The sequence below is a fragment of the Streptomyces sp. NPDC044719 genome (genome assembly GCF_056433405.1).
In genome coordinates, this window is the sequence record NZ_JBWKHE010000002.1 from 846348 (window position 1) to 902011 (window position 55664).

Below are 55664 nucleotides of genomic sequence, written 5' to 3' on the forward strand. Positions count from 1 at the left end.
TCCACGAGGCCATGACGGCCAAGAACACGGGCCGGCGGGCCACCGGGCACCGGACGGACAGCCCGCTGGCCGGACGCGGCCACGCCGCCCGCGACCTCGCCCACACCGCGGCCGCCGGCGCCCTGCGCGCGATACGGAAGGGACAGCGATGACCAAGCACCACGACACGCCCCCGCGCACCGACTGCGCCATCGACACGGACGGCCGGATCACCTTCAGCCTCCCCCCGGCCTCGGCCGCCGGCCCTCGGCTGCTCCTGGTGCTGCGCCCCAAGAAGGGGCGGCCCGAGACCACCCGCCACCACCTCGAGCTGGCACCCGACCCCGCCGACGGCAGGCGGCACGCCGTACTGGAGCCGCACCAGGCCCTCGACGAAGGCCGCTGGGACCTCTTTCTGCTGCCGGAACCGGGCGCCGAACGGCGGCGGCTGCGCCCCGGCCTGCGGGACCTGCGCGTCCTCGTCGACGGACACCTGCGCGACCGGCCCTCGCCGGTCGCCGTCCGGATCCCGTACGTCACGAAGGACGGATTCCTCGCGCTGCGGGCCTGGCTGCGCACCGCCCACGCCGAGGCCCGGACCATTGACGTCACCGAGAAGGCCATCACGGTCGAGGCCCGCCTGCACGGCGCCCGGCTCCACGAGGACGCCACCGTCCGGCTGCGCCTGCGCGGCAGCGACTCCGTACGGAGCATCCGCCCCCGGCTCGACGAGGACGGCAGGGGCTTCTCCTTCACCGCCGGCCGGCAGGACCTGGCGGTCGACGGCGGGGGAACCGGCCGGTTCTGGGACGCCTTCGTCCGGCCCACCGCCGACGCCCGGCCGATCAGGATCGGCCGGCTCCTCGACGACGTGGCGGACCGCAAGCACGTGTACGTCTACCCGGCCGTCACCGTGGACGGAACCGCCGCGCGTCCTTACTACACCGTCGACAACGACCTCGCGATCGAGATGACGTAAGCAGAATGCCGATATGCCCGAAATGAAAATCCATGGAGTTTCGGGTGGGTATTTCGTCACAGCGCAGCGACAGGCGTGTGTGGATTTTGTGTAATGCGACGGCAAAAAGGTCATGCGCTGGTTCTCAACAGCCGCAAATCGGAAGGGGACTTGCGGCTATAACCAAACTCAAGTACCTAGATGAATCATGAACCTGTTCAACCGCGTCGTGTCGTCCCGCCGGCAGGCGCCGCCCGTCCCCCCACAGCGTCCGGCCGGCGCACCGGCATCCCCCACCGCCGTGCTGCCGGACCCCCACCTGACGAACCTCACCGGTGAATGGGTCGTCGACCCCGCGCACAGCAGGATCGGCTTCTCCGTCCGGCATGCCATGGTGACCACCGTGCGCGGCTGTTTCCTGGAGTACGAAAGCCGGCTCTACTTCGACGCGCACGACCCCGCACGGTCGCGGGCCGACATCACACTGTTCACCTCCAGCGTCGACACCGGCGTGGAACAACGCGACGCCCACCTCGTCGGCCGCGACTTCCTCGACGCCGCGACCTATCCGCGTATGCGCTTCACCAGCACCGCCGTGGAACAGACGGGCTCGGACCTCTTCCGCATGTCGGGCGAGCTCACCATCAAAGGCGTCTCACGACCCGTCGTACTGGATTTGACCTACATCGGACACGTCACCGACCCCTTCGGATACGAAAGGGCCGGATTCGACGGCACCACCACCATCAACCGCTCCGACTGGGGGCTGACGTACAACAGCAGGCTGGCGGAGGGCGGCGCGATGGTGAGCGAGAAGGTGCGCCTGCAGCTCGATATCGCCGCCATCCGGATGGCCCCGTCGGCCGGCTGACACTGCGGGTGCGGCCGTACGGCTCACGACGCGGTGCCGGCCCCGGTCACGACCCGGAACGTGGCCGGGCCGAGTTCGAGGACCCCGTCGCTCAGCGGCGTGCACCGCACACCGCCCCGCCCGCGCAGGGCCCGCTGGGCGCCGGGGCCGATCGTCACGTCCATCCAGGCGCAGGGCCGGGCGGGCCGGTGCACGGCGAACTCCACCGGCCCGCCGCCGCAGTCCAGCGAGATCGTCGTACCGATGTACGCGTCGATGTCGATGCCGGCGAGCAGGATGTTCCGGCGTGTGTGCCGAAGGTCGGCGTCCTCCGGGAGGCTCTCCGAGGCCATGATGGTCACCGACGCGTTCCGGTGGGCGGGCCGGGCGTAGTAGCGGTCGCCGACCAGCCCCAGACCGCGGCGCACCTCCGCCCGGGGGACGCGCTCGTCCGACGGGCCGGGGGAGGGCCCGTCCGACGGCCGTCCGGCCAGCCGGTGTGCGGGCGACACCAGCAGCTGCAGCACCTCCACCTCGGTCATGACGCCCAGCCTACGTCTCGGTGACGGGGCGGCCCCGGGTCCGTCACTCGTCCTTCCTCCGCCCGAGCCCTCCCTCCTCCAGGGGGGTCCGGCCGTCCGCCGACTCGCCCGCGGTGAGGTGCTCCAGGACCTCGACCAGTTCCTGGCACGCGCGCTCCACGGAATGCCGGGTGTTGATCTGCTCGGTGATCACGGCCGACAGGATGAGCGCCGTCAGGGCCATCGCACCGTTGAAGGCCTGCAGCTTGAGCATCACCTCCACGCGGCTGAGCCCGTCGAAGGCCCCCACCCGGTCGGTCGCCGCGACCGTGACCACGATCGAGGCGAAGAGGGCGCACAGCATGCTGCCCGCCAGCTGGAACCGCAGAGCCGCCCAGATCAGCAGGGGATAGACGAGGAACAGCAGACTGAGCCAGCTGTGCGCGGACAGCGGCACGACACAGCAGGCGATCAGCGCCAGGCCCGAGGCCTCCTTCCAGCGCGCCAGCCGCAGGGGCGGACGGAAGCGAGCCACCAGGAGCAGCACCGGGGTGACGATCAGCACCCCCATCGCGTCACCCACCCACCAGGCCAGCCACACGGCCCAGAAGCTCGGCCAGTCGAGCTTGCCCGTGGCGATCAGGAGGCCGGCGCCCACGGTCGAGCTGATCAGCATGGCGGTGAACGCCCCGAGGAACACCAGGGCGAGACCGTCCCGCAGCCGCGCGAGGTCCGTACGGAAACCGGCCCGGCGCAGCAGCAGGTACCCCACGATGGGCGCCGCCGTGTTGCCCGCCAGGACGCCGAGCGCCGAGGGCGTGACGGAGGTGAGGGACACGATGACGAGAAAGGCCCCCAGGGCGATCCCCGGCCAGCAGCGCAGCCCCAAGATCAGCAGGAAGGCGACCGAGACGCCGGTGGGGGGCCAGATGGGTGTGACGACCGAGCCCTCGACGACCAGCTCCCGCAGCAGGCCCAGCTTCCCCGACGCGTAATAGCAGGCGGCGACGGCCAGCGTCTGCAGAGCGAGGACGACCGGCGTACGCAGATCCTGGCTACCCACCACAGCAGCCATCAGACACCGAGGCCGCCGCGTCGGCGAGGTGGGAGGCGGGCCCTGCGGCCCTATGGCTGAGCGTCCGGCCCGTCGAGGCCGACCACCAGGACGGCGGCGTCGTCGTCGTGCCCCACCCGCTCGGCGCCCTTGATCACGGCCGCCGCGAGCGCGTCCACGTCCATGCCCGCCACCGCGGCGATGCCCGCGAGCCGCGTCACCTGATCCAGTCCCTCCTCCAGCGGCATCGACGGCCCCTCCACGACACCGTCCGTGAGCAGTACGAACACACCGCCCGTGGTGAGTTCGTACCGGGTCACCGGATACGGCGTCCCCGTCTGGACACCCAGCGGCGGACCGCCCTCGTCCGCGGTGAGGCCGGACTTCCCGTCGGCCGTGGCCCAGATGCAGGGCAGGTGCCCCGCCCGCGCGCTCTCCAGCACCCCGGCGCACGGATCGAGTCGCATGAAGGTGCAGGTGGCGAACAGGTCCGAGCCGAGGGACAGCAGCAGATCGTTGGTCCGGGCCAGGACCTCGCCCGGCTCACTGGTGACGGAGGCCAGGGCCCGCAGTCCGGCCCGCACCTGCCCCATGAAGGCGGCCGCCTCGATGTTGTGGCCCTGGACGTCACCGATGGACAGACCGATGCGGCCGTCGCCCAGTGTGAAGGCGTCGTACCAGTCGCCGCCCACGTTGAGGCCCTGGCACGCGGGCGCGTAGCGCACGGCCAGATGCAGCCGCCGGGCGACGGGCAGATCGCGCGGGAGCATGTCGCTCTGCAGCGCGAGGGCCAGTTCGACCCGGGAGCGCTGCATCTCGGCCTGGGCTCGCGCCTGGGCCGTCAGGTCCCCGAGCCTGGTCAGCAGCTCGTCGCCGTCGTCCGTGGTGCCGGTGCGGGACATTGATCACTCCGGCGAGGGTGGTCACGGTCGGTGACAACCCTCGGTGGCAAATCACCTAAAATGCGTCCATAGGATGATACTCAGTTGAGGGCTTGGACGACGACTCGCGCACTCCGAGGGTGCTCACCGCATCGAGCGGACCACCCCGGAGTCCGTACGCCTGCCGACCGCCGCCAGGACGAAGGTCACGCTGATCAGCAACGCCCAGGCGCCGAACTTCGCCACACCCACCGGCTCCCAGCCGTGCTCCTGGTACGGATAGCGCCACGCGCCGACCAGGGTGGCCAGATTCTCCGCCACCCACAGGAAGAACCCGATCAGGACGAACGACACGGCCAGCGGCATCTGCCGGCGCACGCCCCGCACCGTGAAGCGCACCGACGTCCTCAGCGTGACGGCCACCAGCAGCCCGGCCAGCACCCACCGCACGTCGGGCAGCCAGTGATGACTGAAGAAGTTGACGTAGATGGCCGCGGCCACCGCGGCGGTCGCACGCGGCCGGTAGCGCACGATCTCCAGGTCGAACAGATGCCAGGCGCGGCAGATGTAGCTGCCGACGGCCGCGTAGAGGAAACCTCCGTAGAGCGGGACACCGGCGAACTTCAGCACAGCCGGTTCCGGGTAGCTCCAGGAGCCGAGCGACACCTTCACCAGCTCGAAGGCCAGACCGATGACATGGCAGACCGCGATGACGGCGACGTCCCGCCCGTTCTCCCAGCCGCGCATCCAGAACACCAGCGTGAGCAGCACGCCGTAGACGACCAGCAGGTCGTAGCGCGCCACGGGGAGTTCGGGCAGCAGCGTGGACATGGCCACGCCGCACAGCAGGGCGATGGCGAAGGCGCAGGCCCGTGTCTGTGTCCAGGCGAAGTCGAGCAGCTGACGCACCGGTCCGGCCCAGGGGCCGGTGAGGCTTGAAGGGATCATGGTGCCCTGTAGGACGGCATCGCACGCCGACCGGTTGCGGCGACTCTCCCGCCCGCCGCTCGTGGGGCGAGGGGCCGAAGATCCGCTTTACGGTATCCTGGTGCGATCTGTTCCGAAATGGGCCCTTTTATCGTCCGGCTGCGCGCCCATCGTGTTGATCATGGGCTGGGCGGTGTCGGCATCCCTGCAGGGCCCCTCCTACGACCCCGCCGTCCAGACGATCAGCGTCCTCGCGGCACCCGGCGGCTCCAGCTACTGGGTGATGACAGCCGCCTTCATCACCCTGGGCATCTGCCACCTGCTCACCGCCTGGGGACTGCGCCCGGCCGCGCCCGCGGGACGCGCCGCCCTGGCGGCCGGGGGTGTGTCGGCCTTGGCCGTGGCCCTGTTTCCGGCGCCGAGCAGCGGCGGCTCCCTCACCCACGGTTCGGTCGCCGTCGTCGGCTTCGTCGTCCTCGCGGTCTGGCCCGTTCTGGCCGCCAGAAGGGGGGACACCGTGCCCTGGGCCCTGAGGCCCTACCCCTCCCTGGGGGCGACCGTCGTCATGGCGCTGGGGGCGGCATGGTTCCTGGCCGAAATCCACCAGCAAGGTGCCCCTGGCGCCGCCGAACGCGCGGTGACGACGATCCAGTCGGTCTGGCCTTTCACGGTCGTCCTGTCCTGCTTCTCCGTTCCCCGGTCCGCACGCGACGAGTACCGGGGCTGACCTCACTCCCCGTCCCGGTAGTCAGGTTCGAGGGCCTCACAGCGGCTGCCGCGTGAGGGTGCCCCAGAGCAGGAGCGTGCCGGCGTCGCCGCCGACGGCGAGCGTGCGGCCGTAGAGCGAGGGCGCCCACTTCCTTCCGAGCTGTACGCCATCTCAGCGGGAAGCCAGACCCCGCTCCTGGGCCGCCGCTCCGAAGTAGTCGCCGCCCTTGCGCTTGACGTCGTCCGTGCCCCAGGCCTGCTCCCCGTCGGCCGCGGAACCGTCCGCCCTGCCGGCGTTCGGCCGGAGCGGTGCCGGGACCAGCCTCGGTATGTGCTTCGAGCAGTGGATGTACGCCTCCTCGACCTCGACCTCCACCCATACGTGGGGACGGCGGCCGGGCACCGGATCAACCGGTAGGCCCGGACACCTCCGGCGCATCGTGTCGTCGGCGACCAGCCGCGCCCGGCCGTTGACATGCAGACCGATGCGGTCCCGGGAGAAGTCGATCATCAGCAGGCCGACGTGGGGGTTCTCCCGGATGTTGCCGAGCGAGGCCATGACGCCGTTCCCGCGGTACTCCGGGTAGGCCAAAGCCTTTTCATCGAGTACCCGGAGAAAGCCGGGCGGTCCGGCCCGGAAGGTGCTGTCGCACTCGCCGTGACTGTCCGAGGTCGCGAGGAAGAACATCTCCTGGCGGGCCACGAACTCCCGCATACGGGGGTTGAGCCGGTCCAGCACCTGCTCGTCGTAGAACCGGTCGGCGCGGTCGACGGTGCCCAACTCGTGCTGGATCTGGTGCTCGCCATGACTTCCGGGCCGGTCTGTCCGCTCATCGTGGTGCAACGGTCCTCCTGACGGGGATCTCGGATCACCTCGGCCCAAGTGGCTGATTCGGCCACCTGGCAGGCCGAAAAGCACCACCGGCCATGCGGAAGAGGGTAGAGCAGTCGTTCGCAGGGACTGATGGCTGCTTCTTTTGGCGTAGGAGTTCTTGTTCTCAATTCGCTACTTATGTGACGCGATGCAACCGTCTACATATGATTTCGTCACAGAACGCTCAAAAAATGTTCAGCACTCGCGACTGCCGCCGCCGCAGGGCGAGTACGGCCTTCGTGCTCTTCGCGGTCGCCGCGATACTCGGCGTCGCCACCAGAGCGGAGGCCCTTCCGGCTGCCCAGTTCGGACCTGACTGGGACGCCATCGCCGCGTGCGAGTCCGGTGGGAACTGGAAGGCGAACACCGGCAACGGCCATTACGGCGGCCTGCAGTTCACCCAGTCCAGCTGGGTGGCCGCCGGGGGACGGAAGTTCGCCCCGCGCGCCGATCTGGCCACCCGCAAGGAGCAGATCGCCGTGGCCAGGCGTTTGGCCGCGCTGCAGGGCATGTCCGCATGGTCCTGCGCGTGAGTGAAGTGGCCCCGGTCGCCGCCGACTTCTGAGCCACTGGGCACCTGCTCAGCCGATGGCGAGTCAGAACTCACCGTGCGGATGGCTGGTTGCGATGGTTCCCCCGCTCCTGAGCACCGGCACCGCTTCGAGCACGAGTATGGCGAGGTCGTCGGCGATGGGCTGGTTGCTGAAGTCATGGGTGATCTGGCGGATCCGCTCGGCGATGGCTTTGGCGCCGAGGCCGGTACACGTGGCGAGTATGCGTGCGAGGCCGTTGTCGTCGTCGAGTTGATGCGCGCCGTTGCGGCGTTCGGTGACGCCGTCGGTGACACAGAGGAGTGTTTCGCCTGGTGTGAGGGTGATGGTGTCGGCGTGGTAGTTGGTGTGTTCTTCCACGCCCAGGAGTATTTGGGGGTGCGCGGCGGAGGTGACGGTGCCGTTCGTCGTCAGTCGCAGGGGCGGCGGATGTCCGGCGCTGGCGATGGTGCACCGGGTGTTGCCGGTGACGGCGTCGGGTTCGAGTTCTCCGTAGAGCAGGCTGAGCAGGCGGGGGCCTTCGTGTTCGCCACGGGGTGCGGTCGTTTCGGCGGCTTCCTCGGCCATCGCGCGGTTGAGGCGGTTGAGGAGGGTTTCGACGCCGTGGCCCTCGCGTGCGAGCAGCCGTACGAGGTGGCGGGCGAGGCCCGTGACGGACATGGCTTCCATGTCGTGGCCGGAGACGTCACCGAGAAGGAAGCACCACCGGTGCCCGCCCATGGGGAACAGGTCGTAGAAGTCACCGCCGACGGTCTGCCCCTCCGCCCAGGGCTCGTAGACGATCGCCGTGTCGACGCCGGGGATGGCGGCGAGTGAGGCGGGGAGCTGCCGGCGCTGGAGCGTGCGGCTGATCGTGGCCTGGCGGGTGTAGTGGCGGGCGGTGACCACCGCCTGGGCCGTGCGGCGGGCGACGTCCTCGACGAGCCGTACGACGGTGTCGGTGAGTTCGGGTTGGCCTGCCTGGCCGATGAGGAGCGTGCCGTGGTACCGGCCACCGGCGACGAGGGGGAAGGCCAGTGCGGAGCCGCCTGTGTTGCGGTCGGCCTCGTCGGGGGCGGATTCGCATTCGGGCCAGGGCCAGGGGAGACCGGTCGTGCTGAGCGCCGCGCTCGGGGGATCTTTCTCCAGGGACCGGCGGAGGGCGCGGATGTGCTGTTCGTCGGTGTGCCAGACGCGGGAGAGCCGTACCCCGGCGTGGTCGGTGGTGAGCCATATGGCGCACCAGTCGGCGAGTCTGGGCACCAGCAGCTGTCCGGCGAGGGCGGCGACCATGTCCTCGTCCAGCTGTCCTGCGAGGAGCTCTCCGGCCTCGGCGAGGAACCACTGTCCTTCGCGCTCCGCCCACTGTGCTCTGTGAGCGGGGTGTCCGCGCGGCAGCACGGGCTCGGGGGGAGGCGGCGGGCGACGGGCGGCCTCGGCCGGGAGGCCGGCGATGCGGCGCTCGGTGGCGGCGAGCGGAGGCGCCGTCGTCGCGCATTCCAGGCGCACCCACGTCGCCCTTCCGGTACGCCGGCAGGTCACGCCCCAGGATTCGGCCAATGTGTGCATGAGCTGCCTGCGGTAGCCGTGCACGGGGCTGTGCGGGCTTGTCGTGCCGCCTGGGCGCCGGGCGGTGCCGTGCTCCAGCACCTCGACCACGACACCCACCCACCCGGTCCCGGCTTGCACGGCTTCGGCCCACCCGGCCCCGGAACCGGTCGGTGCGGCCCCGGCTCCGGCCTCGAGGTGACAGGCGACTTCCAGCCCGGACCCGGAGTGTGCGGCGGCATTGGTGACGAGTTCGCTGGCGAGGAGCACGGCATCGTCGACCGACCGGTCGCTGATCGCCGGCGCGGTGGGGGAGTGGGGCGCGGTCCGTTCGGTGAGCACGGCACGTACGAACTTGCGTGCCGCCACGGCCGCGAGTTCGTTGGCGGGTACATGCATCCGTGCTGCTGGTGTTGAACGCGGACCCAAGGACCGTCCTGTCTGCGACCCCGCTTGTGGCCTCACGGCAACCCCTGCCCAGCTCACTGCGGACCAGTACAGGTCGAATGTAGCCTAAATGGGGAGTGGTCATATTTTGTGCCAAGAGAAGTGTGTTGCCATGGATTCTGTCGCTCGCTCCGAACTCGCTTCCTCCGAGCCGGAATCCGGGGAGCGGGAGCCCGCTGGAACCGGTTCCACGGCCCCGGACCGACCTTCCGCCGACCCCGGGGACGAGTGGGTGCACGTGGCTCAGCTGCGTCCGCTGCTGGCGGCCATGAGATCTCTTTGTGACGGCGACTTCACGGTACGCATGGGTAACGTGCCCGAAGGCATCCTGGCCGAGCTGGCGGGGGAGTTCGACCAGATCACCACGCGGAACGCGCATCTGGCTTTGGAGCTGGAGCGGGTGCGCAGGGAGGTGCTCCGGCAGGGGCGGCTGGACGAGCGGCTGGCGGCGAGCCCCGGGTCGGGCGGATGGACGACGGGCGTGGACGCGGCCAACGCGCTGCTGGAGGCGCTGGCCGTCCCGATCGTGAACGCCACGCGCGTCCTGGACGCGGTCGCCGACGGCGATCTGACGCAGCGCGCCGACCTGCACGACGGCAGGCGCCAGCACCGCGGTGATCTGCGGCGCCTGGGGCGCGGGGTGAACCGCATGGTGGAGCAGCTGTCGCTGTTCACCGGTGAGCTGACCCGCGTCTCCCGGGAGGTCGGTACCGAGGGCCGTCTCGGAGGGCGTGCCACGGTGCAGGGGCTGTCCGGCGACTGGCGCTACGTGACCGAGGCCGTCAACACGATGGCGTCCCGGCTGACCGCGCAGGTGCGCGACATCGCGGTGGTGACCACGGCGGTCGCACGCGGCGATCTGACCCGGCAGGTCACGGTGGAGGCGACCGGCGAGCTGCTGGAGCTCAAGCTGACGGTCAACACCATGGTCGACCAGCTGCGGGCGTTCGCCGACGAGGTCACCCGGGTCTCCCGCGAGGTCGGCACGGAGGGACAGCTGGGCGGCCGGGCCCAGGTACCCGGCGTGTCCGGGGTGTGGAAGGACCTCACGGACAACGTCAACTTCATGGCGTCGAACCTGACCTCCCAGGTCCGCAACATCGCCCAGGTGACCACGGCCGTCGCCACCGGCGATCTGAGCCAGAAGATCACGGTGGACGCCCGGGGCGAGATCCTCCAGCTGAAGCTGACGGTGAACACGATGGTCGACCAGCTGTCGGCGTTCGCGGGCGAGGTCACCCGGGTCGCCCGCGAGGTGGGCACCGAGGGCCGTCTCGGCGGCCGGGCCCAGGTCCGCGGGGTCTCGGGGGTGTGGAAGGACCTCACCGAGAACGTCAACTTCATGGCGGACAACCTGACCTCGCAGGTGCGCAACATCGCCCAGGTGGCGACGGCGGTCGCCCAGGGCGACCTGGGCAAGACGATCACGGTGGAGGCCAAGGGCGAGATCCTGGAGCTCAAGTCGACGATCAACACGATGGTCGACCAGCTGTCGGCGTTCGCGGGCGAGGTCACCCGGGTCGCCCGCGAGGTCGGTACCGAGGGCAATCTGGGCGGGCAGGCGCAGGTCCGCGGAGTGTCGGGAGTGTGGGAGGAGCTGACGGACAACGTCAACTTCATGGCGTCGAACCTGACTTCGCAGGTGCGCAACATCGCCCAGGTGACGACGTCCGTCGCCAACGGCGACCTGTCGAAGAAGATCACCGTCGACGCCCGCGGCGAGATCCTGCAGCTGAAGGAGACCGTGAACACGATGGTCGACCAGCTGCGGGCGTTCGCCGATGAGGTCACCCGGGTCGCCCGCGAGGTCGGTACCGAGGGCCGCCTGGGGGGCCGGGCCCAGGTCCGCGGGGCGTCGGGGGTGTGGAAGGACCTCACGGACAACGTCAACTTCATGGCCTACAACCTGACCTCGCAGGTCCGCAACATCGCCCAGGTGGCCACGGCCGTCGCCCAGGGCGACCTGTCCAAGAAGATCGACGTGGACGCGCGCGGCGAGATCCTGGAGCTGAAGACCACCATCAACACGATGGTCGACACGCTCTCCTCGTTCTCCTCCGAGGTCACCCGCGTCGCCCGGGAGGTCGGCAGCGAGGGGCAGCTGGGCGGCCAGGCGCGAGTCGAGGGCGTCTACGGAACGTGGAAACGGCTGACCACCAACGTCAACGAGCTGGCGCTGAATCTCACCACCCAGGTCCGCGCGATCGCGGAGGTGGCCAGCGCGGTCACCCAGGGCGACATGTCCCGCGCCATCACGGTCGAGGCTCAGGGCGAGGTCGCCGAGCTGAAGGACAACATCAACCTCATGGTCTCCAATCTCCGCGAGACCACCCGTGCCAAGGACTGGCTGGAGTCGAACCTGACCCGCATGGCCGCGCTCATGCAGGGCCACCGCGACCTGGTGGAGGTCGCCGACCTGATCCTGCGCGAGCTGACGCCACTGGTGAACGCGCAGTTCGGTGCGTTCTTCCTGGCCGAGGCGGGGGCGCCGCCGGGTGAGGGCCTGGAGTTCATCGCCGGGTACGGCACCGACCAGGCCGGCGGGGGCAGCCCGCTGCCGGGCACCGGCACCCCGGGCCGCGGGCTGATCGCACAGGCCGCGCAGGAGAAGAAGCGCATCCTCATCACGGACGTCCCGCCCGACTACATCACCATCAACTCCGGGCTCGGCACGGCCCGTCCGGCCAGCATCGTCATCCTGCCCATCCTCTTCGAGGACCAGGTGCTCGGAGTGATCGAGCTCGCCTCGCTCAGCAAGTTCAACGATGTGCACCTGGCCTTCATCGACCAGTTCGTCAACACGATCGGCGTCTCGACCAACACGATCATCGCCAACTCCCGTACGGAGTCGCTGCTGTCGGAGTCCCAGCGGCTCACCTCCGAACTGCGCGAGCGGTCCGACGAACTGCAGCGCTCCAACGCCGAACTCGAGGAGAAGGCCGCACTGCTCGCGACCGCCTCGCAGTACAAGTCGGAGTTCCTGGCGAACATGTCGCACGAACTGCGCACGCCGCTGAACTCCCTGCTGATCCTGGCCCGGCTGCTCGCCGACAACCCCGACGGTCACCTGGCCGAGCAGGAGGTGCAGTTCGCGACCACCATCTACCGCTCCGGCTCGGACCTGCTCCAGCTGATCAGCGACATCCTCGACCTGTCGAAGATCGAGGCCGGACGGATGGACGTGCGCCCCAAGACCCTCCCGCTGATCAAGCTGCTCGACTACGTCCACGCGACCTTCCGGCCGCTCACCATCGACCGCGGCCTGGGCTTCGAGATCGCGGTCGAGAAGGACGTACCGGGCGAGCTGTACTCCGACGAGCAGCGCCTTCAGCAGGTACTGCGCAATCTGCTGTCCAACGCGGTGAAGTTCACTCACGACGGTCATGTGGAGCTGCGCGTCAGCCGGGTGCTGGGCATGCACTTCACCGAGGAGACGCTCAGGAACGCCGAAGCCGTCATCGCGTTCTCCGTGAAGGACACCGGGATCGGCATCGCCCCCGAGAAGCTTCCGATGATCTTCGAGGCGTTCCAGCAGTCCGAGGGCACCACCAACCGCAAGTACGGCGGTACCGGCCTCGGCCTGTCCATCAGCCGGGAGATCGCCGGAATGCTCGGCGGCAAGATCGTCGCCGAGAGCGAGCCGGGCGTGGGCTCGCGCTTCACCCTCTACATCCCCGCCCTCCACCCCGGCGCCACCGCGGTACAGGGCCCCGCCGACCCGCGCACCGCCGGCACCGCGCCCGCCCCTCCGGAAGCCGGGCCCCCGGCGGACGGCGCCGGGGATTCCTCACCCGAGCACATGCTCGACAGCGCGGAAACCCTCCAGCCCGGCACCCCGGCCCCGGATCACCTGCCGGACGATCTGGCGGGCGGACAGACCACCGAACCCGCCAACGGCCGCGAGGACACCTGGCCGGAGACCACACGGCTCAAGGAATGGCTCAGCGGCCGCCCCGGCCGCGTCCTGGCGGGCCGCCGCATCCTCATCGTCGACGACGACATCCGCAACGTCTTCGCCCTCACCCACGCACTGGGCCGGGTCGGCATCACCGTGCGGTACGCCGAGAACGGCCGGGAGGGCCTCGAGGTCCTGGAACGTGCCGCTGACCTCTCCCTGGTCCTGATGGACATCATGATGCCCGAGATGGACGGGTACGAGACCATCCGCACCATCCGGGACACCCCCCGGCTCGCCCACCTGCCGATCATCGCCCTCACCGCCAAGGCCATGCCCCAGGACCGCGACAAGGCGATCGACAGCGGAGCCAATGACTACGTGCCCAAACCGGTCAACATCGACCGTCTGCTCTCGGCCATCTGCGACCTGCTCGACCCGCCCACCGAGCCCTCGGTGCCCGCACAGGCCCCGGGTGCCGCCGACGAACCGGGACCACCACCCGCTCACGACGCCGCCGACGACCCGCCTGAGGACGCACGATGAACACCAACCTGGCCCACCCGTGCAGCATCCTCATCGTCGACGACATGGAGGAGAACCTCATCGCCTTCGAAGCCGTACTCGGCCCACTGCACCAGCACCTGGTCCGCGCACGCTCCGGAGAACAGGCCCTGAAGGCCATGCTGCGCCAGGAGTTCGCCGTCGTCCTGCTCGACGTCCGCATGCCCGGCATGGACGGCTTCGAGACCGCCGCCAACATCAAGCGCCTCGACCAGACCAAGGACGTCCCCATCATCCTGGTGACCGGCACCGAGGGCGGCGCCGACTACGCCTACCGGGGATACGCCATCGGCGCCGCCGACTTCATCGCCAAACCGGTCGACCCCTGGGTGCTGCGCACCAAGGTCACCGTCTTCCTCGATCTGCACCGCAAGAACCGCCAGCTGGCGATGCGCGCAACCGGCACGGACACGGACCGGCTCACAGAGATCACCCAACAGCTCTCCGAGATCGAACTGCTCCTGCGCGACAGACCGGAAGGCGAACCCGGCACGGCAGCGCTCGCCGACCGCATCGCAGAGGTGGAGCGTGCCGTGGGATCCCTCCTTTCGGGCGACGTCACGCACGCACCCGGAGTCAACCCCTGATCGGGTTAAAGAAGCAGGTTAAATGGCGAGGTAAGGGTTGCTAGGGTGGCCGTGCGAAGGGAGATCCGCATGGCCACGGAGGAAGAGCTGTTCGCGTCCGTCGACGCGCTGTTGGAGGAGGAGCCGCAGCTCCCGCCCCCGGCGGAACGCGCCCGGTTGCGTGAGGCCGCCGGTATCACCCAGGCCCGTCTCGCTCTCGCACTGAAGACGTCGACGCAGACGGTGAAGAACTACGAGAACGGCAGGAGCGAGCCGAAATCGCCCCGCCTGGAGGCGTACCAGCGCCTGCTCAACGGCTGGGCGGCGAAATACCCCGCGCACGGCACCCCAACGGCCCCAGCCGCCCCGCCGCGACACGAGACACCGGCCACCCTCACCGACCCGGCCGCCCCCGAACCTAAGAGCTCAGCGCCGGTGGAGACGCCCGCCGTCCAGACCGCCCCTCAGCCCTCCGCCCGTCCGGCCGCCCGCCCAGTGACGTCGTCGCGGCGCCCGGCCGCGAAGAACGCCACCAAGCCCCCAGTCGACTCCGGCTTCCCGCACGGCCCGCTCGCCGTCCTGGACGACGACGGCTCCGCGTACGGCGTTGACGGGATCGTGCTGGACTGCCCCGCCTCCACCATCCCGGAGTTGGTGGAGTGGACGCTGCACGAGTCCGGGCTCGGCGCGTCCAGACTGCACCGCAACGGCCGTGACGCCGATCCGCTGATCGTGCTCACCACGGCCGCCGCCGTGAAGCTCGGCTTGCCCGAGCGGTTGGAGGACCGCCGGGGCCTGCGGCTGGCGGAGGATCACCCGGTCGTCAAGCAGCTCGCCAGGGCGAAGTGGAAGCTGACCCAACGCGGATTCGGCCCCTGGGCCCGCGTGTACCGCCCGGCCCAGGGCAACCAGCGGCAGTGCGTGCAGCTCGCCGTCCTGCCCTGGGACGCCCTCGACGAGCGGTCCTGGCCCGGCGTCGCGGACTCGGCGCCTGCCGACATCGCCCGCGTCCTGGGCGTCTACGCACAGCGGGTCCTCACCCCGCGCGGGTCGACGGCCGTCTCAGGACTGGAGCTGATGACAGCGCTGCGCCCGCCCACGCGCGCGGTGCAGGACCGTACGACCGGCCAGTGGAGTTCGGGCCACAACCCCGGCTCGCTCGGAACGGAACCGATCGACCCGGCCCCGCCGGAGTGCGTCCCCGAACACCCACTGGTCGTGCACCACGACTGGCAGGGCGGCTTCCTCGACGAGGAGGCCTACCAGTGGGTGCGCGACGTCAACCTGCTCACCGGGGACGAGGTCTCCCTGCCCTGGGCGCTCGGCCTCGACCTGAACACCGCCTTCCTCGCCTCCGCCGCCCGCCTGGTGGTCGGCCTGTCCGCCCCGGACCACTTCCACACCCCGAAGTTCAACCCGAAGATTCCAGGCTCCTGGCTGGTCGACCTCTCGCACGTCGAGCTCGACCCGCGTCTGCCCAGCCCGTTCACACCGTCCGGCATCCCTCCCGCCGGCCCGGCCTGGTATCAGACCCACACCGTCGCCTACGCCCAGGAACTCGGCTACAACGTCCAGCCGCTGGAGGCGTACCTGCGGCGGGAGACCGGCGCCTATCTGGACCCGTGGCACGACCGGCTGCGGACCGCGTACCTCGACACCATGGCCGACCTCGGCGTCACCCGGGACCTGGACGACCACGTGTTCCTCGCCGCCATGGAGCGGCACAAGGACGCCGACCCGGCCATGGCCGCCGTGCTCGCCGCCATCAAGGCCACGGTGAAGGGCGGAGTCGGCAAACTCCGCGAGCGCCCTCAGGGCAAGAACTACAAGGAGGGCGATGCCTGGCCGGCCATGGAGCGCCCGACCTGGCGCCCGGACATCCGGGCCGCGGTCATCTCCAAGGCCCGGGTCAACATGCACCGCAAGCTGCTCAACATGGCCCGGATGACGGGCCTGTACCCGCTCGCCGTGCTGTCCGACTGCGTCGTCTACCCCTCGCCGTCCCGCTCGCCGATCGACATCCTCCCCTACAGCACGTCCGGCAAGCCCATCCCCGGCACCTTCCGCCTCGGGCCCACCCCGGGCCTGGCGAAGTTCGAAGGCGTCCAGGAGATGTCCTGGGCGGTCGACCTGATGGAGGCGGGCTACAACCCCGCCCGCCACATCAAGGGCGGCGACGCCGTCCTGGAAGAAGGGGAGTAGCCGGTGAGGGAGATCGAGGACGCGATCGAACGTGCCGACCGGGAGTCCTTCACCCGTGAGCCGCCCAAGACGCTGAAGGGCCGGATCGGCTATCTGATCCGGCAGTTGGGCAGCGCGAAGGCCGTCGCCCAGGAGATCGGCGTCACCGCCGACTCCGTGAACCGGTACCGGCGCGGCGCCCGCAAGCACCCCCGCGCCGACGTCGCCGCGAAGATCGACGAGGCGGTACGGGCCCGCTGGCAGCCGCAGGTACGCAAGCGCCGCCGGCGACAGGCCGCCACCACGGGCGGCATCACGGTGGAGACGAGGGCCCGGTTCGGCTACACCGCGCCGATCGGCACAACGGACGACGGCCGCTTCCGCCGCCTCACGGTCCACCTCCCACCGGAGTACGCCGGCCGGCTCTTCGACGCTCGCGACGCCGGCGCCGGCGACCAGCAGCTGCGGCAGATCATCGCCGACGGATTCAAGGACGTGTACTTCCAGGACGGCGGAGTCCGCGCGATGGGCCTGTCGGACGTCGCCATCAACGACATCGACTACCTGGATCTCGACTACTGACGAGGCCTCCGGCGAACACGAGCTCTTGCCGGAGTCGCTCAGGTGCCGGCCGAAGAACCGGTTCCCGCCGTCCACCTCGAACCATGGGGTGCCGGTCTGTCCGCCCATATCGGCGTGCAGCGTCTTCTCTTCGGTGCCGAAGGCGTCGAAGGGGCGGGGACGGCATGCCACTGCGACCTGTCGACGTGAACATAAAGGCCCTTGACGACTCGGCGGTCGGACGGTTCTGGGCGGAGGGGCTCGGCTGGGGCGTTTCCAGCGAGGGACCCGGTGTGACCAACGTCGAACCCGTCGGCGGCTACGTCTGGCCGGACCCGGTCGCCGTCTGCGTCGACGTCGACGTCGTCATCGTCCCGGAACCCAAGTCGACGACGAAGAACCGTGTGCACCTCGATCTCGCCACCACGTCCGTGGCCCATCAGGCGGAGTTGGTCGCGCGCCTCCAGGCTCTCGGCGCGACGCCCGCCGACGTGGGCCAGGCCGACGTGCCGTGGACGGTCCTCGCCGACCCGGAGGGCAACGAGTTCCGTGTGCTGGAACCTCGGGAGATCTACCGCGACACCGGGCCGATCGCCTCGATCGTGGTCGACTGCGAGGATCCGCGGGCCGTGGCCCGGTTCTGGGGCGAGGCGACGGGACTGGACCCTGCACGAGGTGACCGACGACCATGCGGTACTGCGCTCCGCCAAGGGAGTCGGCCCGTACCTCGAGTTCCTCCGCACACCCGGCGGGAAGACCGTGCCAGACCGCGTTCACATCGACCTGCTGCCGTACCCCGGCGACGACAAGGCAGCGGAGGCGTTCTGCGTCCTGCGCTCGTCCTGACACGGAGCCCTGACGACACCTCGAGTCGCCCGCCCGCGTCCTCCGCAGCGGCTCAGGCCAACTGCATCCGGTAGCCGATCTGCTGGGCCAGGCTCAGCTCCTGGCACATGTACCACATGCTGGTGATCTTGCGAGAGGTCGGCGAAGCCCGCCCGTGTGCCGTTCGAACCTGGCCACGGTGAGCGTTCACCTCCACCCATTGCAACGCAGCTTCCCTTCGGTCGTTGCGTTAGCTTCGTATCATTGCAACGAATTCATGGCGATGAACTGGAACTATGGAGGGAATGAGCAATGAATATGTTGCCAATCCTGCGAACGCAACGTAGCGTTTATGCATTAGGAAACACTGGCTCGATCAGGGGGGTTGGATCATGGCGGCGCAGAGCCGACAACAGACGGCACCCACCGTGTCCACCGCCTTCGCCCGCTTCGTCCTTTGCGGTGGCGGAGTGGGGCTCGCCTCCAGCTTCGCCGTGGCAGCGCTCGCCTTCTGGATCTCATGGGCTCTGGCCAACGCCCTGATCACCGCGGTTTCCACGCTCATCGCAACCGAGTTGCACGCCCGCTTCACGTTCGGCGCCGGCCGGCGCGCGACGTGGCGCCAGCATGCGCAGTCGGCCGGATCCGCGACGGCCGCGTACGCGATGACGTGCGTGGCGATGCTGGCCCTGCACCATTGGGTGGCGGCGCCCAGTGCGGTGCTCGAGCAGGTCGTCTATCTGTCGGCCTGCGCACTCGCCGGTGTCGCGCGGTTCGCGGTGCTGCGCCTGCTTGTCTTCGCGCGGAGCCACTCACAGGTCGCGGCCGCCACCCGCACAGCCCGTCCTGTGCACGTGACGGTGGCCCGCGCCGCAGCACCGGCCGGCCTGGCCGGCGGCGCGGCGGCGCTCTGCCGGACCGTCTGACACTTCCAGAAGCACAGGGGCGATGAGTCTCGCCGTGGTTGCCGGTCTATATCTCCAGCACGTGGTCAAATCGGACCGGATTCAAGGAGAGCATCATGACCGCTTCCTACACGTTCGACGTCTTCTCCAGCCTCGACGGCTTCGGTGCCGCGGGCGGTGACTGGACCGGCTACTGGGGCAAGCAGGGGCCCGAGCTTCTCGAACACCGCCTTGCCCTGTACGGCGAGGAACAGCGGATGGTCTTCGGGGCCAACACCTATCGGGCTTTCGCGCAGATGCTGGCATCGAGCACCGAGGAATCCGACGTGCGCGACCCATGGGTCACAAGGATGAGGAGCCTGCCGGCAACGGTGGTGTCGACCACGCTGAAGGGAGCCCTCGACTGGCCGGACGCGAAGGTCGTGAGCGGCGATGCCGTCGACGTCGTCGCCCGGCTGAAGAAGGAGTCCGAGGTGCCGTTGCGTTCGCACGGCAGCCTCTCGATGAACCGGGCGCTGATGGCCGCCGGCCTGGTCGACCGCGTCCAGGTGACGCTCTTCCCTGTGATCACCGGCCGGACCGGGCTCGACCCGATCTTCCGGGGCGCAGCCGACTTCGACCTCGAGCTGATCGAGCACCGAACGCTCGACGGCCACATCCAGGAGCTCATCTACCGGCCCACCCTGCACGGCTGAATCCGCCACGACGTTTACAGAAGTGAGGCACCAACGCTCCATAATGAGGCGGCACTTGCCACTCGTGGGGCGGCAACCACTACGGTGCGGCCATGGTCAGCAGCATGCGCGAGTCGGGAGTCCGCGGCCGTACACGACGGGTGATCCTCGGCGCTGCGGCGTCCGTACTGTCCCGTAGGCGTGATGCGACTCTGGCGGACATCGCGGCCGCGGCGGACGTCGGGCGCAGCACCCTCCAGCGGTACTTCCCGGACCGGGAGATGCTCGTCGCTGCGGTCGTCGAGCACTCCCTCCATCTGCTCGACGAGTCATTGAAGGAGGCCCGCATCGAGCAGGGCCCGCCACTGCAGGCGCTGCGCCGGCTGGTGGTCGCGATGCTCGACGTCGGCGATCACGTGTTGTTCCTGTACGGCGACCCGCGGATCACCCAGGCCGTCACCGCGCGAAGCGGCCCCGATCCGGCCTCCAGGGCGATCACGCGGCTGCTCGGGCGAGGCCAGGCCGAGGGGCTCCTGGACGCGGAGGTGAGCGTCGAGTGGATCGAGCATGTGCTGTGGGCCCACGTGTGCGCCGGCTGCATGGCAGTCAGCGAGGGGTCTCTGCCGCGCCATGGTGCCTCCGCATGGGTCATCCGCACGCTGGAGAACGGCATCGGGGCTCGCGACACCTGACGGACGTGAGGAAACGAGACGAAAGGTGAACGATGACGATCCTGGTGACGGGGGCAGGCGGCCAAGTCGGGCGGAACATCGTGCGGCAACTCGTGGAGATGAAGCATGACGTGCGGGCGCTGACCCGCAGTGCACAGGCAAGGGCGTTTCCGCGTGAGGTCCGGGTCCACGAGGGCGATCTCGCCCGTCCACAGACGCTGACGGGCGCCCTTGAGGGCGTCGACGCGCTCTTCCTCTTCCCTGTCGCGGCCACAGCCGAGGAGGTGGTCGGCCTGGCGAAGGCGGCGGGCGTGCACCGCATCGTGGTGCTATCTTCCGGCGCGGTCACCAGCGGCTACGACACCGACTTCCACCTGCCGGTGGAGCAGGCGGTCGAGGCGTCGGGGCTGGAGTGGACGCACGTGCGCCCCGGCGAGTTCGCCATGAACAAGCTCGCCCTGTGGGGGCCGCCCATCCGCGCGGAGCGTGTGGTGCGCGACCCGTTCCCGGACGCCGCGTGGTTCCCGGTGCATGAGCGGGACATCGCCGACGTGGCCTGCCTAGCCCTGACCGAGGAGGGCCACTCGGGGCAGGCGTACACCCTCAACGGACCCGAACTCCTCACGCACCGGCGCCAGGTGGAGCTCATCGCCGAGGCGATGGGGGAGGAGATCCGCTTCGAGGTGGTGACGCCGCAGGAGGCCCGTGGGATCTATCGCGAGCAGGGCGGCTTCGCGGCGGAGAACGCCGACTTCCTCCTCGGATTCGAGGATTACGGCGGTGATGAGCCGGACCCGTCGCAGGCCGAGGCGTACAACCCCTCGTCCCTGGGTCCCCCGCCGACGGCGGAAGCGGTCACCAAGCGTCCCGCCCGCACCTTCGCGCAGTGGGCCCGAGACCACGCCGAGGATTTCCGTCCCTGACGGGCAACTAGCCTATGGGGGGCAGGATTTGATGCTTGGCTGACCGCCACAACCGTTTCCCGTTGTGGCGTCGCGCGGCATGTAGGCTCCAATTTGATCAGTCGTCCATTGGCTTGGAGGAAGCATCCATGACGAAGGGCCCGTTCGTAGCCATGACCGCCGCGACCGCTGCGCTGGGGACCGCACTTGGTTTCCTCGCGCTTCAGCTGCGCGCCAACGGCTACGAGCAGTACGTCGAATCGGTAGCCACCTTCAGCGTCCTGATGTATGTCACAGCCGCTCTGGTTGTGGTGACCTGGGTCCGCGACGGCCGGCCGCACGCGAACTGAGTTCCTCGGGAGAAACGCGAGGCAATCACCGACGAGACGCAGCGGGCCGGCGGTGGGTGAGGCCGTCCACCGCCAACTGCTGATACCGGCTGCCGGTATGGCGGATGCGTAGGAACAAGCGCTCCCACTCGACGCCGAAGTACAGCAGGTTCTCGATGTCGATCACGACGGATCGGCCGCCCCGGTCGACCATGACGTGGTTCAGGCCCAGCGCAGGGCCCGTCCCCTTGCCCGCGCAGCGGAGGGGGCCGCTCAGGTGAGGAGTTTCGCGAGCTGGGCCATCTCGGTGGGCGGGTCGATCACCGGCTGGATGAGAAGTTCGTCGATGCCGGCCTGTTCCAGGGTGGCAATGCGGGCGAGGAGGTCGTCGCGGGTTCCGACCAGGGCCAGGGTGCTCATCAACGAGGGCAGAACCAGGTCCCGGTCCTCCGGTGCGATGCGTCCGAGGTAGTTGCGGTAGAGCTTGGTGTGCCGGTCCGGCGCGGTGGCGGTGGTGCCGCGCCGGTCGAGGAGCCGCCGCACCGCCTCGCGTTCCTCGGGGCCCAGTTGCTCGGTGAAGGCGGGATTCTCGGCTGCCGTGTCGGCGGCGAAGGCCAGCAGCGACAGGACGAGGTGGCCGGTCGCGTCCCGGCCCGCGTCGCCGTGGGGGTCCTCGTCCTCCTCGAGTACGTGGAGCGAGGTGACCACGTAGGAGTCCGTGTGGGAGTCGAGTTCGCGGGGTGTGTCTTGTGCGGCCTGATGGCGGGTGTCGTGCAGCGCGTCCCAGGCGGTGGGGTCCAGCAGGCCGAAGGAGATGAGTCCGGTGCTGCGGCGGCCGGCGACGGCGGCGGCTTGCGGCCCGAGCGCGGCGATGACGAACTCGATCGGGTCGGCGGTGTTCACGTGCGCCCCGGTGTGCAGGAACCGGATGTCGCGGACCCGGTCACCTTCGCGGTACTCGGTCGAGCGTCCGGCGCACAGGTCCTGTAGTGCGGCGGTGAAGTTCTCCAGCCTGGCCGTCGTGGTCGGCCGCATGCCCAGGGTGCGCCGGGCGGTGTTTCCGGTGCCGACGCCGCAGATGATCCGGCCCGGTGCCAGGGCGTTGAGGCTGGCGAGCCCGCTCGCGGCGGCCGGAGCCGAGCGCAGCGCCGGTGAGGTCACGCCGATGCCGAGCCTGATGCGGCTGGTGGCCTTCGCGCACAGGCTCAAGGCGACGAAGGGATCGCCGTGGACCATCGGGGTGTCGTTGACCCAGAAGCTGTGCAAGCCCAACTCCTCGGCCCGCACGGCGAGGTCCTCCACTCCGGGGTGCGCGCTGACCACGATGCCTGCACGCATCACAACCTCCGAGGTATGCGGCTGGAAGCGAACTTCCTCAGCATGACAGGCCCCGACGCAGAGCCGGGCTGCTTCGCCAGCGGTTGATGACGCACTGCACCTCAGGACCACGTCGACCTTGCTGCCACGCCGCAGGGTCGCGATGGCCCGCCATCACGACGCTGGTGACCAGGGCTGATGTTCGCGCCACGGCTACTCGGTCACGAGGACAATGCAGCCCGCTCGGATTCGGCCAGCAGTATGCAGAACTCGTTGCCTTCCGGGTCGGCGAGAATGACCCAGCCCCAGCCGTCGGGCTTGCGATGATCGGCGACCAGCGAGGCGCCCAGCTTCAGCAGCCGCTCGACCTCTGCGTCTCGTGAGGTGTCCGGGCGTAGGCACAGATGGAGCCTGTTCTTGGTCGACTTCGGCTCTGGAACCTCGTTGAAGTGCAAGGCCGGGCCGCCGGGCAGCATGATCTCCGTCTCGTCGTCACCCGGTTTGTCCTCGGGATCCAGCGGGTGTCCGGTCACATCGCTCCAGAACTGCGCCAGCCGGTAGGCGTTCGCACAGTCGATCGCAATATTCGACACTGTAGAAGGCATGCGCGCGATCATGTCGGAGCCCGCGTCCCGCTCGCCACCGGAATATCGCGGAACCCGCAGGGGCAGTTGCCTGACACGACACCTGACCACAGGCGACGAGCCGCTGACCTCCCGCTCAGGCAGGTTCCGAGTCGCCGAGAGATCGTCAACTGCCTTGTGGGCCGATTCAGTTGGCTGCAACCATCCCGGCATGGACGCGCGAGTAGTCGGAATTCCCGACGTGGACGGCACCGAACAGGTAGCTGTTGTGATCGATGTGATGCGGGCGTTCACCACCGCCGCATGGGCGTTCCACCGTGGTGCAGACAAGATCGTTCTCGCCGTCGACGAGGGCGAGGCGCTGGAGATCAAGGCGGGTCACCCGGGTTGGCTCACACTCAAGGACGGGGCACCGGTCACCGGGTTCGACCTGGCCAACTCCCCTGGCCTGCTCCGGGAGGCCAGGGGAGTTGGCCAGCCGCACCGTGATTCAGAAGACCACTGCGGGAACGGTCGGTGCCCTGGCGGTTGTCGAGGCGAAGTTGGCGCTGTGCGCAAGCTTCGTCGTGGCCGGCGCGACGGCCCGAGCGTTGGTGGATGTCGGCGCCGACTCGGTGACGTTCGTTGCCACCGGCGAGGACGGCCGTGCCGCCGAGGATCTGGCCTGCGCCGAGTACTTGAACCGGCTCCTGGCCGGAGACCGTGCCACCCCCGAGCTTTATCTTCACCGCGCCCGCACCTCCCCTGCCGCGGACGACCTCCGCAGCGGGCGACGACTCGGCGCTCACCCCACCGATGTGGAGTTGTGTCTGGAGGTCGACCGGTTCGACTTCGCCATGAAGGTAGGGATCGAGGATGGGATGGCAGTGCTGCGGCCTCTCAGCTGACCTCGAGTTGGTGGCTTGAGCACGGCAGTTGCCCGGGCTGAACACCAGGTTGTGTGGGGCGGCTGAACTTGAAGGGGGCTCGGCCCGCCGCTCAGTCAGCCAGGCGGGATCCGGTCTTGTGGCCCGTCATCCACCTTGGCCGCTTCGTCGTCCCTCTGTGCCCGCTTGGCCACGGCCGGATCGGTCGAGTCCGAGACCAGCTCCGCGATGCGCAGGGTGCACTCCCACTGTGTCAGCTTGCCTTTGATCACCACCAGGTATGACTCCTGGTCGGTGAAGCGATATACGTGGCGCCACTTCTCGACGATGTTCTTGCTGGGTAGATACGTGTGGAGTGCGGCACGGAGTGCCTTCAATGCCTGGTCCTTCGTTTCCTGTCCACGACAGATGAACTCGGTCCTGTACGTGTCGCTGTAGTACTGCGCGATCACGACCCAGTTGCCCATGCGACTCCCCTCGGCGCCGTTGTCAGTCAGCCACAGCTCAACCTCCGGAGCAAGAGCGATGGGGACCGGTCCAAGGTCCTTGTGCGAGGGCGAGCATGTGCTGTGGGCTCACGTGCGCGCCGGCTGCAGCCCAATCCAGTGGCAGTGCTCGACGGTGTAGGCGTTCGCGATGCTCAGCCGTTCATCCTGGGAGGCGACGGGGCGTGGTATCTCCCACATGCGGTCAGCGCCGGTCCTCATGACAACTCAGCGGGCAGCTCCATGGGAGCCCTGATGCCGCCCTCGCGCTTGGCCCACTGAGCTCGACGGTTCGTCGCCATCCTGCCCCGCGTATCGACTGGCACTTCGGCCGGTGCGACTCCAATGTCGAGCGGGCTCGGCCCCGGTGAACCATCTCGACGACAGCGGCAGGCCACGCGAGGTGGCGCTGGCGGATCTGGTGCTCTGGACCGCGATCCTCTGTTCTGGACCGTGATCCTCACACTCGCGGGGGCGCGCGATTATATGCAGCTCATGAGGCTTCAGCAGTAACCCAGATCACGGCCGGGTCACGGTGTAGATCATTTACGCCATGGGCAGCCTCGTAGCGTTCTCGATTCAACTTTCGTTCTGCGAAGCCCAGTTCGAGTGTGCAGGCGGTCTCGACGGCCGCCTGTTTGCAGGCCGGGGGGACTCTGCGGTCCGTCTCCCGAAAGGAAGCGCATGGCTCAGGACGTCAACGTTCGACCGCCCCTTCGACTCTCCCAGCAGACGTCTTGAGTACGCCCAGGAGCGTCTTCTGTGCCGGATCCGAGACATGCGCATGGTCCGCAGCCAGGCCGGGGTTCGAGAAGTGCAAGTCATGGGGTCTGCCGCATGCCACCGCCCGCGCCTACCCACACGCCTCGGCCGATGACAAGAACCAGTTCTCCCCGGCCTTCCTCTTCGATGGCCACTTAGACGCCCACCTGCCGGACCGGGCCCACCGCGTATCCGAGATGGCGCGTGAGCTGATCGTCCCCTCGCTGCACGCGGGCAGCAGTCCGCGCGTGCTCCGCCTCATCGAAGAAGGCCAAGCTCCCGCTGATCGGCCATACGGGGCGGCCGGCATCGGATCCTCTGGCATTCCTTTAGCCGGCGGCGGCGCACCAGGCATCCGGTGGTCGCGCCGCGCCTGACCGGCAGCGAGTGCTCCTGATCAACACTGCTGAGGCGGCCATGCCGTGCGTCTCGCAGCAGGAGTGCCACGACAAGGGCGGGCCGTTCGTGGGAGTCCGGCGCTGTCGAGGACGAAGCTGCCGTGGACGAGCAGTCCGCCCCCTTTCGAGAACCGAGCGGGCAAGGAGCAGTTCGTCCTCGAAGGACAGCACGGCTCGCCCATCTGCCCAGGCCGTCGACGCGGCAGTCGTGCCTCTCGCGGCCGTTCAAAGCCGGAGCCGTTCGCGTCAGTCCGGCTGCAGGCGCGGCCGCCGCGGAAGGCACAAAAGATTCGCGGACGCGACCGGCCACACCAGGGGCCGTTCGATTCCTCTGTACGGAACACAGTTTGAAGGGAGACCGGTGTGAAATCTCGAGGCGTGGGTGCTGTTGCGAAGGTGTCCGCCGACAGCGTTCCGGCGCAGCCCAGCGCCCAGCTCCAGCCCGGGGAGGCAGGGGAGGCCCTGGCCCGTCTCTTGGCGAAGGGCATCAATGGGTGCACGGAGGAGTACCGCGACTGCCAGAGCGCCGCTCAGCAGCGGCTGGACGCCCTCGGATCCCCCCACTCCAGCACCACGCTGCCTGTGGAGGGAGCCCTCCAACTGGCGCCGCGCGCGTTCCTCCCGCCCGACGAGGAGGGCCACGCCAGGTTGACGCAACTCGACACCAGCCTGCGCATGATCGAAGCCGCCTTCCCTCAAGTCAGCACCGATACTGAGGTATGCCGACTGACCAGCAGGATGCTGGAGGGGGCCTGGAGGAGCCGAGCACTCACCCCGCCGCGCGAGGAACAGCAGATATCCGACTGTGCCTGCTCTCTCTGCAGCCGGCTGCCCACACCCCCGTCACGGACGCTGAGTGACTACAGCTGGCGGCAGAGCGCGGGTCGTCCCCTCACCCACAAGACCTGGCCGTACCGCCGGGAACTCAACAGCGTCCTGACCGGTGGATGGTCTTGGACCCGGCAGATGAACGATCTCGAACGAGACCTGGGGCACCGCCACCGCTTCGAAGACGACATCCTCGTCTTCCACGAATACAAACGCGTTGTCGACACCATCGACACCACGCGCCTCACCGAACTCGCCAAAGGCCGCTTGGCTGAGAATTTCAGCACCAACAGCGCACGGGCCCTGGTCTCCGGACTCTTCGCAGCCCATAAGCGATCCGTCGACGAGTACTGGCTCCAACAGCACCACACGGGCAACGTCATACTTCCCCAGACCAACCCACTGAGCCAGAGCAGCTACTCACTCCTGCAAATGCTGGACTGCCTTTTCTGGCACGTCTCACCCGACACCGAGCTCTGGCAGGAAGAACACCTGGCCTCCCTGCTGCTGTGCCGCGTCATCGACGACATGGTCGACGTACGAGCCGACGCCCTCACGGGCGAGATCAGCAACTTCTGGCTCGCTGACATGCCCACCCACACCAAGGCGCTCTACGCCGCATGTGCCATAGCCCTCGTCAAGTACGGCTGCATGCCCGAGGCGCACAACCCGATGTGGAACACCTGGCTGATGACCACCACCATCGTCTGGATGGGGCTCACGGGCCGCCACGCCCTGTGGTTCGACGGCATCACCCAGGGCCTTCCCTCAGCCGAGGCGTGCCCCCTTTGCGACCTGCAGCCCAACGCATGCACCGGCATCCTCACCCACGGCACCACCCTCACCATCGCCCCGCGGCCCACCGCCCCCGCACTGAGCCCCCGGACCGCCGAGCTATCCGCACGCTGCCGAGCCCAGTACCCCCAGACATGGCCCCTTTTCGACGCCGAACTCCATGCCTTCGAAGCACTGCACGGCCCTTGGTACGGCAACATCGACAGCACATGGGAGATTCTGCGCCGCACCTACCTCGCCGCCGTGGAGGCATCCAGCGCCGCACCGTCCCCGGCCCGCGCTCGTCATGTCCAACAGGATGCAGGCGTAGTCGGATCTGAAATGTTTCACACCCTGCACGACCCCCGGACCGGGAGGGAAGACACCACACTGCTCGCCTACATGTTCGGCTGCGCCCACCCGCATTTCCTCTGGAACGCCACGGGATACCGCCCCACGAGCCTCGCAGGCGACTGGCTCGACGGCTGACACCTCACCCACCTGTTCCAGAAGACGAGTAGATGGTGGGGATGTTCCCCACCATCGCCCTCGGACCGCCCTGCTGCGTCCTGTACTGAATCCCGAGACTCCGACGGTGCTGTCAACCGCCCTTGGCGTCGAGGGAGGAGATCGATTCGCTCGGGTCATCTGAATCCAGGCCGTCGACCCGCCGTCAGCGCCGACGACGGCAGCGAGCTGCAAATCTGGATCCAAACGAACCGGCCCAGGCCCACGACCACGCTCGGCTGACCAGCGTGGGGAGGGGTTCCCTCCTCCCCTCCCCACCAGCTCGTCCCACGTGGCGCAGGACACGCTCATGACAGGATTGCACTTCGGAAGGTTCAGGGAAGTCATAGGGGCGCCCATGATTGCAGTGAAGGGATGACTCGTGACGTCCACTGCGCCTCCCCCCATACCTCGAGCCGCAGGATCGTTTCCGTTCATCGGCCACGCTCTGAAAATGCGCGACAACCTCGGCTTCATCGACTCGCTGCGCGAGACACGGGAACCACTCGTCGAGATAGTCCTGCAACCCGGGACGCGCACCATCGTGGTCCAGGACCCGGCCCTGATCCACCAGATGCTCAAGACCCTGGGGCCCTCCCTCGACAAGGGCCGGCTCTACGACAAGCTGGGCCAGCTGCTGGGCGACAGTGTCGTCACCGCCACCGGCCGGACCCACGTACGCAAACGCCGCCAGGTGCAACCGGCGTTCGCTCACACCGAGATCAGCCGGTACGTCGACATCATGCGCGCCGAGGTGGCCGCCACGGTCGACGGCTGGGAGCTTGGGCGGGCCCTCGACGTACGCGAGGCGATGGTCGGGCTCAGCCTCGACATGCTGGCCAAGACGGTGTTCGCCGGCAGCCTCGACGACGCCGTCTTCCGCCGGCTGCGCAGCGACCTGTCGGTGGTGTTGAACGACGTCGGGGTGCGCATCATGCTGCCCGACTGGACCGAGCGCCTGCCGCTGCCCTTCAACCGCCGCTTCGACCGGGCCCGGGCCGGCGTACGCGCCACCATCAACACCGCCGTCGACGAACTGCAGGCCTCCGGGCACGACACCGGGGACATGCTTTCCATGCTGCTGCGCGCCATCGACGAGGAGACCGGCGAGCCGCTGACCGGGCATCAGATCTGCTCCGAGATCCTCACGCTGGCCGTCGCGGGCACCGAGACCACCGCGTCGGTGCTGTCCTGGGCCCTGTACGAACTCGCCCGCAATCCCGACATCGAGGCCCGGGTCCTGGCCGAGCTGGACGAGGTCCTCGGTGAACGGCCGGTCACCTTCGACGACGTGACCCGGCTGCCGTACCTGAACCGGGTGATCACCGAGACCCTGCGGCTGCATCACCCCGGCTGGCTGGTCACCCGCCGTACCACCGAGGAGACCCGGCTCGGCGAGTGGACGCTGCCCGCCGGCACCGAACTGGCCTACTGCCAGCACGCCCTGCACCGCCACCCCGAGCGCTTCCCCGATCCGAACACCTTCACCCCGGACCGGTGGACCGACCCCGCGCAGGAACCTCCGCCGGGCGCGTTCCTGCCTTTCGGGGACGGCAAGCACAAGTGCATGGGGGACCGTCTCGCCCTCACCGAGATGGTCACGGCGCTCGCGACGATGCTGCGTTCGGTACGGCTGGAACTCTCCGAGGGCCAGGTCATCCGCCAGGTCGCCCGGCTCACCGTACGGCCGCGCACCCTGCGGATGACGGTCCGTCCCCGGAACCGCCCCCGAGCCGAGGCCGGCCTCTAGCGCGTGTCTCTTCGATGGGTTGGTCAGTTGATCGGATGTGCGCCCCTGTTCGATGCCCGACGGGGGCGTGACCCGCTGGCTGATCAGGCGCAGCGAGCGCAACCGGGCGGCGGGGACGGGCCCGACGATCTCGCGGTGCCAAGACCGCGACCGTCGACGGCCGAAATCCCAGGGCCTCACGGATCTGCTTGCGGTGTTACTCGCCAGCCCGGCCGGCCAGCGTGCGCTTCGCGAAATCGGGGCACTGTTCTCGCCAAGCAAGGATGGCTTCCTCTATCGGCCCGATCGGCCCTATCAGCTACCGCGCCCGTCGATCACTCCATACCCGGTCGGCACAGCCGCTTCGGGCTCGTTCGGCACGGGCCGAGCTTCCGCCCCACTCCGAGTGGTCGCAGTGCCGGAAGGTCCGCTTCCCCTCGCGACCGGAAGCCTCGCGGCACCCTGTCCCCGCTCGATCATGCCCAGCGCCACCCCGACGATGATGATCGCGCCGCCCGTCACCTGGGCGAGCCGGATGGACTCCCCGTTGATCACGACGGCGCCGATGACACCGAAGACCGGGACCAGATTGAGGATGTTGACCGCGACGCTCGAATCCATCCTGCGCAGGCCGTAGTTGTAGAGCAGGAAGCCGCCGACCGAGCATGCCACGGCCAAGTAGACCAGCAGTGATGAGGCGGTCGCGCCCGGCATCCGCCAGTCGTCGGCCTCCAGCAGGGACGCGAGCAGGAAGCCGGCCGCGCCCGCCAGAGTCTGGTAGTAGGTGACGCTCGCGGCGTCCTGGCCGGCGCTCGCGCGCTTGCCGAGCACGTTGTAGCCGGCCCACGCCAGCCCGCCGAGCAGCAGCAAAATGTCCCCCAGCCAGCGCGAACCGCCGCCGACCTCGGCTCCGTTGCGCACGACGAGGAAGGCACCGACGGTGGCCAGCAGCACGCCGGTCACCCTCAGCAGGGGCATCCGGCTGCGGAAGACAACCAGTTCCACCAGCATCGTCATCAGCGGGTACGTGGCCACGATCAGCGACGCGTCGGATGCCGTGGAGAGGTCGACGCCGACATTCTCCAGGATGAAGTACACGGTGATGCCGAGGAACCCGCTCAGGTAGAGCTGCCGCCGCTGCCGCGGGTCCGGCCGGGTCGGACGGTGCCGACTCAGCCGTACCATCACGCCTAGTAGTAGCGCCGCGAGCGTGAACCTGATGGCGCCGATACTGAGCGGGCCGACATCCTCCAGCACCTTCTTGGTCACCGCGTACGAACTGCTCCAGAACAGCGCGGCCGCCATGACCGCACACACCGCCCACATCGTGGGTCCCCGCTTACGCATGCCAAGTCGCCCTTCACTACTCACTGCCGCCGACCACACCGTGACCGAATGAACGTCAGTGAATTAGGCTGGAGGCTAACAAGATCATCGAAGATGATGCGAATAGTCCGAATTACCTTCGGAATTCGGCGGGATGAGGCAAGCATGGACGAACTAGATTCGGCGTTGGTGCGGATGCTCCAGGAGGACGGTCGGCGCACCAACCGTGACATGGCCCAGGACCTCGGTATCGCCCCGTCCACCTGTCTGGAGCGAATCCGGTCGCTGCGCAGGAGCGGCATCCTGACGGGATTTCACGCGGAGGCGGACCTCGCGGCGATCGGCCGCGGGCTGCAGGCGGTGATCGCTGTACGGATCCGCCCGCCGACACGTGCGGCGATCGAGGCCTTCCAGACCTTCCTCGAGGCCATGCCCGAGGTCATCTCGATCTTCGTTCTCACCGGGACCGACGACTTCCTCGTGCACGTCGCCGTCCGTGACACGGACCATCTGCACGCAGTGGTCCTGGACAAGCTGACGAAGCGCCCGGAACTGGCCGACGTACGGACGTCGGTGGTCTACGCGCACATGCGCAAGAAGGTCATCGGTCCGGCGTGACACCGGCGCGGACCCGACTCGTGGCGGATCAGCGGGCCGGTGGTGCCGCCTCCTCGGCCGCCGAGAGGAGACATCGGCGGGGGAGAAGTGGGTGACCAGCCGGTGGCCTCCGGGTGGTGCTCGGGTTCGGCCGGGCTCACCGTACGGGTGCGCCCGGGCCGAGTGGGATGCCCGTGAGGTACCAGGTGAAGAACAGCAGCACCCACACGACCAGCATGATCATGGCGATGGGCAGGGTGAAGGAGACCAGGGTGCCGATGCCGGCCGAGCGGCGCAGGGTCTGCAGGTAGCCGACGCAGAGCATGAACGAGGTGCTCATCGGGGTGATGGAGTTCGTGCAGGAGTCGGCGATGCGGTAGAGGGCCATGGTGGTGGCCGGGCTGGTGCCGAGGAGCATGAGCATGGGTACCAGTGCCGGGGCGACCAGGGTCCACAGGGCGGAGCCGGAGGTGATGAGGAGGTTCATCAGCGCGACCGCGACGATCAGCAGGGCGAACAGCGCCGGCGTGGGCGCGTCCAGCCCCCGCAGGAAGCCGGCGCCTTCGACGGCGACGATCGTGGCGATGTTGGTCCATTTGAACAGGGCGAGGAACTGGGACACGGCGAAGAAGAGCACCAGCAGCGGTGCGATGGAGCGCACACCGTCCGCCATGAACTCCGGTATCGCGCGGCTCCCCCTGATGCGCCCGGTGAGCCGCCCGTACACGCTGCCGACGATCAGGAAGAAGACGGTGAGGAAGACGGCGATGGCGTTCATGAAGGTGGACTCCACGATCGCGCCGCCCTTACCGCGCAGCGGCGACGAGGCGGGCAGCATCGCGAGCACGATCAGCGTGGCGTAGCCGAGCACGGCCAGCCCGGTCAGCTTCAGGGCCCGCAGCTCGGTGGCGTCGTCGATCTCGGAGGCCACCGTCCGCCCGGCCGCGGCGGCCTCCAGGTCCGCGTCGGGGATCAGGTGGTGCTCGCGTTTGGCGAGGATCTTGTCCACGACCAGGGCGATGGTGCCGGCCAGCACGAACGCCGAGACGGTGGTGAAGTACATGTTGTCCGTCGCGCGGACCACCACGTCCTTGTCGACGAGTTGGGCGGCCTCGGTGGCCACGGAGGCGAACAGCGCGTCGCCGGGCGCGATCAGCGGGTTGGCGTCGCCCGCGGCGTTGATCGACACGAACGCGACGATCATGCCGAGCATCGGGGACCGGCCCAGGGCCCGGAAGGCCACCGCCCCGAGCGGGATGAGGACCACGTATGCGGAGTCGGACAGGAACTTCCCCAGCACACCGCCCAGGGCCACGCCCAGGACGACCGTGCGCGGGGACAGGCCCGACAGCAGGCGGCGGGCCAGCGCCTCGAAGAGCCCCGAACGCTCGGCGACAGCCACGCCGAGCATCACCATCAGCACGGTGCCCAGCGGCCCGAAGGTGACGAAGGAGTCCTGTGCGCTCGTGACGAGGTCCCGTACGGCGTCCCCCGACAGCGCACTGCGCACACCGACCAGGTCACCCGAGGAGGGATCCTCGACCTTCAGTCCGGAGACGTTCAGTGCCCAGCTTGCGACGGCCACGACCGCGCACAGGATCCAGAACAGCCAGAAAGGATGTGGCAGCGCGTTCCCCGCGCGCTCGACCAGGTCGAGGATCCGGGAGCCGCGGCCTCCAGCGTCGGGCCGGGGGCCGCGGCCCTCCTCGTCGGGTTCGGTGGCCTGCACCTCTGACGGCACCTCCCCGATATGGCTGTCGGGTGTGCTCATGGCGGCCTCCTGCGAGGGCGGGTAGAGCGCGGGTAGGGCGGGTGATGGGGAAGCGGGGGCGTGGCGCGCAAGCGCCGAGAGCGGTGCGACAAGGGGCTCGGAGCCGGCCACGATCCGCCGCGATGGGAACGCGGGGCGTTCCTGGGATGGGCTGCACGGTAGGTCCCGTGTCCGGTCCCGTCACCGTCCTGCGGAACAGTTGACCTGATGACATCGAGTGATCGCCATAACCAGGTCCGCTGTTTAGCGTCACGGGAGTGACCCCGTACGACACCTCCCACGCCGGCCGGCCCGAACCGGTCCAGGACGGTGCCCTGTGGCGCCGCACCCTGCGCATCCCCATGCGACACGGCGTCCGTCTCACCGCCGACCTGTACTGCGAGGAGTGTTCGTCGGATGAGCGGCTGGGAGTGTTCACCAGGGCGTTCGCCCTGAGCGGCCGTGAGGCTGAACTCCTTCGCCGCCTGACGAAAGGCGGCGACAGCCACACCACGGCCCGCCGGATGTTCCTGTCGATGCGCCCCGGCCACATGGTGTGCCGCGCGCATTCTGTGGACGATGGAAGGAACGGCGCACGGATGCCGGCGGTCCGCCACCCGGAGGCCGGAAGGAGTCTGAGGTATGGGTGCGACAGAACCCGGCCGGGATGACCCCGGCGGGGCGCATGTGGTGCCGTCCCAGCCGGGTGGCCTGCTCGATGTGCTGAACGTGGCCGCCGTCCTCCTCGACGCAGGGGGCAGGATCGATCTCTGGAGCCCGCAGGCGGAGATCCTCTTCGGTTACACCGCCGAGGAGGCCCTGGGTCAGGACGCTGGCCACCTGTTGATCGACGAAGAGCACCTCGACACGGTCCTGGCACTGTTCGCCCAGGTCATGCGGGACGGCGAGAGCTGGGCGGGGGTCTTCCCGGTCAGGCACAAGGATGGCAGTACGCGCCTGGTGGAGTTCCGCAACATGCGGCTGCAGGACGATCAGCGTGACTATTGGGCGCTGGGCCTGGCTACGGACCAGGCAACCCTGCGACAGGTGGAGCGGAACCTGTCCCTGTCCGCCCAGCTGGTGTCCCAGTCACCGATCGGCCTGGGCATGCTGGACACCGATCTCCGGTACATCTCGGTCAACCCCGCGGAGGAGCGGATGAACGGTGTGCCGGCCTCCGACCACGTGGGCCGGCACGTCCATGAGGTGCTGCCTTTCATCGACGAGACCTTCGAAGCAGCCATGCGTGAGGTCCTCGCCACCGGGGCCCCGATCGTGGACCAGTACACCGTCGGCCGCACAGCGGCCGATCCGGACCATGATCATGCCTGGTCGATCTCGTTCTACCGGCTCGAGACTTCCAATGGGAAGGTGCTGGGAGTGGCCACGTCCAGCGTCGACGTCACCGAGCGGCACCGCGCAGTCGAGGAACAGCGTCACGCCGTCCTCACCCTCCAGCGCAGCCTGCTGCCCCACCCCGCTCGACGGCGGCCTGGTCTCGACGTCTCCTACCGCTATCGGCCCGCCCAGGCGATCATGGAGATCGGCGGCGACTGGTTCGACGTCATTCCCCTGGCCGGCGACAAGACCGCCCTTGTCGTCGGCGACGTCATGGGGAGCGGTGTCGCAGCCGCGGCCACCATGGGACAGCTGCGCACCGCCACCAGAACCCTGGCCGACCTCGATCTGGCCCCCGATCAGGTCCTGCACCACCTCGATCACATCACCGACGATCTCGACACGATCGCGACCTGCGTCTATGCCGTGTTCGACCCCCGCATCGCACGGTGCCACGTCTCCCTTGCCGGGCACCTGCCGCCGGTCCTTCTGCGGCCGGACGGTACACGCGAACTGCTGAACCTGCCTACCGGGGCGCCTTTGGGCGGCTGTGGCGTCACTTTTGACACCACCTCTTTCGTCTTCGGCACGGGTGATCTGCTCCTCCTCTACACCGACGGCCTTGTCGAAACGCGTGACCAGCCCATCGACGCCGGCCTGAACGCTCTCCTCGAGGCCCTCGACGACCCCGGCCGCTCTCTCGACGCCACCTGCGACCTGCTTCTGCGCACCTTGCGGGATGGAAGCGACCACGATGACGTAGCCCTCCTCGCTGCCCGGGCAGGGCACAGTCCCGCCGGTGAGACGAACATCGGGGCATGAGAGCTCAGCTTGTCTTTGTGATCTGTCCTCTCACCCGGACACAGCCACCCGGGTCCGCGAGGCGTTCCCCGTCCGGGGCAGCCCGGCCGGCCTCTCGGGAAGCGTCATACCAGTCCTTTGACCTGCGGAATCAGGCGGGCGGAGGCTCCTCGGCCGCACGGGGACGGGTCAGCGCAGCGCCGCCGCCACCAGTCCGCTGATCTCCGCGTCGGACACGCTTCCGCCGTTCACCAAGCGGTCGAAGACCAGCCCGTCCATGCACGTCAGCAAGGTGACGGTACGGGTCTCGGCGTCCGTGATGCCTTGCGCGGTCAGGAAGTTGAGTACGACCTGTCGCCCCGCGTTCTCGCGCGGCACGAGGATCTCCCGCAGCTCGGGGTGATGGACGCTCTCGATGGCGCACGCGTAGCGCGCGAGGGAGCGCCGCCGCCCCTCTCCCGTCAGTCGCTGTTCGAGGAAGGCGGCGATCCCGGCCACCAGCTCCTCAGTGCTCTGCGGTACCGGTGTCCGGCTCCCGATTTCCTGGAGTTCCCTCTGATCGAGGGCGACCAGGCGCCGGACCAGTGCGGTGAGAAGTGCCTGGCGGGTGCGGTAGTAGGCGGAGGTGGTGCCGGGTGGCAGGCTCGCCGCCCGGTCCACCGCGCGGTGGGTCAGTCCTCGCATCCCGGCATCGGCGAGCACTGTGATGGCTGTGTCGGCAAGAACGGTTCGTCGATCATCAGGCACCCCCTATTTCTACACCTGTAGAGGCCAGGGATACGCTTCTTCTACATCCGTAGAAACGGTGCGGCAGGTGGCAGGGGAGGGGCTGGGCATGGGCGGCAGCGCGGTGGTAGTCGGGGGAGGCGTCGGCGGGCTGGCCGCGGCGATCGGCCTGCGCCGGATCGGCTGGGAGGTGACGGTCGTCGAACGGGCTCGGGTCCTGGCCGACGTGGGCGCGGGCATCTCCCTGCACGCCAACGGCATACGCGCCCTCGACGCCCTTGGCGTGGGCGAAGCGGTACGTGCTGCCGCGCGGCCCCAGTACACCGGGGGCACTCGCACGCCCGGCGGCGGGTGGCTGGCCCGGATGGACGGAGCCGTACTGGAGCGCGAGCTGGGCACGCCGATCGTCGGCATCCCCCGCGCCGTGCTGCATCGCCTGCTGCGGGAGGCCTTGCCTTGCGAGTGCCTGGTCATCGGGGCCGAGGTGATGTCGATCGACCGCTCGGACCCCAGCCGGGTGCGGGTGCCGGTCAAGGAGGGTCTCCTGGACGCGGATCTGGTCGTGGCGGCCGACGGGGTGGACAGCCGGCTGCGCGGCCAGTTGTTCCCTGACCACCCCGGACCCGTCTACAGCGGATCGACGGTCCTGCGTGCCGTCACCGAGCAAACGGTGCCGTTGCGCACCGACTTCGAACTGACCTGGGGCAAGGGCGCCGAGTTCGGGCATATCGCCTTCACCGACGGCCGGGCCGAATGGCACGCGGTGCTCAACTCGCCGCCCGGAGTACGGCACGCGGACGCCCTGGCCGCGATGCGCCGCCGGTTCGGCGGCTGGCACGACCCGATCCCCGCACTGCTGGACGCGACCCGGCCGGACGCGGTCCTGCACCACGACATCCATGAACTGGCAACGCCCTTGCCCGCCTTCACCGCGGGCCGGATCGCACTGCTCGGTGACGCGGCACACGCCATGACCCCTAACCTCGGCCAGGGCGCCTGCCAGGCCCTGGAGGACGCGGTCACCCTGACCGCTGCGCTCACCACCGAGCCCACGGTCGCATCAGCATTGGCCCGTTACGACGCCGCACGCCGCCCGCGCAGCCAGTCAGTGGCCCGGGCCGCGCGCCAGGCCGGCCGGGTGGGCCAGCAACTGTCCCACCCGCTGGCCGTGGCCCTGCGCAACACGGCCATGCGGCTGGCCCCCTCTGGCGTGACCGTCCGGGCCATCCTGCGGCACGCCGACTGGGCCCCGCCGAGCCTGAGCTGACGGCACCGGACTCGTCTCTGGCCACGGACATTTAGGGGGGCGGAACATCACCCGGGCCTGGCGACTCCGACCGTATGGCCCCCTCAACGAGGTCATCATCGAGTGCAGTCGCTCAGGGCTGTCACGCTGTCCCGCAGCGACTGCGCAGGAGTTCCACACCGTCGTCTTCGAGATCGTCGCAGTAGGCCGCGCGCGCAGTCATGGCCATTACCAGGGCCAAGGTGCGGCCGTACACAACAGGCCCGGAACCAGTCGCGAACGGGCCGTCATCCGCTACCAGTCTCAGCCCGGCGATGCGTCCCTTGGCAACGACCACGAGGTCTGAGCCCCGGTAGCACTCGGCCGTCTCCGTGACGACCCCGATCGGGTGGTCGCGGCGGAGGCCCAGCGGGCGCCGGATGTGGAGGCCCCTGAACCCGGATCGCGCGCACGTCAGCTACCGCAGTTGGCGCGCCAACCTCACCAGGGGCTGCCCAGGGTTGCCGGATTCTCATCGACATTCTGGAGCAAGTGGTGGTTGCACCGATTTCCCGAGGGGACGTCCTGAGCGGGGACATGCCTGTGGGCCCCGGGTGTTCCCGGAGCCCACAGGCCGGCTGCTGTTTGGTGGGTTACCAGCGATACCAGCGGCCCTTGCGGCCTCCTGTGCCCGCACTGCGCAGCACGAAGCCCAGCAGCCAGACGACGAGCACGATGACGGCGATCCACCACAGTGCCTTCAGTGCGAATCCCGCGCCGAAGAGGATCAGGGCCAGGAGCAGGACGAGAATCAGGGGAACCATAGTTATCAACCTCCGTCGCTCCTCGTGCCCGGCTATTTGAAGAACACGCGGCCGATCTGCCTGGTTTCTTCACCGTTCTTGCGGGAACTGGACCCAGATTCGTTACCTCAAGACCGGGGTCTTCCTGGAGGGCCTTGGGAGTCAGCCGTGTTCCGGTTCAGGCGGATTGTGCCCTCTTCAGTGCGTGTCGAGGGCTCGTTGGACATCTTCGGGCAAGGGCTCACCGCTCACCCAGTCGATGATGAGGCCGGCGATCGTGCGCAGTTTGATGTTGGTGTGCTGGGAGACGTCTTGGAGGACGTCGAAGCCTTGCTGGGGGCGTAGCCCGCCGAGAGCGATGATGACGCCGATTGCCTGATCGATCACGGCGTGTGAGGTGATGGCTGTTTGCAGGTGGTCGTTGTCCCGCTGCAGATGCATGATCGTGGCGGTGGGGTCCTCCAACTCGGGGGGCTGGCGCACATCAGCCGGCGTGGGACGGCCGTCGTGCGGGAAATTCATTGTTCTCATCCTCCAGAACAGCTCTTTGCCCGGTTCGCGCGTTGGGCGGAACGGTGAAGACGACAACACCACTCTTACCCTCATACGTCCGGGAGGGATCAGTGTCCGGCGCGGCGATGTCCGGCGGCCAAGGAGGCCGCGTCCCGCGGCGAGAGGGGGGTTGGCTTCGGTGGCACGCGGGGGTCGGGTTCCCGGGAGTCCATCAGCGCGAGGCTCCCTCGGTTCGACAAACGAGCTGAGGGAGCTGTCGCGGGGCGAGCAGGGGCGCATCGCAGAGCACCACCGCCGTCAGGGCCACAGAGCGAGAACCCCGCGGTCAGGTTCCAACAACATTGTCGAGGATGGTGTCGAGTTCCATGGTGCGGCTGACCAGCGCTTGGGCGGTGTCGGCGAGGCTGACCTGGTGGCGGTCGGCGTAGCCGGCCAGCAGGCGCCCCGCCTCGTTGAGCGGCAGACCCTGGTACGCGGCGATCATGCCCTTGGCGATCTCGAGGACGGATTTGGCGGCGATGGCGCCTTGGACGCGCGTGACGACGTCGTCGCCGCGCGGTTCGGCGGACCAGTGCATCAGGCCCAGGGCAGCGGAGTCCGCCAGGGCCTGGGCGAGGTGGAGGTCGCCGTCCGGCAGAGCCCCGGTACGGGCGTTCAGCAGGGTGAGCGCGCCCAGTTTGCGGTCGTGGAGGCGTACCGGCACGGTGTGCAGGGACTGGTATCCCGCATCGGCCATGGCGGCGGCGAGGGCGGGCCAGCGCTCGTGCTCCGTGGTCATGTCGGGGACGCTGCGGGCCTCGCCGGTGCGGTAGCAGTCCATGCAGGGGCCGCGCCCGGTCTGCATCTGCATCAGCTCGATGAACAGCGCCTCGTCCTCGGTGGCGGCCATCGTCTTCAGGGTGCCCCGGGCGTCGGCGACCATCACTGCGGCCGCGTCCACGTCCAGCAGCCCTCGGCAACTGCGCACCAGCCGATCGAAAAGGCGTAGGGGGTCGAAGTCCGGCGTGTAGGTGTCCGCCAGGTCGACGAACGCCTTCGCCAGCTCCCGCTCGCGGTTCATGCTCGCCTCCCCGGCGGTGTCGTCATGCATGCTCACGTGATTACTCATGGCCGAGGTCCGTGCTGCCGGCGATGATGGCCCGCGCGATGGTCAGTGACGTGCTGCCCTGTGCGAAGGCCCGGGCGCGCAGTCTCAAAAGGGCCTCTTCGGCGCTCACTCCCAATCGCACCATGAGCATCCCGGTGGCTTGGTGGATCTCCTCCCGGTCCGACTCTGCTCCTTCCAGCCACGTTACGACTCCACCGCTGTCGGATGAAGCGTGGTCCAGGGCGGTGACGGCCAGAGTGAGGGCGTCGGCGACCAGGAGTGCGGTGCGCACGTGATCGTCATCGAGTGGCCCGGCGGCCTCTCGGTACAGGTCGAGCGTGCCCAGAGCCCCCGCGGCGCCCGACAGGGGCAAGGAGAACACGGCCTCGGCGCCAGCCTTGGCCGCCTGGACGGAGAAGAGCGGCCAACGACGCGCGTCCGGAGCCCGGGTCAGATCGGCTGCGAAGATGGGGGCCCGCAGCCGGATGGCATCGGTGCCAGGGCCTTCGCCCAGCGTGTACTGGATCTCCGCGAGCTGAGCGGCCACCTCATCGCTGGCACACAGAACAACACTGACGCCCGCGTCCCGGCCGACAACCGACAGCGACAACCCCGAGACGTCCGGCACGAGAGAGACGCACGCCCGGCACAGGGCCTCGGGTACCGAGGAAGGAGAAAGCTCGCGAACAGCGTCGATCAGCTCGCGGGCGATACGGGCCCGCAAGAGGTGCGTCTCCCGCTCCGCGTCCCCGCCGTCCGGTTCCGGCCCGGACATCGCCATCACCTCCCCGCGCAGCAACCCATCCGACCCGTCCGATCTTGCCGCATCAGCGTGATTCAGCGCGGCACGCCCGACGCAACCGCCAAGGTTGGGGGCTCGCAGCCCTGGGCGCCGATCTCAGTGCACTCGCCGTCGAGCGCGGTTTCAGACCCATGGTCGGTGACCTACCCACACGTCGCCTGCCTCGACTCCGTCCTCTCCCTCCTCGACGTGAACACCGTGACCAGCATGCCTCCTGGGCCCTTTGCGCCGATGCAGTTCGGGCGCACGCAGCGGCCTTGTGCCTTAAAGAACGGTGCCGAAATAGGTATGGCGTCTTCCGCAGCCTGCGGTGACCCGAACGGGGTACCCCCTGGCCCGGCAGTCGTGGCAGAGCGAGAACGGGGGAGAAGATGACCGGAGCCGTTGCAGGAGGGCGGCGCCTAAAGGCGGCATTCCATGGTCGGCTGGCCCGGATGGGGCAGTGGTTCGGCCGGGCGGGTTCGGACGGGCACGAGCGGCACACTCTGGCCCTCATCGGCAAGAGCACCCTCGCGGCCACCGTCTCCTGGGTGATCGCGAACGATGTCATGGCCGCGCAGTCGCCGGCGTTCGCACCGTTCTCCGCGGTGCTGATCATGCAGGTCACCGTCTACCGGTCGCTGGTGCAGGCTCTGCGCTGTGTCGGTGCGGTCGCCGTGGGCGTGGGACTGCAAGGAGTGCTGGGCCTGCTGGCCGGCCCACACCTGTTCACGTTCGTGATGGTGACGCTGGTAGCCCTGGCCATCGGACGGTGGCGGCCCTTGGGCTCCCAGGGTTCCCAGGTGGCCACCGCGGCGTTCTTCGCCTTCTCCACCTACGTCGCCGCCACCAGCGACGCACAGCGCTGGTCCCAGCTCGGGCAGATCATCGTGCTCGTGCTCATCGGCTGCGGCATCGGCGTCGTGGTGAACACGCTGGTGCTGCCTCCCCTGCGCTACCGCAGCGCCGAGTACGGCATCCATATCCTCGCCCACTCGCTGTACGGCCTGGTCCGTGACATGTATCCGGCGTTGCGCGAGGGGAAGCCAGAAAAGGAACGCACCCGGCAATGGCGCCTGCGCGCTGCCGACTTGGCGCCGATCGTGCAGCAGGCCCAGTCCTCGATCCACACCGCCCGGGAGAGCACCCTCTACAACCCGCGACGCCTGTGGCGCCCACATCGCCACCGCTCCTCCTTCGGTGGCTACCAGGCTGTTGTCGACGCCCTGGAACGTGTCTCCCACCAGGTGGCTTCCATGACCCGCAGCCTCGACCAATGGCGCGATGCCGACGCCGGCCGGGGCTACGTCGACTTCGCCCGCTCCTACGGCGACTTCCTGGCTTCCCTCTGTCCCATCGCCGAGTTGCTCAGCCAGGTCGACGAGGACCATCTGCAGGAGCATTCCCGCCAGCTGTGTGAAGCCGCCGAGCAGGCTCAACGGTGCCGCGACCGACTGGAGGAGGAGGCCCGCGCCGGCTCCCTCGCCCTGAGTGACCCGGCCCAGCCGTACGGCATCCTCATGGCCGAGGCCGCCAGGCTGACGGACGAGTTCCAGTACACCTGCAAAGTGCTCGAGCACGGCGTCGCAGCTGCTCAGGCCGTACCCGCCGCTACCACAGCGGGAAGCGAGATCGGCTAAGCCCGGCGCCTGTCGCACCGGCCTGCTCGCCAGGTTGTTCTGTCACCGCGAACCAGGTGATCGCGTGGGTGAGGAAGGCGGCGCAAACGGCGGCCCTCTCATTGGGCAGATTCTTGGCGTAGGCCAGGCGGGAGTGGTCGTCCAGGGCGGTGTGCAGGCAGGCGTAGCCGGTGTCGTTGCAGTGGTCAGCCCTTCACTCAACTCTCCCTGACGCCGGTCCAGCCCGGTCAGACGCGCGGACACGGAAGTGGACGCGGCGGGCACGGGCCTCTCGAATCTTGCGGCCGGTTCCATGCTGTGGTCGCCCGGGCCGGACGGATCTGTACGTCGATCCGCTCCGCGAGGTCGCCCAGGGGTGGCGGCAGCTTCCCCTTCGAAACCCACGTGGGCGGGCGTCCACAGCGGGGACCGTCCGGCGCCGGGTTTCCGCGGTCTCCCGGACGAAGTGGTGACGGTTGCGAGGTGCAGGGGAGCAGGTGGACAGCGGAGCTATGGGTACTCGCCGCTGCATGATGAAGCGCGCGCTGTGGCAGGGGCTGGTGGCCGGCACGGCCGGGGTGCTGGTGATGACAGTGGGCGAGAAGGCGGAGCAGCGGCTGACCGGTCGCCGTGACTCCCACGTGCCCGCCCGGACCCTGGAACGCCTGACTGGCATGTCAGAGGATCCCGGACGTCAGCCCGTGCCGGTGAACCTGGCCATGCACGTGGGGCAGGGCGCCCTCCTCGGCGTACTGCGGTCGGTGATGTCACACGCCGGGTTGCGCGGCCCTTGGTCGTCGGCGAAGTTCGCCGTCGTCCGGGTCACCAGCGACCAGATCCTGGAGAACGCCACCGGTGTCGGTGCCCCGCCCCAGACCTGGCCGCGCAGCGAACTCGTCGTCGACCTGCTGCACAAGACGGTGTACGCCTTCGCGACCGGTGTCGTCGCTGATGCCTTGGCCGCTCGTTCAGGTCCCGGCCCGGGGCAGAGCCACGCGGAGGTTCGCACCGGCCGACAGGCGGACGTGGGCCCCGTGCCTCGTGACCATGCCCGGAGGCGATAACGCCGCCCGACGGTTACTGGTGGTCGTGCCGCCACGGCGACGGCCCCAGGGATGAGCGGGGTTCCTCAGAAGGTTCGTCCCGGTCGAGTGTGCCCCAGGGCCCGGGCTGTTCGGTGATGATGCGGCAGGCGTCCGTGATGACCTGGTCGGCGATCCAGCCGAGGGGTTCGATCTCCGTCACCAGGGGTTCGTTGTCCGGTCCGCGGGCCGTCTCGGAGCCGTGCAGGACCCAGGGCCGGGTGCGGGCGTCCTTGACGTGCGGCAGGTGGCAGTAGTCGTACAGCCGGCGGGCGACCCAGACTCGCACGGGCCGCTCGCCCCACCAGTCCTCGAGGTCCAGCGGGCTGGCAGACAGGCCCGGCAGCTTGATGCCGGTCAGATCGTCCGTACTGCTCGTCTTCGGCAGGTCGCTCTCCGGCCCGCGGGACCAGCGCACGTAGAGGCCGTGGCGGTGGGTGATGAGCTGGGTCAGCTCATCGAGGCTGCTGAACGTCGGCAGGTCGGCGGTCGTGGTCATGGTGCTTGTCGGCCGATTCCGGGGGCGGTCAGGTGGTCAGGAGGGAGTCGTCTTCGGTACGGGCGCCGGGCAGCCGGTGGCGGGCGGCCACAAGGGCGGCGTCGATATCGCGAGTGCCGGTCGACACGCACAGCGTGTAGGCGACGTCCTCCATACGCCTGCGCGCTTCCGGGGGGCCGTGTTCGGCGTGCAGGACGCGCAGCGTCTCGTATTGCTCGATGAGTTTCTTCAGCACGACGGGGTGTGCCAAGAGCATAGGGAGCCTCCCTCGTCACCATTGCTCACATGGGTCATACACCGACCCGTGTGCCCCTGGCCCCGGCCGCCAATCCGGTGCGTTCCCGCACCGGCGGCCAGGAGGTCCGGGGGACCGGCGTTCGGCTCAGTCGGTGGACAGGGCCTGGAGCAGGTCGCCGACCTTGGGATCGGGCAGGGATCGGGCGACGTCGGCCTGGGCGACCATGCCGACCAGGTCATGCCCGTCGATCACCGGCAGACGGCGCACCTTGTGTTCCGTCATGGTGCGCAGGATCTCCTCCACGTCGTCGTCGGCGCCGATGGTCACGGCCTCGCCCTGGGCCAGCTCGCCGGCCGGGCAGGTCGCGGGGTCCTTGCCCGCGCCGAGAACCTTCACCACGACATCCCGGTCGGTCAGTACCCCCTTGAGCTTGTTGTCCGTGCCACAGATCGGCAAGGCACCGACACCGAGGACCTTCATCTTGCGGGCCGCGTCCAGCACCGTCTCCTCGGCCCCGACGCACTCGGCCCCGCCCGTCATGATGTCCCGCGCCTTCGTCATCAGATTCACTCCCTGTGGCTGTCGGCCGTTCCCGACTACCGCGTCGGCGGACGGTCGTATGCGGTGGCTGGAGGCGTGGGTTCCCCACCATCACCTGCCGTAACGCTTGCTGCGCTCTGAGCTCACCGCGCCGGCAGCGGCGCGCCGTCCCAGCAGAGCGGTATCCGTCGGCCATGACGATCTCCAGGCCGTGCTGTCCCCCCGGCCGACGTCCGCGGCCCGGGCCACCGGCAGCACCGATCGGAGTTCCGCACCAAGACCTCCACCGTCTCGCCCGTGTGTCGTCGGCCAGCGTCGTCACTGTGGTGTGTCTGCGCTGCCGTTTGCGGGCTGCGCGACCGGGGTCTACTTGCCCATCGCTTTGCGCACGGCGTCCTTGGTGCGGTCCATGAGGGCTGCGACGGGGCCCAGGGCCACGTTCTTCGCCCCGGACTCGACGCCCGGATGGGGCCGAGTGGGTGCCATGGCCTCGGCGGCCTTGATCGCCCTCGCCATCGTGGCCAGGTCGGTGACGTCGGTGCTGCGGCGGATGTGGGTGAACTCGTAGCGTTCCTCGGCGCGCGCGTGCTCCTGGACGTCCTTGCGCAGCTTGAGCAGCTGGGGCATGAACTTCGGGTCGTCGGTGTCCATTTCGTCGAGGGCTGCCAGTGATTCCTTGGCCGCCCTCTCCTCGGCGAGACGGTCCTTCACCACCTGCTCGCCACCGGGGAAGCCTTTCCGGGCGAAGGGGTGGACGACCTCTTCCTCGGCGGTCTCGTGCACGGCCAGCAATCGCACCAGACGACGGAAGGCATCCCGGCGTTCCTCGCCCTTGGTGGCCTCGACCTGGTCGAAGAGATTGCGGATGTCACCGTGCTGGCGCATCAGCAACGCGACGACGTCGTCGTCCTTGGACTTGTCGTCGCCTGCGTGCGGGGTGTGCAGATCGGACATCCCGGCCTCCCTACTTCTCGCGCTGCGCGGGGTCGGGGTGTTCGCCCTCGGACTGGACGCGGTACTCGCGGCCGAACATCCCGTCGTGCTCGGTCATGACCCGGTCGCTCGGTGGCGCCTCCCCGCCGTGGATCTGCTCCTGCATCTGCTCGAACCGCTCGTGTGCCTCACGCACATATCCGGCCCCGAGCGTGGTCAAGTCCATCTGCGTGTCGAGCAGTTCGCGCAGGTAGCCCTTGTTCGGCTCGAAGGTGAGCATGTTGGGCAGCTCGGGGGCCAGAACCGAGGCGGGGTCGCGGCCGTCGTGGCGGCGCATCAGGTCGCAGGCGGCGTGCAGGTGCTCCAGCTCCATGTTCAGGTGCAGCTCCCAGATCGCCTTGATCCTGGGGTCGCTCTCCTGCTCCATGAAGGAGTGGTAGAGGTAGCACTCGTTGTACTCGTGGTTGACCAGCTGCTCCCACCACGTCTCACCCGGGTCCACGAGGGACTCGTAGTGGGTGACGTGCTCCTCCTCGATCAGCCCGATCTCCTGGTAGAGCTGCCGGGCGATCGGCTCCATGTACGTGGGGCCGGTGTTCATGTAGAAGTTCATGGTCTGCTGCTCCGCCGACATGATCGTCAGGGCGTGCAGCTTCGACAGCGGGTTCGTCTGGTCCTTGGCGTACGGGTCACGGACGTTGTCGACCGGGTCGCGGTGGTGGAACCGGGTGGGACGGCCGGGCATGACCTCGGTGAGTCCGTCGACGATCGACTCCGCCTTGCGGTGCTCGATCATCTCGTAGAGGTTGGCGTACCGGTACAGGTGGTCGAAGTCCTCCAGCACACCGAACTGGTACGCCTGCTTCAGGTACGGGTCCGGCTCCATCCGCGCCACCCACGCCGTCAGGTCCACCGCGACCTGCTCGTAGGCGATGGTCGTCTCCAGCACCGACGACACACCCGGCAGCAGCCAGTTCACGACCTTCTGCTGCTGTGCCTCGATGTAGCGCACCCGCGCCAGCTGCCGCTTGACCTCCGGATCGACCGTGTTCCGCGCCAGCTGGTGGCTGAACAGGATTGCCTCCACCTCGATGCCGTTCATCGTGATGATCCGGCACCGGGTGTACGGGTCACAGTGGTCGGGATCGATCGGTTGCACATTGAGCTCACGCCAGTTGCGCAACTGGCGGTCCAACGGGATGCCACGCTGCTCCAACGGATTGAAGGTCACGGAGGCGCTCCTCGTGAAGGGGGAAGGGCGAGGCGGCGAGGTACCCCTGCCGCTGCACTGCATGTCCGCGACCAGGGCACCGCCACCATGTTTCAGCCACTCGGCTCTCCCGGCCACCGCACACACTCGGACGGCCGGAGGCGTCCCCCCATCGAGCGGGCCGGTGGGCTGTTCGGCTGCACTGCCCGGCATTGTGGCGATCGGTCGGACTGGTCAAGGCATCCCAGGGTGCGGACGTCGGAGCTGTGCCTTCCTCGACCAGTCACCCCGCTCGCACAGACCCGTCGGCGCGCTGCGGCGGGATTTCGTCAGCGGTTGATCAGGGACGCCAGCATGCTCACTCCCGCGACGCAGACCAGGACGGCGCAGGCGCCGGCCGCATGGCGTCTGAGCAGGGCCTGCCGGAGGGTGGTGTAGCGGGTCTCGTACTCCTGCCGCAGTTGGTCGGCCCGCCGGGCGGTGGTGAGCAGCAGGTCACGGGTGACGTCGAGGCGCCAGCGGACGTAGTGGCCGGTGAGCTCCTCGGCTTGGGCGGTGGTCAGCCAGGGCATCCGCGCGCAGAGATTCTCGGCCTCACGTCGCGTCTGGTCGTGGTGGGCCTGAGCGAGGAGGAAACCCTCGGCCTCGTCGGCCAGCCCACTGTCCCCTTCATCGGCCGGCGCCTGGTGTCGTCCGCGTCTCACGGCCGTTCGCCCTTGTGCCCTTCCACGTCCACGGCATCGCGTCGTCCGGTGTTCTCGGCTTCGTCCAACTGGGCCACGTCAGGGTGGTGCAAGTCGAAGGCGGGGGATTCGGAGCGGATGCGCGGCAAGGTGACGAAGTTGTGCCGCGGGGGCGGGCACGAGGTCGCCCACTCCAGTGAACGCCCGTACCCCCAAGGGTCGTTGAGCTCAACGAGCTTGCCTCGCTGTGCGGTCCTGTACACGTTGTACAGGAAGGGCAGGGTGGACAGGCCCAGGAGGAAGGCACCGATGGAGGAGACGGTGTTGAGGGCGGTGAAGCCGTCAGCGGCGAGGTAGTCGGCGTAGCGGCGTGGCATGCCCTCGGCGCCCAGCCAGTGCTGCACCAGGAACGTGGTGTGGAAGCCGACGAACAGCGTCCAGAAGTGGATCTTCTCCAGACGGGTGTCGAGCATGGTGCCGGTCATCTTCGGCCACCAGAAGCTGAACCCGCCGAACATCGCGAACACGATGGTGCCGAACAGCACGTAGTGGAAGTGGGCGATCACGAAGTAGGAGTCGGTGACGTGCCAGTCGAGCGGCGGGGAGCCCAGGATGACGCCGGTCAGGCCGCCGAAGAGGAAGGTGACCAGGAAGCCCGCAGCCCACAGTATCGGCGGCTCGAAGGACAGTGAGCCCTTCCACATCGTGCCGATCCAGTTGAAGAACTTCACGCCCGTCGGCACGGCGATCAGATAGGTCATGAAGGAGAAGAACGGCAGCAGTACCGCGCCGGTGGCGAACATGTGGTGCGCCCACACCGTCACCGACAGGCCGGCGATGGCGACGGTGGCGCCGATCAGCCCGGTGTAACCGAAGATCGGCTTGCGGGCGAAGACCGGGATGATCTCGGTGATCACACCGAAGAACGGCAGCGCCAGGATGTAGACCTCGGGATGGCCGAAGAACCAGAACAGGTGCTGCCACAGCACCGCGCCCCCGTTCTCGGCGTTGAACACCTGCGCGCCGAACCGGCGGTCGGCCTCCAGCACGAGCAGGGCGGCGGCCAGGACCGGGAAGGCGAGCAGTACCAGCACCGAGGTGAGCAGCACGTTCCAGGTGAAGATCGACATGCGGAACATGGTCATGCCCGGGGCGCGCATGCAGATGATGGTGGTGATGAAGTTGACCGCGCCGAGGATGGTGCCGAACCCCGACAGCGCCAGCCCCATGATCCACAAATCCCCGCCGATGTAGGGGGTACGCTCGCCGCCACTGAGCGGCGTGTAGGCGGTCCAGCCGAAGTCGGCGGACCCCTGCGGGGTGAGGAAGCTGCCGAGCACGATCAGGCCGCCGAAGAGGAACAGCCAGTACGAGAACATGTTCAGCCGCGGGAACGCCACGTCAGGCGAGCCGATCTGCAGCGGCATGACCGCGTTGGCGAAGCCGGCGAAGGTGGGCGTCGCGAACAGCAGCAGCATGATCGTGCCGTGCATGGTGAACGCCTGGTTGTACTGCTCGCTGGACACGATCTGCAGCCCCGGCCGGGCCAACTCCGCCCGGATGACCATCGCCAGCGCCCCGGCGATCAGGAAGAACCCGAACGACGTGATCAGGTACAGGTGCCCGATCTTCTTGTGATCGGTGGTCGTCAGCCAGGAAACGATCACCTTCCCCCTGCCGCGGCGCCCCACCGCGGGTACGGGCGCAACCGGTTCTGTGTGTGTCGCCATCAGTCCTCGATCGGCAGCAACGGTGCAAGTTTGGATAGGGCGGGAACGTATGAACCCGGGAGGAAACTAGCCCTGGCGAAGTCCCGGCGATGCGTCACCACTGCCTGGGCCTGGGCTGAATGGTCGAAGGAGCCATCCGTTCGAGCGGCGCCGAGGTTGTTTGAGGGCGGTGCCCAGGCCGACGCGGCGGATGCGGGCCCGGCCGGTGGATCAGTCGGGACCCCGGGCAGCGCCCTCGCGCGGCAACGCCGTGATCACGTGCGCGATGGCTGGATACGGGTCGGTGGCGATGCGACTGTCCAGATGGTGGAGGCGTCCACGAGCAGCTCGGTGCGGAGGATACCGGCCGCACCGGCCGCGCCCTGGTCTTCGGAGCTGGAGCCGGGGAGCGGGAGATAGGCCACGTCCCGCTGCGGTACGAGCGGAACATCTGACACCGGTTCCACGCCGCCCCGGTCTCGTCCAGCCCCGGTGAACTCACCGTCGGAGCCGATCTCCACCGCCCCTTGGGTGCCGCCCGTCTGGGCAGCCACACCTGCCTGGTGGGCCCCGGGCAGGCTGGGCGAAACGTCATGGAACAACGGAGAGTTGACGATGAGGACGACGATGATTCGCTCCCGCCCGGGCCGAGGAGGAGTACCCGACGAGTCGTCGGTCACCTCGGCGCCGAGCGGGCCGGTCTCGTCGTCGACGAGACCGGCGACGTGAAGAAGGGGAACGCGACTGCCGGGGAGCAGCGCCACTACACCGGCACCGCCGGGCGGATCGAGATCTCCCAGGTCGCGGTCTACCTTGTCAATGCCACGCCGCGTGGACACGCCGCCGTTGTCGTGAGTTGTACCTACCCCGCACCGAAGTACCCACTTTTCGCGGCAAGTTCCGTGTCAACGTGCTGATGCGCAAGGTGCCCCGACGCGGGTGGCAGCTGGCAGCAACTGGCCGCGGGCGCAGGGGCAGAGGCCCGCGCCGATACGACTGGGTCGCCGTCGAAGCACCGGGTCCGCCCCCACACCACCTGGCTGCGCCGGGTGACCCTCGCGATGCTCGCTCACGCCTTCCTGGCCGTCATCCGCGCTGGCGAGCACATGACATCGTCGACACCAGGCCCGCGCCCGCGACTGCCACTACCGCCGACGCGAGGCCACAACATGAAGATCCACGACTGCGGATGGAGTATTGATTGACTGAGCTCAGAAGCAACCGGCCGAAGTCACTGCGGCCCGAGGGCCCCTCATGCCGCCGTTAGCGCCGCCAGTGCGCGGCCCATCGCGGCGTTGAACTCTTCCGGCGTCAGCGGCAGCCGGGACTTGACGTCCCGGCTCCACTGGTCGGCGAGGACCTCGGCGGAGCCCGCCTCGACACCGTCGAGCGCCGCGTCGGCCAGGTCCGACGGCGCCATCTTGGCCACGGGCCAGCCCGCGGCCATGTCGGTGTCGGCCAGGCCGAGGTGCACTGCTGTCACGAGCGTGCCCTGCTCGGCGAGTTCCAGGCGGACGCCGTTGGTCATGGCCCAGGCGGCGGCCTTGGTCAGGTGGTAGGCATTGGCGCCCTTGCCCCCGAACCATGACATGGCGGAGAGGACGTTGACGATCGCACCCCCGCCGTTCCTGGCGAGCGCCGGCGCGAACTCCCGGATCATTCCCAGGTGGCCGAACATGTTGGTCTCCAGCTCGTGCCGTACCGCGTCCAGAGAGCCGGTCACCAGGTCGGTCCCCGTACTGATCCCCGCGTTGTTGATGAGCAGCGAGACGTCCGGGGCGGCCTCGGCCGCGGCCCGCACGGATGCGGGGTCGGCGATGTCGAGGGGCAGCACCTCGGCCCCGGGCAGGTCCACGGTCTCGGGCCGGCGAGCCGTCGCGTAGACCTTGCGGGCGCCCCGTTCGAGCAGGCGCTGGGCGAAGGCGCGGCCCAGGCCGCGGTTGGCTCCGGTGACAAGGGCGACTGAGTTGTTGATGTCCATGCCCCGTACGCTAAAACCTGACGCTAACGTCAGAGGCAAGTGCTGATCATCAGGGCCGGGGGAGAGGAATCGCCATGACCGTCACGGAGGCCGCGGGCGAGCGGCTGATCCGCATCGGCGAGGTGGCGCGTGGTGCCGGCGTCTCGGTACGCGCCGTGCGCTACTACGAGCAGCAGGGGTTGCTCATCGCGGAGCGCAGCCCATCCGGCCAGCGCCTCTACCGGCAGGACGCCGTCACCCTGGTCCGTTTCTTCCAGGAGATGTTCGCCGCCGGCCTGACCAGCCGAAGAATCACGGAACTCCTTCCGTGCTGGGACTCCGGGCACACCGACGCCGAGCAACGAGCCATGCTGCGCGCCGAGCGGGACCGCATCCAGGCCAAGGTCGACGACTTGCAGGCTGTCCTGGACCGCCTCGACGAGGTCATCGCGATCACGGACACGCACCCGTAGACGCGGTCGGTCGGACGTCGCACCAGCGATCTACGGCTCGAGTACTAGGCAGTCCCGCCGCCGAAACGAGTGCCTGTGACCAACACACCCTTATTGCTCGGAGCCTCTCACACGCCGCTGCGCGTCCCTGTCGCGCTGTGCGACGTGCCGGCGATGTCCCCGACGCCGGCGCAGGCGTGCCTCTTTGGGATGCGATGTCGGCTCCCGCAGCTCCTCCATGCGCCCCAGCAGATGCCGACCAGGATGCTCCGGTGCCGCCCGACCGCCTGACCGTGAGTGCGAAGTGCAGACCGTAGATCGCACAGCCGTCCGCAGCGCTGCGGGCCTCCTTCACGGCGGCGTCGAGCGCCTCCATGAACGGTCTGGTGTCAAAGTCGCCACTGGTGAAGGAAGGGCGGGCGTCGTCGAGGATCAGCACGAGGCCACGGGTGGCCCGCCGCAGGTCCATCAGCTGCTGAAACTCTGCCTCGTCGCGGGTGCGTTGTCGCTGACGCTCATGTTGGGGCTGGCCATGTCGGCCCGTTAAGACGGGGACTGCGATAGTGGCGGCGGCTCCGAGAACGGCGCCGCCCAGAGCACCGACAAGTCCGTAGAGGGCTGCTGCATCTGGTACAAGCTCGCCGTTAGCTACGAGGCGACCGTGCCGCACGACGATGTCTGATTGCCGCCAGCAAGATCCTCCTGCGGTGATCACACTGGCGACATGACGATGTCATCCCCTACGGACTCAGTGACAGTCCTCACCGGCATGTATGCGGCTGAGGCGGCGTACTTGGCGGCAGGAGGCCCTGGCGAGGCTTCGTTCGACCTGCTCGCCCCTTTCTTCGCGCCGGATGTCGAGCTGCATCAAGCAACTGCCCTGCCCTATGGAGGTACTTGGCGTGGGCACAACGGCATGGCGCAGTTCTTCCTCATGATGGGAGAGGTGTGGGACTCGTTCGACATGGTGGAGCAGGAGTTTCTTGCCACCGGTGAGACCGCAGTCGTGCTCACAAAGGTTCGTGCTCGCGCTCGTGCGACCGGGCGTGAACTCAGCTTCCCGATCCTGCAAGCGATCACGGTCAGGGACGGGCGGATCACCGAGGTGCGTCCGTTCTACTGGGACACGCGGGCTATCGCCGACGCCTGCGCCGTGCCGGCACCCACAGACTGAGGCCGACGGTAAATCCGCTGGTCATGGCCACACGTTGAGGACTGCGTGGCACTCGCGGTGGTCGGTCTTGTCGAACTTCGGCGACCGACCGCCTCGGGAGCGGAGCTTCTGGCAGTTGCGGAATGCGGTCAGCCGGGACTGGAATGGTCGCCTTGATCCCGCGTCTTCGCAGGTAGGCCCGGTTGCGGTGGGAGTCGTACGCCTTGTCGGCCCGCACCCGGTCCGGTCTTCCGCGGGGTCAGCCAGAACCCATGGCCCGGCTGTCCACCAGCTGCCGCCGCGTCCACACCGGCGGACGGCCCGGGTTGATGTCCTGCGGCAACAGCGGCTTTAGCCGCTCCCACTGGCCAATCGTCAGATCACCACGTCCCATTATGCCGTGCTCCAGGCTGTCGACTCCGGCCAGGACGGCGTTGCGACTGCCTTCGCTGGTCTGGCAGTGCGCGGCCACTCGGCCGCCGATCGTATGCACGGCCTGGACGACAGCAGTGAGGGTGTCCAGCGGCAGTGCGGGTTCGGCATGCCTCCAGTCCCCGATGACCTTGCACCGGCATGTCCGGGTCCTCGTCCACCCAGTCGGGGATCCGGGCTGCGGACCCGGCCGTGCGTACCAGCAGCACTCCGGAGTCTCGGTGATCGGTCAGGTGCCGCCGAAGCGTCTCGTCGCTGAACGGGGTCTCGATGTCTTCGGTGCCGGAATGGGTATGTGCATCAGCTGGGCCGGGCAGCAGCCAGCCGCCGTCAATGACGAGGTCGGCATCCGGGGCAGCCCCGGCCCTCAGCTGGTCGCCATCGATCCAGAAGGATCGCTCCTCCCGCTCGGGCATTACGACGCCGCGCACTTGCAGCACCACCAGCGGCCTCCCCACGAACCCGCCTCGTCAGTCCGCTCTCCGAGTACTCAGCGCTCGAAGTCTCGCTCCGGCGCGGACGAGGGCGAAGAGATGAGGTGCGTTCACCGCGCGCCAACAGCCTGCAGCGTCTCCACCCACATGACAGAGGGATCCCCCGGCGGCACGATCCTGCATGCGGGCTTGGCCAGCCCCGCCGACGGCACCCCTTCCCGACTACCGCTTTCCCCCGTGCTCCGTTGGGTGGATGCGGCTCAGTCGCGTCGTCCCGCGCCGTGCAGCAGCGTGTCAACGATACGCGTGGCCAGCGCGTCCGGATTCTGTGCGTCCGGGTCCTCGTGGGCGCCGGGCCCGTGAAGGGCCTCGCCGATGAGGGCGTAGTAGACCCGTCGTGTCCACTCCAAATCTGCCGCGGGATCGAGGAGCCCCTCGCGCTGGGCTCGGGCGAGAAAGGCGAGAGACCGGGCGTTGATCTCGGCCCAGACATCCTTGGCGGCATCGTTCTGCGCCAAGGGGTTACCGAGCGTGAACCGCCAGGCGCCCTTGACCCGCAGCGTGTTCGCGGTAGCGCGGTGCAACGCGACCAGTGGGGGAGCGGTGTCCAGGTGGGCATCGTCGATGGCGTCGGTGAGCTGCTGCTTCGCAGAAGCAGCCAGCGCCTCGATGAGGGCCTGCCGGTTCGCGAACCGCCGGTGCACCGTCGTCCTGGCCAGGCCCGCAGCCTCGGCGATCTGCTCCATCGGCGCGCCGGGATCCTCGGCGAGCACCCTCTCGGCCGCCTCCAGAATCGCGCGCACGCTGCGTTCGGCGTCAGCTCGCAGAGCTCGTCCCATGGCGTCTCCTTCCCGTCATCGACTCCTGCCGCCCAAAGAAGATACCTCTGAGCTGCACATCAGCCAAAAACTGCAACATCGAAGTTGCAGTTTGGCGAGAAACAGATACTCTGGAGATGCTGTTAACGTCAGGAGGTCGACGGAAGCCGAGAGGCGACCAGGCTCCGCGGAAGCCGCAATTCGTTGTGAACATGATCAAATTTAAGGAGCTCATGATGGTCAAGAAACGACCTGTAGCACTCGTGACAGGCGCGTCCTCCGGCATCGGAGAGGCCGCTGCCCTCGCCCTCGTCGAAGCGGGTTTCGACGTGATCGGAACCAGCCGGAACACCGCGAAGGTCGCCCCCCGGGACGGTGTGACATTCCTTGACCTCGACGTGAGCAGTGACGCCTCGGTTGCCGCGCTGGTCCAGCAAGTCATCGATCGGTTCGGCCGCATTGACGTCCTGGTCAACAACGCCGGCATCGGCTCGTCGGGCGCCACCGAGGAAAGTTCCCTGACGCAGCATCAGCACGTCTTCGACATCAACGTCTTCGGTGTCATCCGCATGACGAAGGCCGTCCTGCCCCACATGCGTTCCCAGGGCCGTGGCCGCATCATCAACCTGTCGTCGATCTACGGGTTCATTCCTCAGCCCTACATGGCCGCCTACATCGCGTCCAAACACGCGGTCGAGGGGTATTCCGAGTCCGTGGACCACGAGGTCCGTGAGCACGGCGTGCGGGTTCTGCTCGTCGAGCCCGGCGGGACCAACACCGCGTTCGAGGGCAACCTGGTGCAGCCCGACACACCGCTGCCGGTCTACGCGAAACAGCGGCGCATCGTCGACCAGGTGGTCGCCGAGGTGGTCACGGGCGGCGACGCCCCCGCCGTTGTCGCCCAGGCCATCGTCACGGCGGCCACCGCACGCAAGCCGCGGCTGCGCACCACAGCCGGGCCGTTCGCCCGGCGCATCAGTCTGCTACGCCGCATCGCTCCCGCCCGGGCGTTCGACCAGCAGATCCGCAAGTTCAACAAGCTGGCCGGCTGACGAAGGCGAGCGCCAACCGTCCTTCAGCCCAACGCCGGCCTCTACCGGCCCCTTCGGCCCGACCGGGATCGTTCGACTTCAGGCAGCCAGGACGTCCCGCAGTTCCCGACGGCGCGTTCGTCGTGCGTTCACGGTGGGGGAGATCTTGCCCTGGCCGGTGAAGCCGTCGGCGGGACGGAGTACTAACTGGGTGCGGTCGGGCTGATGGATGATGACTAGCTCCGCACCGCTCGGAATCGCTTCACGCCATTGCCCGCACCCACGGCCAGGACCACCACTGTTACTACCGTGTAGAAGGAGTCT

55 protein-coding genes and 5 pseudogenes (2 of these 60 cut by a window edge) are annotated in these 55664 nt (G+C 68.6%); 28 read left to right on the forward strand and 32 right to left on the reverse strand.

Features of this window, described 5'->3' with window-relative positions; translation table 11 throughout:
* The 3 genes from AC07DF_RS10555 to AC07DF_RS10565 all read left to right on the forward strand — a co-directional run.
* Positions 1 to 152, forward strand: the final stretch of a protein-coding gene (locus AC07DF_RS10555) for a glycosyltransferase family 4 protein (protein ID WP_478969113.1). 1108 nt of this gene lie to the left of the window's left edge; 152 of the gene's 1260 nt are visible here — the last part of the coding sequence; its start codon lies off the left edge, out of view; it ends in the stop codon at positions 150 to 152.
* Complete coding sequence (locus AC07DF_RS10560; protein WP_478969115.1) at positions 149 to 958, forward strand: transferase; 810 nt, start codon at positions 149 to 151, stop codon at positions 956 to 958. The genes AC07DF_RS10555 and AC07DF_RS10560 overlap by 4 nt, the downstream gene beginning before the upstream one ends.
* Positions 959 to 1145: 187 nt before the next feature.
* On the forward strand, positions 1146 to 1808 hold the full coding sequence (locus AC07DF_RS10565; protein WP_478969117.1) for a YceI family protein: 663 nt from the start codon (positions 1146 to 1148) through the stop codon (positions 1806 to 1808).
* 23 nt (positions 1809 to 1831) lie between these two features.
* On the opposite strand, the gene AC07DF_RS10570 is transcribed toward AC07DF_RS10565, so the two are convergent.
* The 4 genes from AC07DF_RS10570 to AC07DF_RS10585 all read right to left on the reverse strand — a co-directional run bounded on the left by AC07DF_RS10570 (position 1832) and on the right by AC07DF_RS10585 (position 5191).
* Complete coding sequence (locus AC07DF_RS10570; protein WP_478969119.1) at positions 1832 to 2329, reverse strand: molybdenum cofactor biosysynthesis protein; 498 nt, start codon at positions 2327 to 2329, stop codon at positions 1832 to 1834.
* Between the two features lie 43 nt (positions 2330 to 2372).
* A complete protein-coding gene (locus tag AC07DF_RS10575) occupies positions 2373 to 3374 on the reverse strand; it encodes an MASE1 domain-containing protein (protein WP_478969121.1) in 1002 nt (333 codons plus the stop codon).
* 59 nt (positions 3375 to 3433) lie between these two features.
* Positions 3434 to 4264: a PP2C family protein-serine/threonine phosphatase gene (locus tag AC07DF_RS10580; RefSeq protein ID WP_478969123.1), complete on the reverse strand. Its 831-nt coding sequence runs from the start codon at positions 4262 to 4264 to the stop codon at positions 3434 to 3436.
* Positions 4265 to 4387: 123 nt separating this feature from the next.
* Entirely contained in the window at positions 4388 to 5191 is an 804-nt protein-coding gene (locus AC07DF_RS10585; RefSeq protein WP_478969125.1) for a DUF817 domain-containing protein, read from the reverse strand.
* Positions 5192 to 5291: 100 nt separating this feature from the next.
* On the opposite strand from AC07DF_RS10585, the gene AC07DF_RS10590 reads away from it, so the two are divergent.
* On the forward strand, positions 5292 to 5897 hold the full coding sequence (locus AC07DF_RS10590) for a DUF998 domain-containing protein (RefSeq protein ID WP_478969127.1): 606 nt from the start codon (positions 5292 to 5294) through the stop codon (positions 5895 to 5897).
* A gap of 153 nt (positions 5898 to 6050) precedes the next feature.
* On the opposite strand, the gene AC07DF_RS10595 is transcribed toward AC07DF_RS10590, so the two are convergent.
* Positions 6051 to 6722 carry a pyridoxamine 5'-phosphate oxidase family protein gene (locus AC07DF_RS10595; RefSeq protein WP_478969129.1) on the reverse strand — a complete coding sequence of 224 codons (672 nt, stop codon included), beginning with the start codon at positions 6720 to 6722 and terminating at the stop codon, positions 6051 to 6053.
* A 221-nt stretch (positions 6723 to 6943) separates the two neighbouring features.
* Here AC07DF_RS10595 and AC07DF_RS10600 point away from each other — a divergent pair, with 221 nt between their 5' ends.
* Positions 6944 to 7285, forward strand: coding sequence for a transglycosylase family protein (locus AC07DF_RS10600; protein WP_478969131.1), 342 nt, complete (start codon positions 6944 to 6946; stop codon positions 7283 to 7285).
* A 63-nt stretch (positions 7286 to 7348) separates the two neighbouring features.
* On the opposite strand, the gene AC07DF_RS10605 is transcribed toward AC07DF_RS10600, so the two are convergent.
* Positions 7349 to 9229, reverse strand: a complete 1881-nt coding sequence (locus AC07DF_RS10605; protein WP_478969133.1) for a SpoIIE family protein phosphatase — start codon at positions 9227 to 9229, stop codon at positions 7349 to 7351.
* A gap of 316 nt (positions 9230 to 9545) precedes the next feature.
* Here AC07DF_RS10605 and AC07DF_RS10610 point away from each other — a divergent pair, with 316 nt between their 5' ends.
* The 4 genes from AC07DF_RS10610 (at position 9546) to tpg (ending at position 17065) form a co-directional block, all read left to right on the forward strand.
* Complete coding sequence (locus AC07DF_RS10610) at positions 9546 to 13718, forward strand: HAMP domain-containing protein (protein ID WP_478969135.1); 4173 nt, start codon at positions 9546 to 9548, stop codon at positions 13716 to 13718.
* Positions 13715 to 14323, forward strand: coding sequence for a response regulator (locus AC07DF_RS10615; RefSeq protein WP_478969137.1), 609 nt, complete (start codon positions 13715 to 13717; stop codon positions 14321 to 14323). Before AC07DF_RS10610 ends, AC07DF_RS10615 begins: the two co-directional genes overlap by 4 nt.
* Positions 14324 to 14392: 69 nt before the next feature.
* Positions 14393 to 16504: a telomere-associated protein Tap gene (tap, locus tag AC07DF_RS10620; protein ID WP_478969139.1), complete on the forward strand. Its 2112-nt coding sequence runs from the start codon at positions 14393 to 14395 to the stop codon at positions 16502 to 16504.
* A gap of 3 nt (positions 16505 to 16507) precedes the next feature.
* Positions 16508 to 17065, forward strand: a complete 558-nt coding sequence (gene tpg / locus AC07DF_RS10625) for a telomere-protecting terminal protein Tpg (protein WP_478969142.1) — start codon at positions 16508 to 16510, stop codon at positions 17063 to 17065.
* Positions 17066 to 17104: 39 nt separating this feature from the next.
* On the opposite strand, the pseudogene AC07DF_RS10630 reads toward tpg, so the two are convergent.
* Positions 17105 to 17215: pseudogene (locus tag AC07DF_RS10630) on the reverse strand (alpha/beta hydrolase); the annotation flags it as partial.
* A gap of 14 nt (positions 17216 to 17229) precedes the next feature.
* On the opposite strand from AC07DF_RS10630, the gene AC07DF_RS10635 reads away from it, so the two are divergent.
* The 6 genes from AC07DF_RS10635 to AC07DF_RS10660 all read left to right on the forward strand — a co-directional run bounded on the left by AC07DF_RS10635 (position 17230) and on the right by AC07DF_RS10660 (position 21371).
* On the forward strand, positions 17230 to 17964 hold the full coding sequence (locus AC07DF_RS10635; protein ID WP_478969145.1) for a VOC family protein: 735 nt from the start codon (positions 17230 to 17232) through the stop codon (positions 17962 to 17964).
* A gap of 297 nt (positions 17965 to 18261) precedes the next feature.
* Entirely contained in the window at positions 18262 to 18795 is a 534-nt protein-coding gene (locus AC07DF_RS10640) for a GtrA family protein (RefSeq protein ID WP_478969147.1), read from the forward strand.
* A gap of 95 nt (positions 18796 to 18890) precedes the next feature.
* Complete coding sequence (locus tag AC07DF_RS10645; RefSeq protein WP_478969149.1) at positions 18891 to 19469, forward strand: dihydrofolate reductase family protein; 579 nt, start codon at positions 18891 to 18893, stop codon at positions 19467 to 19469.
* A 92-nt stretch (positions 19470 to 19561) separates the two neighbouring features.
* The gene (locus AC07DF_RS10650; RefSeq protein WP_478969151.1) at positions 19562 to 20140 is read left to right on the forward strand and encodes a TetR/AcrR family transcriptional regulator; all 579 of its coding nucleotides are present in this window, start codon (positions 19562 to 19564) and stop codon (positions 20138 to 20140) included.
* Positions 20141 to 20172: 32 nt separating this feature from the next.
* A complete protein-coding gene (locus AC07DF_RS10655) occupies positions 20173 to 21042 on the forward strand; it encodes an SDR family oxidoreductase (protein ID WP_478969153.1) in 870 nt (289 codons plus the stop codon).
* A gap of 128 nt (positions 21043 to 21170) precedes the next feature.
* Positions 21171 to 21371: an SCO3870 family protein gene (locus AC07DF_RS10660; protein WP_478969156.1), complete on the forward strand. Its 201-nt coding sequence runs from the start codon at positions 21171 to 21173 to the stop codon at positions 21369 to 21371.
* Between the two features lie 25 nt (positions 21372 to 21396).
* Here AC07DF_RS10660 and AC07DF_RS10665 read toward each other — a convergent pair whose 3' ends face one another.
* The 3 genes from AC07DF_RS10665 to AC07DF_RS10675 form a co-directional block, all read right to left on the reverse strand.
* A complete protein-coding gene (locus tag AC07DF_RS10665) occupies positions 21397 to 21537 on the reverse strand; it encodes a hypothetical protein (RefSeq protein ID WP_478969158.1) in 141 nt (46 codons plus the stop codon).
* Between the two features lie 86 nt (positions 21538 to 21623).
* Positions 21624 to 22688, reverse strand: a complete 1065-nt coding sequence (locus AC07DF_RS10670) for an LLM class flavin-dependent oxidoreductase (RefSeq protein WP_478969160.1) — start codon at positions 22686 to 22688, stop codon at positions 21624 to 21626.
* A 200-nt stretch (positions 22689 to 22888) separates the two neighbouring features.
* Positions 22889 to 23272 (reverse strand): VOC family protein, encoded by a 384-nt coding sequence (locus AC07DF_RS10675; RefSeq protein ID WP_478969163.1) that lies wholly within the window; start codon positions 23270 to 23272, stop codon positions 22889 to 22891.
* A gap of 259 nt (positions 23273 to 23531) precedes the next feature.
* On the opposite strand from AC07DF_RS10675, the pseudogene AC07DF_RS10680 reads away from it, so the two are divergent.
* Positions 23532 to 24138, forward strand: a pseudogene (locus AC07DF_RS10680) (2-phosphosulfolactate phosphatase).
* A 95-nt stretch (positions 24139 to 24233) separates the two neighbouring features.
* Here AC07DF_RS10680 and AC07DF_RS10685 read toward each other — a convergent pair.
* Positions 24234 to 24584 carry a hypothetical protein gene (locus tag AC07DF_RS10685; protein ID WP_478969165.1) on the reverse strand — a complete coding sequence of 117 codons (351 nt, stop codon included), beginning with the start codon at positions 24582 to 24584 and terminating at the stop codon, positions 24234 to 24236.
* Positions 24585 to 26158: 1574 nt separating this feature from the next.
* Here AC07DF_RS10685 and AC07DF_RS10690 point away from each other — a divergent pair.
* A complete protein-coding gene (locus tag AC07DF_RS10690) occupies positions 26159 to 27853 on the forward strand; it encodes a hypothetical protein (RefSeq protein WP_478969167.1) in 1695 nt (564 codons plus the stop codon).
* A gap of 400 nt (positions 27854 to 28253) precedes the next feature.
* Positions 28254 to 29621 carry a cytochrome P450 gene (locus AC07DF_RS10695; RefSeq protein WP_478969169.1) on the forward strand — a complete coding sequence of 456 codons (1368 nt, stop codon included), beginning with the start codon at positions 28254 to 28256 and terminating at the stop codon, positions 29619 to 29621.
* Between the two features lie 294 nt (positions 29622 to 29915).
* On the opposite strand, the gene AC07DF_RS10700 is transcribed toward AC07DF_RS10695, so the two are convergent.
* On the reverse strand, positions 29916 to 30947 hold the full coding sequence (locus tag AC07DF_RS10700) for a DMT family transporter (protein WP_478969171.1): 1032 nt from the start codon (positions 30945 to 30947) through the stop codon (positions 29916 to 29918).
* Between the two features lie 144 nt (positions 30948 to 31091).
* On the opposite strand from AC07DF_RS10700, the gene AC07DF_RS10705 reads away from it, so the two are divergent.
* Positions 31092 to 31544 carry an Lrp/AsnC family transcriptional regulator gene (locus AC07DF_RS10705; protein WP_478969173.1) on the forward strand — a complete coding sequence of 151 codons (453 nt, stop codon included), beginning with the start codon at positions 31092 to 31094 and terminating at the stop codon, positions 31542 to 31544.
* 136 nt (positions 31545 to 31680) lie between these two features.
* On the opposite strand, the gene AC07DF_RS10710 is transcribed toward AC07DF_RS10705, so the two are convergent.
* A complete protein-coding gene (locus AC07DF_RS10710; protein WP_478969175.1) occupies positions 31681 to 33294 on the reverse strand; it encodes an AbgT family transporter in 1614 nt (537 codons plus the stop codon).
* Between the two features lie 257 nt (positions 33295 to 33551).
* Here AC07DF_RS10710 and AC07DF_RS10715 point away from each other — a divergent pair, with 257 nt between their 5' ends.
* The gene (locus AC07DF_RS10715; protein WP_478969177.1) at positions 33552 to 33944 is read left to right on the forward strand and encodes a hypothetical protein; all 393 of its coding nucleotides are present in this window, start codon (positions 33552 to 33554) and stop codon (positions 33942 to 33944) included.
* Entirely contained in the window at positions 33916 to 35433 is a 1518-nt protein-coding gene (locus AC07DF_RS10720; RefSeq protein WP_478969179.1) for a SpoIIE family protein phosphatase, read from the forward strand. The genes AC07DF_RS10715 and AC07DF_RS10720 overlap by 29 nt, the downstream gene beginning before the upstream one ends.
* A 168-nt stretch (positions 35434 to 35601) precedes the next feature.
* On the opposite strand, the gene AC07DF_RS10725 is transcribed toward AC07DF_RS10720, so the two are convergent.
* On the reverse strand, positions 35602 to 36159 hold the full coding sequence (locus AC07DF_RS10725; protein WP_478969181.1) for a TetR/AcrR family transcriptional regulator: 558 nt from the start codon (positions 36157 to 36159) through the stop codon (positions 35602 to 35604).
* An 88-nt stretch (positions 36160 to 36247) separates the two neighbouring features.
* On the opposite strand from AC07DF_RS10725, the gene AC07DF_RS10730 reads away from it, so the two are divergent.
* Entirely contained in the window at positions 36248 to 37405 is a 1158-nt protein-coding gene (locus AC07DF_RS10730) for an FAD-dependent monooxygenase (protein WP_478969495.1), read from the forward strand.
* Between the two features lie 121 nt (positions 37406 to 37526).
* On the opposite strand, the pseudogene AC07DF_RS10735 reads toward AC07DF_RS10730, so the two are convergent.
* From AC07DF_RS10735 to AC07DF_RS10755, 5 genes and pseudogenes are all read right to left on the reverse strand, one after another.
* Positions 37527 to 37814 (reverse strand): annotated as a pseudogene (locus AC07DF_RS10735) (maleylpyruvate isomerase family mycothiol-dependent enzyme); the annotation flags it as partial.
* 202 nt (positions 37815 to 38016) lie between these two features.
* Positions 38017 to 38187 carry a hydrophobic protein gene (locus AC07DF_RS10740; protein ID WP_478969183.1) on the reverse strand — a complete coding sequence of 57 codons (171 nt, stop codon included), beginning with the start codon at positions 38185 to 38187 and terminating at the stop codon, positions 38017 to 38019.
* Positions 38188 to 38364: 177 nt separating this feature from the next.
* Positions 38365 to 38688: an ANTAR domain-containing protein gene (locus tag AC07DF_RS10745; protein WP_478969185.1), complete on the reverse strand. Its 324-nt coding sequence runs from the start codon at positions 38686 to 38688 to the stop codon at positions 38365 to 38367.
* Between the two features lie 316 nt (positions 38689 to 39004).
* Complete coding sequence (locus tag AC07DF_RS10750; protein WP_478969187.1) at positions 39005 to 39769, reverse strand: GAF and ANTAR domain-containing protein; 765 nt, start codon at positions 39767 to 39769, stop codon at positions 39005 to 39007.
* Between the two features lie 10 nt (positions 39770 to 39779).
* Positions 39780 to 40541: a GAF and ANTAR domain-containing protein gene (locus AC07DF_RS10755; RefSeq protein ID WP_478969189.1), complete on the reverse strand. Its 762-nt coding sequence runs from the start codon at positions 40539 to 40541 to the stop codon at positions 39780 to 39782.
* Between the two features lie 461 nt (positions 40542 to 41002).
* On the opposite strand from AC07DF_RS10755, the gene AC07DF_RS10760 reads away from it, so the two are divergent.
* Entirely contained in the window at positions 41003 to 42187 is a 1185-nt protein-coding gene (locus tag AC07DF_RS10760) for an FUSC family protein (protein WP_478969191.1), read from the forward strand.
* A gap of 46 nt (positions 42188 to 42233) precedes the next feature.
* Here AC07DF_RS10760 and AC07DF_RS10765 read toward each other — a convergent pair.
* A pseudogene (locus AC07DF_RS10765) lies at positions 42234 to 42365 on the reverse strand (IS481 family transposase); the annotation flags it as partial.
* A gap of 331 nt (positions 42366 to 42696) precedes the next feature.
* Between AC07DF_RS10765 and AC07DF_RS10770 the strand changes: the two are divergent.
* Positions 42697 to 43230 (forward strand): hypothetical protein, encoded by a 534-nt coding sequence (locus tag AC07DF_RS10770; protein ID WP_478969193.1) that lies wholly within the window; start codon positions 42697 to 42699, stop codon positions 43228 to 43230.
* 13 nt (positions 43231 to 43243) lie between these two features.
* Here the strand turns inward: AC07DF_RS10770 and AC07DF_RS10775 are convergent, their stop codons facing one another.
* The 8 genes from AC07DF_RS10775 to AC07DF_RS10810 all read right to left on the reverse strand — a co-directional run bounded on the left by AC07DF_RS10775 (position 43244) and on the right by AC07DF_RS10810 (position 49614).
* Positions 43244 to 43747 carry a DUF6098 family protein gene (locus tag AC07DF_RS10775; RefSeq protein ID WP_478969195.1) on the reverse strand — a complete coding sequence of 168 codons (504 nt, stop codon included), beginning with the start codon at positions 43745 to 43747 and terminating at the stop codon, positions 43244 to 43246.
* 28 nt (positions 43748 to 43775) lie between these two features.
* Positions 43776 to 44003: a DUF5133 domain-containing protein gene (locus tag AC07DF_RS10780; protein WP_478969197.1), complete on the reverse strand. Its 228-nt coding sequence runs from the start codon at positions 44001 to 44003 to the stop codon at positions 43776 to 43778.
* A gap of 126 nt (positions 44004 to 44129) precedes the next feature.
* Positions 44130 to 44546: a CBS domain-containing protein gene (locus AC07DF_RS10785; RefSeq protein WP_478969199.1), complete on the reverse strand. Its 417-nt coding sequence runs from the start codon at positions 44544 to 44546 to the stop codon at positions 44130 to 44132.
* 345 nt (positions 44547 to 44891) lie between these two features.
* The gene (locus AC07DF_RS10790) at positions 44892 to 45479 is read right to left on the reverse strand and encodes a hemerythrin domain-containing protein (protein WP_478969201.1); all 588 of its coding nucleotides are present in this window, start codon (positions 45477 to 45479) and stop codon (positions 44892 to 44894) included.
* 10 nt (positions 45480 to 45489) lie between these two features.
* A complete protein-coding gene (locus AC07DF_RS10795) occupies positions 45490 to 46689 on the reverse strand; it encodes a hypothetical protein (protein WP_478969203.1) in 1200 nt (399 codons plus the stop codon).
* 308 nt (positions 46690 to 46997) lie between these two features.
* The gene (locus AC07DF_RS10800; RefSeq protein WP_478969205.1) at positions 46998 to 47372 is read right to left on the reverse strand and encodes a hypothetical protein; all 375 of its coding nucleotides are present in this window, start codon (positions 47370 to 47372) and stop codon (positions 46998 to 47000) included.
* Complete coding sequence (gene ctaD, locus AC07DF_RS10805; RefSeq protein ID WP_478969207.1) at positions 47369 to 49081, reverse strand: aa3-type cytochrome oxidase subunit I; 1713 nt, start codon at positions 49079 to 49081, stop codon at positions 47369 to 47371. Before ctaD ends, AC07DF_RS10800 begins: the two co-directional genes overlap by 4 nt.
* Before the next feature lie 254 nt (positions 49082 to 49335).
* Positions 49336 to 49614 (reverse strand): immunoglobulin domain-containing family protein, encoded by a 279-nt coding sequence (locus AC07DF_RS10810; protein WP_478969209.1) that lies wholly within the window; start codon positions 49612 to 49614, stop codon positions 49336 to 49338.
* Positions 49615 to 49728: 114 nt separating this feature from the next.
* Here AC07DF_RS10810 and AC07DF_RS10815 point away from each other — a divergent pair.
* Positions 49729 to 49934 (forward strand): annotated as a pseudogene (locus AC07DF_RS10815) (transposase); the annotation flags it as partial.
* Between the two features lie 378 nt (positions 49935 to 50312).
* Here AC07DF_RS10815 and AC07DF_RS10820 read toward each other — a convergent pair.
* Entirely contained in the window at positions 50313 to 51041 is a 729-nt protein-coding gene (locus AC07DF_RS10820; protein ID WP_478969211.1) for an SDR family oxidoreductase, read from the reverse strand.
* A 74-nt stretch (positions 51042 to 51115) separates the two neighbouring features.
* On the opposite strand from AC07DF_RS10820, the gene AC07DF_RS10825 reads away from it, so the two are divergent.
* The gene (locus tag AC07DF_RS10825) at positions 51116 to 51493 is read left to right on the forward strand and encodes a MerR family transcriptional regulator (protein WP_478969213.1); all 378 of its coding nucleotides are present in this window, start codon (positions 51116 to 51118) and stop codon (positions 51491 to 51493) included.
* Positions 51494 to 52196: 703 nt separating this feature from the next.
* Positions 52197 to 52646, forward strand: coding sequence for a nuclear transport factor 2 family protein (locus AC07DF_RS10830; RefSeq protein WP_478969215.1), 450 nt, complete (start codon positions 52197 to 52199; stop codon positions 52644 to 52646).
* Positions 52647 to 52884: 238 nt separating this feature from the next.
* Here AC07DF_RS10830 and AC07DF_RS10835 read toward each other — a convergent pair whose 3' ends face one another.
* Both AC07DF_RS10835 and AC07DF_RS10840 read right to left on the reverse strand, forming a co-directional pair.
* Positions 52885 to 53118, reverse strand: coding sequence for a hypothetical protein (locus tag AC07DF_RS10835; protein WP_478969217.1), 234 nt, complete (start codon positions 53116 to 53118; stop codon positions 52885 to 52887).
* A 633-nt stretch (positions 53119 to 53751) separates the two neighbouring features.
* Positions 53752 to 54330 carry a TetR/AcrR family transcriptional regulator gene (locus AC07DF_RS10840; protein ID WP_478969219.1) on the reverse strand — a complete coding sequence of 193 codons (579 nt, stop codon included), beginning with the start codon at positions 54328 to 54330 and terminating at the stop codon, positions 53752 to 53754.
* A gap of 215 nt (positions 54331 to 54545) precedes the next feature.
* Here AC07DF_RS10840 and AC07DF_RS10845 point away from each other — a divergent pair, with 215 nt between their 5' ends.
* Entirely contained in the window at positions 54546 to 55361 is an 816-nt protein-coding gene (locus AC07DF_RS10845; protein WP_478969497.1) for an oxidoreductase, read from the forward strand.
* A gap of 215 nt (positions 55362 to 55576) precedes the next feature.
* Here the strand turns inward: AC07DF_RS10845 and AC07DF_RS10850 are convergent, their stop codons facing one another.
* Positions 55577 to 55664: the 3' end of a hypothetical protein gene (locus tag AC07DF_RS10850; protein ID WP_478969221.1), read on the reverse strand. Its footprint extends 587 nt past the window's final position; the window shows 88 of its 675 coding nt (coding positions 588-675); the start codon falls outside the window, past its right edge; its stop codon occupies positions 55577 to 55579.

Bases quoted from the DNA above. Each gene is read 5' to 3' on its own strand.
- AC07DF_RS10560 (WP_478969115.1), top strand. From the start codon at position 149: ATGACCAAGCACCACGACACGCCCCCGCGCACCGACTGCGCCATCGAC.
- AC07DF_RS10565 (WP_478969117.1), top strand. From the start codon at position 1,146: ATGAACCTGTTCAACCGCGTCGTGTCGTCCCGCCGGCAGGCGCCGCCC.
- AC07DF_RS10570 (WP_478969119.1), bottom strand. From the start codon at position 2,329: ATGACCGAGGTGGAGGTGCTGCAGCTGCTGGTGTCGCCCGCACACCGG.
- AC07DF_RS10580 (WP_478969123.1), bottom strand. From the start codon at position 4,264: ATGTCCCGCACCGGCACCACGGACGACGGCGACGAGCTGCTGACCAGG.
- AC07DF_RS10585 (WP_478969125.1), bottom strand. From the start codon at position 5,191: ATGATCCCTTCAAGCCTCACCGGCCCCTGGGCCGGACCGGTGCGTCAG.
- AC07DF_RS10600 (WP_478969131.1), top strand. From the start codon at position 6,944: ATGTTCAGCACTCGCGACTGCCGCCGCCGCAGGGCGAGTACGGCCTTC.
- AC07DF_RS10605 (WP_478969133.1), bottom strand. From the start codon at position 9,229: ATGCATGTACCCGCCAACGAACTCGCGGCCGTGGCGGCACGCAAGTTC.
- AC07DF_RS10610 (WP_478969135.1), top strand. From the start codon at position 9,546: ATGAGATCTCTTTGTGACGGCGACTTCACGGTACGCATGGGTAACGTG.
- AC07DF_RS10615 (WP_478969137.1), top strand. From the start codon at position 13,715: ATGAACACCAACCTGGCCCACCCGTGCAGCATCCTCATCGTCGACGAC.
- tap (WP_478969139.1), top strand. From the start codon at position 14,393: ATGGCCACGGAGGAAGAGCTGTTCGCGTCCGTCGACGCGCTGTTGGAG.
- AC07DF_RS10635 (WP_478969145.1), top strand. From the start codon at position 17,230: ATGCCACTGCGACCTGTCGACGTGAACATAAAGGCCCTTGACGACTCG.
- AC07DF_RS10640 (WP_478969147.1), top strand. From the start codon at position 18,262: ATGGCGGCGCAGAGCCGACAACAGACGGCACCCACCGTGTCCACCGCC.
- AC07DF_RS10645 (WP_478969149.1), top strand. From the start codon at position 18,891: ATGACCGCTTCCTACACGTTCGACGTCTTCTCCAGCCTCGACGGCTTC.
- AC07DF_RS10650 (WP_478969151.1), top strand. From the start codon at position 19,562: ATGGTCAGCAGCATGCGCGAGTCGGGAGTCCGCGGCCGTACACGACGG.
- AC07DF_RS10655 (WP_478969153.1), top strand. From the start codon at position 20,173: ATGACGATCCTGGTGACGGGGGCAGGCGGCCAAGTCGGGCGGAACATC.
- AC07DF_RS10660 (WP_478969156.1), top strand. From the start codon at position 21,171: ATGACGAAGGGCCCGTTCGTAGCCATGACCGCCGCGACCGCTGCGCTG.
- AC07DF_RS10670 (WP_478969160.1), bottom strand. From the start codon at position 22,688: ATGCGTGCAGGCATCGTGGTCAGCGCGCACCCCGGAGTGGAGGACCTC.
- AC07DF_RS10675 (WP_478969163.1), bottom strand. From the start codon at position 23,272: ATGCCTTCTACAGTGTCGAATATTGCGATCGACTGTGCGAACGCCTAC.
- AC07DF_RS10685 (WP_478969165.1), bottom strand. From the start codon at position 24,584: ATGGGCAACTGGGTCGTGATCGCGCAGTACTACAGCGACACGTACAGG.
- AC07DF_RS10700 (WP_478969171.1), bottom strand. From the start codon at position 30,947: ATGCGTAAGCGGGGACCCACGATGTGGGCGGTGTGTGCGGTCATGGCG.
- AC07DF_RS10705 (WP_478969173.1), top strand. From the start codon at position 31,092: ATGGACGAACTAGATTCGGCGTTGGTGCGGATGCTCCAGGAGGACGGT.
- AC07DF_RS10710 (WP_478969175.1), bottom strand. From the start codon at position 33,294: ATGAGCACACCCGACAGCCATATCGGGGAGGTGCCGTCAGAGGTGCAG.
- AC07DF_RS10720 (WP_478969179.1), top strand. From the start codon at position 33,916: ATGGGTGCGACAGAACCCGGCCGGGATGACCCCGGCGGGGCGCATGTG.
- AC07DF_RS10730 (WP_478969495.1), top strand. From the start codon at position 36,248: ATGGGCGGCAGCGCGGTGGTAGTCGGGGGAGGCGTCGGCGGGCTGGCC.
- AC07DF_RS10740 (WP_478969183.1), bottom strand. From the start codon at position 38,187: ATGGTTCCCCTGATTCTCGTCCTGCTCCTGGCCCTGATCCTCTTCGGC.
- AC07DF_RS10745 (WP_478969185.1), bottom strand. From the start codon at position 38,688: ATGAATTTCCCGCACGACGGCCGTCCCACGCCGGCTGATGTGCGCCAG.
- AC07DF_RS10750 (WP_478969187.1), bottom strand. From the start codon at position 39,769: ATGCATGACGACACCGCCGGGGAGGCGAGCATGAACCGCGAGCGGGAG.
- AC07DF_RS10755 (WP_478969189.1), bottom strand. From the start codon at position 40,541: ATGTCCGGGCCGGAACCGGACGGCGGGGACGCGGAGCGGGAGACGCAC.
- AC07DF_RS10760 (WP_478969191.1), top strand. From the start codon at position 41,003: ATGGGGCAGTGGTTCGGCCGGGCGGGTTCGGACGGGCACGAGCGGCAC.
- AC07DF_RS10770 (WP_478969193.1), top strand. From the start codon at position 42,697: ATGATGAAGCGCGCGCTGTGGCAGGGGCTGGTGGCCGGCACGGCCGGG.
- AC07DF_RS10775 (WP_478969195.1), bottom strand. From the start codon at position 43,747: ATGACCACGACCGCCGACCTGCCGACGTTCAGCAGCCTCGATGAGCTG.
- AC07DF_RS10780 (WP_478969197.1), bottom strand. From the start codon at position 44,003: ATGCTCTTGGCACACCCCGTCGTGCTGAAGAAACTCATCGAGCAATAC.
- AC07DF_RS10785 (WP_478969199.1), bottom strand. From the start codon at position 44,546: ATGACGAAGGCGCGGGACATCATGACGGGCGGGGCCGAGTGCGTCGGG.
- AC07DF_RS10790 (WP_478969201.1), bottom strand. From the start codon at position 45,479: ATGTCCGATCTGCACACCCCGCACGCAGGCGACGACAAGTCCAAGGAC.
- ctaD (WP_478969207.1), bottom strand. From the start codon at position 49,081: ATGGCGACACACACAGAACCGGTTGCGCCCGTACCCGCGGTGGGGCGC.
- AC07DF_RS10820 (WP_478969211.1), bottom strand. From the start codon at position 51,041: ATGGACATCAACAACTCAGTCGCCCTTGTCACCGGAGCCAACCGCGGC.
- AC07DF_RS10825 (WP_478969213.1), top strand. From the start codon at position 51,116: ATGACCGTCACGGAGGCCGCGGGCGAGCGGCTGATCCGCATCGGCGAG.
- AC07DF_RS10830 (WP_478969215.1), top strand. From the start codon at position 52,197: ATGACGATGTCATCCCCTACGGACTCAGTGACAGTCCTCACCGGCATG.
- AC07DF_RS10840 (WP_478969219.1), bottom strand. From the start codon at position 54,330: ATGGGACGAGCTCTGCGAGCTGACGCCGAACGCAGCGTGCGCGCGATT.
- AC07DF_RS10845 (WP_478969497.1), top strand. From the start codon at position 54,546: ATGGTCAAGAAACGACCTGTAGCACTCGTGACAGGCGCGTCCTCCGGC.